Genomic DNA, 55,404 nt, shown 5'->3' on the forward strand with positions numbered 1-55,404 from the left:
CGTCAGATCTTGATGTCGCGGTTGAACTTCTCGATCCAGGACGCGCGCTGCTCGTTGATCTTCTTCCAGTCCTGGAACACGAACTTCTTCTTCAGCTCCGCGGTGTCCTTGGCCAGCACCTTGGCGATCTCGCCGGTCATCGCGACCTTGGTGTTGGTCGGCACGATCAGGTAGGGCGGGTTCATCAGCGCCGTCTGCACCTCCGGCGACAGCGCCGCCTCGATCAGCTTGAAGGCGAGCTCCTTGTTCGGCGAGTTCTTGACGATGTGGATGGTGGTCTTGAAGGCGATGGCGCCTTCCTTCGGCGCCACGAACTCGACCGGCACGCCGCGCGCTTTGAGGATCTGGATGGCGTTGAAATTGCCGGGCGAGATGTCGATCTGGCCCTGCTGGAACAGGGTCGCCAGCGCGCCCGGATTGGCGGCGACGGCGGCGAGGTTCGGCTTCAGCTCCTCCAGCGCCTTGAAGCCCTCATCGACATTGGCCTCCGAGCCGCCGCGCATGCGCGCGATCTCGACCAGCCAGCCGGTGCCGAGCGTGGAGTTCAGATTGGTGATGCCGACCTTGCCCTTGAATTCGGGCTTCCACAGATCGGCCCACGACGTCGGCGGCGTCTTCACCGTCTCGGGATTGTAGGTGAGGCCGACGACCTGGAAGAACGGCGCCGGGCCCATGGCGTCCTGCGCTTCGGGAATCAGGTCCTTGAAATAGGTGCTCTTGTCGGCCGGGTAGGGCTCGACGAGATCCTGTCCGATCGCGACCAGCGCCGGACCGGGATCGTGCAGCATGACGTCGATCGGCGGATTGGCCTTGGCGGCGTTGACCTTGGCGATCTGGTCGACCGACAGCATCGGATCGAGCACGATCGCGGCATCAGCGTTGGCCTTGCGGAAGGCAGGGACGAGCACGGCTTTATGTGCTTCTTCCCAGCTTCCGGTGAAGGTCGCGAACACCAGCGGTCGCGCCTGCGCGAGGCTGAGACCGGGGAAGGCGTGCATGGCTCCCAGCGTCAACGCGCTGGTCAGGAGCCGGCGGCGGTCAAGCATCATGTTTCACTCCGATGTGTCGGTTGGTTCATTGGGGGAAGACGGTGGCGAGGCCCGGCGCGAGCGGCGCGACGCGCACCGGCGTGCCGGCCTCGCGCAAAGGCGTGCCGCCGGTGCGGGCCTGCGAAATCTTGATGCTCGATCCGTCGCGCGCCTTGATCTCATGGACCACCGTGGCGCCGAGCGGCAGCGCCATGCCGATCTCGCCGGCAAAGCCGGAGTCATCGCCGACGAAGGTGAGATGCTCGGGACGCAGGCAGACGGTGACCTTGTCGGAGGCACGGACCGGCTGCGGCGCTCGGGCGATGATCTCGCCGCCGGCCTCCAGCGCGACCTTGACGCCGTTAGCATCGGCCGTCACGACCACGCCCTTCATCTTGTTCGCGGTGCCGACGAAGCTGTTCACGAACAGCGTCTGCGGCTGGTCGTAGATCTCGGACGGTGTGCCGAACTGTTCGAGATGGCCATGGCTGAGCACCGCGACGCGATCGGCCATCGACAGCGCCTCCTCCTGGTCGTGGGTCACGATCAGCGTGGTCGTGCCGGCCATGCGCTGCAGCCGCTTGACCTCGATCTGCATGTCCAGCCGCAGATTCTTGTCGAGCGCGGCGAACGGCTCATCGAGCAGCAGGATCGACGGCTTGATCGCGAGCGCGCGCGCCAGCGCCACGCGCTGCTGCTGGCCGCCGGACAATTGTCGCGGCAGCCGCTCGCCGAACGGGCCGAGCTGCACCATGTCGAGCAGCCGCTGCGCCTCCTTGTTGCGCGTCGCCTTGTCAACGCCGCGCGCGGCGAGGCCGTAGCCGACATTCTCGGTGATCGAGAGATGCGGAAACAGCGCGTAGTTCTGGAACACGATGCCGACCGCGCGGCGATTGGGCGGCAGCGCGTCGACGACGTCGTTGCCGATGATGACGCGCCCCTCGCTCTGGCCGATGAAGCCGGCGATGATGCGCAAAAGCGTGGTCTTGCCGCAGCCCGAGGGCCCGAGCAGGGCAATGATCTCGCCGCCTTTCACGTCGAGATTGATGTCGGAGACGGCGATCGTTCCGCTGGCGAAGCGGTGCGTGATCCGATCCAGAACGAGCGACTTGGCGTCCGATACGCTGGCCATGGGCTTCCTGCTCAAGTGATTTGAAAAAGCAAGAAGCGTGCCGTCTTTTCAGGCAGCGGCAGTGGGTTGTGTACAGGACATGAGTGTGCCCGGTATGGGAGTGTAACCAACTCGCCCGGAGTGCGCGGCTATCAGTATTTGGCTCGCTCTCTCAGCCGTCATTCCGGGGCGCCCGAAGGGCGAGCCCGGAAGCCATAGCCACAAGCGGTTGTTATGGGCGGGATGGCCGTGGCGGCAGCTTGGGCCGGCGCGGACATTCGTGGCTATGGATTCCGGGCTCGTGCTGACGGGCGCCCCGGAATGACGTGGGGAGAGAGCGATTGTTCTTCACACAGTCGACTAAGCGTCGCGATGCTCAAGCCGCGCAGCCAACGCCTCGGGCAGCCCCGTCGTCGGCTTCGCGGCCGGGCGGCGGAACGTGCCGGCGGTGGCCTTGCGCATCCTCAGCGCCAGCAGTGCCTCGGCCTGCTTCACCGCCGCGATCACCTGGTCGACCACGGGCACGGGAATGCGGTGCGCGACGCGCGCGGCAAGGCCCGACAGCGGCGCGCCGGCAAAGATCAGCACGTCGGCGTCGTTCTCCTCGACCGCGCGCAGCGCCAACTCGACCAGCAGCTCTTCCTTCTCGTGCTGCACGTCGGAGATCTGCTTGAAGCTGCCGTCGAGCGTGCGGATGCCGGCGCAGCGCTCCATCAGCCCGTGCATGCGCACGCACTCCTCGTACCAGGGGCCGAGCGCCTGCGCGAAAGTGACGATGGCAAAGCGCCGACCGGCCATGCAGGCCGTCAGCATCGCCGCTTCCGCAAGCCCGATCACCGGCACGTCGAACAGCTCGCGCGCCGCGAACAGGCCGGGATCGCCGAACGCGGCGATGATCGCGGCATCGAACGTGCCGTTGCGTTCCGCCAGCATCTCAAGCGCCACCGCGCCGCCGATCTGCGCCTCGGCGCGGGTGGCGATATAGGGCACGCCGCGCGGCGCGGTGCAGGGGATCAGCGTCGTGCCCGGCGCGGCGGCGTCGCGGCCGACCTGCAGCATCAGCTCGGTGATGTCGGTGCGGATGTTGGGATTGAGCAGCAGGATGTTCATGGCGCCTCGCGAGGGAATATCCGAGCTTGCCCGAGGGATTGCTGCGTTGTCCAGAGCGGTCGGCTCTAAGGCGCGCCTTCGACCACGATGCCTATCAGCGTGGCAAGCAGAGAGAGGATCGCACCGATGCTGAGCAGCCGCCGCAGCTTCAGGAACCAGGCGCGCGGGTCGTCGCCGCCGAAGCTGTACTCATCGGAGATCAGCGCCGTCAGCAGCGCGGCTGCGAGCAGCACCAGAGCGGGCAGCGGCGGCAGCAGCAGCGCGACCCAGCCGAGTAAAGACGGCGTCACCCCCCAGCTCATGCGCGGCCAGCCTGCCAGGACCGGCGTCTGCACGGCGATGCCCCAATGGATCGCGCCGAGAAAGCTCACGATGACCGCGCCATAGCCGATCTGAGCGCGCAGCGCGGCCAGCCGGATCGGATCGTCACCTGCGATCGCCAATGCCGCGAGGCCCGCGAACGGAATCAGCCCGGCGAGGCCGAGAATGCGCATCGGAGCGGGGACGCCGGACATCATGATGCTAGCCTTCTCGGCACTTGGCGACCGCAGTGGAGGTCCGGCCGCGGTCGGATCGGCAGCGGTCCGAGCAGTATTTCACCTCGTCCCAGTCGCGTGCCCATTTGCGCCGCCACGCGAACGGGCGGCCGCACGCAGCGCATATCCTGGTCGGCAGGTCGGCCTTGCGCCGCATCTTCGGCATGGCGTCACCACGGGACCGGCGTGCCGCGCCGGGGCAGGGCCGCATCCGCTGCTGCCTTGCCGGAGCGCGTCGCGATCCGTTCGCCCATCATGTTCGTCCTCGCCGACCAGTGCGCGGCGCCGGCTCCGGCCGGCACCATCCACGCTGGGCAACGATCGACGGGCAACGACGGATCAGTGGCCCGTGGTCGCGGCTCAGGCTTTGGTCACATGCACGGCGGGTGTCGCACCGCCGTTCCACTTGCCCTCGATCGCGCGCTCGATCTGGGCTGCGAGCTGCAGCAGCAGGCCGTCGTCGGCCTGCTTGCCGATCGCCTGGATGCCGAGCGGCAGGCCGTGCTCGTTGGTCGCGAGCGGCAGCGAGATCGCGGGGATGCCGCAGAGATTGGCGAGCGGCGTGAACGCGAAGTTGCGCCACAGGTTCTCGAACCAGTCGAGCACGGACGGATTGTCGCTGATGGTCAGATATTCGGTGGTGCCGATCTTCGGCGTCGGCAGCGCGGTGATCGGGGTCAGGATGATGTCCCAGTCCTCGAAGAAGGCACCGAAGGCGCGCGACGTCGTGTTGAACACCGCCTGCATCGCCGCGCGCTCGGCGAAGCTCGTATCGCGGCCCGCTTCCCAGATCCGGATGTTGATCGGCTCGATCAGCTCGGCCGGCGGCCGCGCGAGCTTGCGCGACGCGAGCAGGTTGTTGATGACGATCGCGAAGTTGGAGATGTAGCAGGTCGTCTGCGCGGCGAACGCGTTGGGATAGTCGAGCTCCGGCAGCGCGTAGCCGACGTGATGGCCGAGGCCTTCCAGGAACTTGCCGACACGCGCCAGCTCTGAAGCGATGTGCGGCGTGGCGCGGTAGTCGCCCCATTGATGCGACAGCGCGATTTTCAGCTTGCCGGGATCGCGCTTGATCAGCTCGACATACGGCTCCGGCGTGGTCCAGTACGGCATGAACTCACCCGGCGCGCCGCCGCGGCAATGGTCGACGAACGCCGCGGTGTCGCGCACGCTGCGCGACTGGCAGCCCTGGATCGAGACCAGCCCGGAGAGATCCGACAGATGCGGCGCGATCGAGAACACGCCGCGCGAGACCTTCAGGCCGATATTGCCGTTGACGCCGGCGGGAATCCGGATCGAGCCGCCGCCATCGGTCGCATGCGCGATCGGCACGACGCCGGCGGCGACCATCGCCGCGCTGCCGGCCGACGAGCCGCAGGTCGTGTAGTCCGTGTTCCAGGGATTGCGCGTGACGTAGACGGCCGGGTTCTCCGCCGAGCTGCAGACGCCGAACTCCGGCGTCGTGGTGCGCCCCATCAGGTTGAGGCCGGCCTTGCGCATCTTCCCCGTGAGATGCGTGTCGGCGGCGGGGCGGTTGCCGCGCATGTAGAGCGAGCCCTGCTCCTGCAGCCGCCCGGCCATGGTCGGTCCGAGATCCTTCATCAGGAACGGCAGGCCGGCGAAGGCGCCGTCGGCATTGGCGCCCGCCTTGATGGGATCTTCGACGGCGTCGGCAAAGACCTCGACCACGCCCGACAGCGCGGGATCGACCTTGGCAATGCCTTCAGCGGCCTGCCGCGCCAGCTCCGCCGCCGTCAGTTCGCCATTGCGAACGCGCGCCGCCAGCGCCATGCCATCATGCCGGGCCCACTCGTCCCAGCTCATCGCCAACGTCATCTGTCTTCCGATCTTTCGCGCGGCGCATCGCGTGTCTGACTGATATCGCGCCCTGCATGTTCCGCGACGCGAACCTTAGTTTGCGAAGGCGGCGAGTCAATCAAGCACGCTGCATGCCGCCAATACGGCGCGCTCATGCGCCACGGCTTACCGGTGATCGCACAGGTCCACGCGCGTTCCGGAAATCGGCACTCGGGCGCTGCTTCGGCCGCTCACAGCACCATGCGCGCTGTGAGCGGTTCCGGTTGTTACATTGTTGCTGATCGACAACCGCGCCGGCCGCGTGCTATCCGCTGGCCGAACAGGGGGCGCGGTGCGCAGCATTGGCAAACGAGACATCACGAGCCCGCGCATGCTGCGCCGGACCGTGGCTGCCTGCCTGATGCTCGCCTATGTTCTCGCCGGCGCGCTGCACGGCGCCTGTGACATCGACGTCGCCCATCCCTTCGCCGGCAAGCCGGAGATCGCGTCGCTGCTCGACCGGGCGGGCCACACCGATCAGCGCGGCGTCGCCGACCATCATTGCCATGGCTGCTTCTCGGTGGCCGTGCCGCAGCCGCAGTTTGCCGCCGTCCCGGCCGAGGTCGTGGCCGCGACCATCTGGGCCGTTCCCCTGCTCAGTGCAGGCATCCTTCCCGAGTCCGAGTCTCCGCCGCCAAGACACCTGAGCTGACGCAACGTGCCGGACGGCCGACGCCGTCCATCCTTGCCCGTCCAGACAGGTTCATCTCATGCCATTCCCCGGGATGGCTGCGCGCGCCATCGGCGCCGCAGCCCTGCTCGCTCTGTCCGTGCACGCGTCAGCGGCGCAGACGCTGACCCTCCGCGCGGCGCTGTCGCGCGCGCTCGCCGCCAATCCGCGGCTGTCCGCCGCCGACCGCGACATCGGCATCGCCTCCGGCCAGCGGCTGCAGGCCGGCGCGCTGCTCAATCCCGAGCTGTCCTACGAGCAGGACAATTCGCTTGGCTCGGGTCAATATCGCGGCACGCGCTCGGCCGAGACCACCTTGCAGATCAGCCAGGCGTTCGAATGGTTCGGCAAGCGCGACGCGCGCATCGCCGCCGGCCAGGCCGGCGTACGGGTCGCCGAGATCCAGCGCCAGGCGGTGCGGCTGGAAGTGCTGTCGGAGACCGCGATCGCCTTCGTGACGGTGCTCGCCACGCAGCGGCGCATCCAGATTCTCGACGATCAGGTCGCAGCGCTCGATCGCCTGACGCCGCTGCTGCGCCGTCGCGTCGAGGCCGGCGCGTCGTCGCCGGCGGAGACCGGCCGCGCCGAGGTCGCCTCGGCGCTGGTGCGGGCCGATCGCGAGCGCGTCAAGGCGACGCTGTCGAGCGCGCGCCGCGAGCTCGCCGTGCTGATCGGCGACAGCTCGGCGAAGCTTCCGGCCGTCACCGGTCGTTTCGACGCGACCGGCCAGCCGCCGGCGTTCCAGACCGTGATCGCGGCCATCGATGCCAATCCGCAGCTCGTCCGCTGGACCGCGGTCTACGCCCAGCGCAATGCCGAGCTGCTGCTGGCCCGGCTCAAGCCCTATCCCGACGTCCGCATCGGTGCCGGCTGGCGGCACTTCAACGACACCCAGGACGATGCCGTCAGGCTCAGCGTCTCCGTGCCGATCCCGGTGTTCGACCAGAACCAGGGCAACATCCTCTCGGCGCAGGAAAGCCTCGCCAAGACCGAAGCCGAGCGCAAGGCCAACCGCAACGCGCTGCTGGTGATCGCCGGCCGCGCCTACGATTCGCTGCAAGGCTCGCTGCGGGAATTGTCGGTGTTGCGCGAGATCGCGATCCCGAAGGCGCAGGAGGCCGCCGACGAGATCGCGCAGGGCTACAGCGCCGGCCGCTTCTCTTTGCTCGAAGTGCTGGACGCGCAGGCGAGCGTAGCGCAGGCGCGGCTGCGCGAGCAGGAGGCGCTGCAGAACATCCATGTCGCCGTGGCGACGATCGAAGGCCTGGTCGGCCGTCCCTTCACCCTGGCACGGGAGACCGCGCGATGAGACCATTCACCGTCATCCTGATTGCCGTCCTCGCCGCCGCGGCCGGCGCCGGCGCATCGCGCCTGCTGGGCGAGGCGGAGCCGCATGCCGACGCAACGGTCGGCCATGCCGATCATGCCGAGAAGGCGGCGCCGAAGGATCATGTCGAGCAGGACGAACATGGCGCCGACCGCATCCGCATCAGCGACGTGAAGCTCGCCGCGGCCGGCGTCGCGCTCGCCGAAGCCGGACCCGCGACCTTGTCGGATACGCTATCGTTCAACGGCGTGCTGCGCGCCAACCAGGAAGCATTGGTGCAGGTGACGCCGCGCTTTCCCGGCATCGTCCGTGCCATCAAGAAGCGCATCGGCGACACCGTCGCCAAGGACGAGCTGCTCGCCGCGATCGAGAGCAATCAGAGCCTGACGGCGTATGATCTCAAGGCGCCGATCGGCGGCACCATCATCGACCGCCAGATCTCGCTCGGCGAATACGCCTCCGAGCAGAAGCCGGCCTTCGTGGTCGCCGATCTCTCCACGATCTGGGTCGACCTGTCGATCTACCGCCAGGATCTCCGGCGCGTCCGCCTCGACGACGAGGTGCTGATCGACCCCGATGACGGCCGCGGCGCGATCCGCGGCCACGTCTCCTACATCGCGCCGGTCGGCGCCAGCGAAACGCAGACCGCGCTCGCCCGCGTCGTGCTGGCCAATCCCGACGGCCGGCTGCGTCCGGGCCTGTTCGTCACCGCGCAGCTGGTTCTCGCCAAGCGCAGCGTCGCCGTGGCGGTCCGCGCCAGCGCGATCCAGACCCTGGAGAACAAGACCGTCGTGTTCGTGCGCGAGGAGGGCGACAAGATCGAGGCGCGCCCGGTGGTCACCGGCGAATCCGACCCGACCCATGTCGAGATCCGCGACGGCCTCGCCGCCGGTGAACACTACGTCGCCGAGAACAGTTTTGTGGTGAAAGCGGAGATGGGCAAGGGGGAGGCCGAGCATGATTGACGCGCTCCTCGCCTTCGCCGTGCGCCAGCGCTGGCTGGTGCTGCTCGTCGCGCTCGCCGCGGCCGGCTTCGGCGCCTGGAATTTCACCCGGCTGCCGATCGACGCCGTGCCAGATATCACCAACGTGCAGGTGCAGATCAACACCAAGGCGCCCGGCTACTCGCCGCTCGAGACCGAGCAGCGCATCACCTTCCCGGTCGAGACCGCGATGGGCGGCCTGCCGAAGTTGGACTACACCCGCTCGCTGTCGCGCTATGGGCTGAGCCAGGTCACCGTCGTGTTCCAGGACGGCACCGACATCTATTTCGCCCGCCAGCTCGTCAACGAGCGCATCCAGCAGATCAAGGACCAGCTGCCGCCGGGCGTCGAGGTGGCGATGGGACCGCTCTCGACCGGGCTCGGCGAGATCTTCATGTATGCGGTCGAAGCCAGGCCCGGCGCCAAGACGCCTGACGGCGCGGACTACTCGCCGACCGATCTGCGCACCATTCAGGACTGGATCATCCGGCCACAGCTGCGCGGCGTGCCGGGCGTGATCGAGGTCAACACCATCGGCGGCTTCGAGCGCCAGTTCCACGTGCTGCCCGATCCCGGCCGCCTGATGGCCTACAAGATCAGCTTCCGCGACGTCATCGCCGCGCTGGCGTCCAACAACGCCAATGTCGGCGCCGGCTATATCGAGCGCAATGGCGAGCAATATCTGGTGCGTGCGCCGGGCCAGGTCGGCAGCGCCGCCGAGCTGAAGGACATCGTGATCGGCGCCCGCGGCGGCACGCCGGTGCGCATCGGCGACGTCGCCGAGGTCAGCGAAGGGCGCGACCTGCGCACGGGAGCGGCGACGCTCAACGGCGAGGAGACGATCCTCGGCACGGCGATGCTCCTGATCGGCGAGAACAGCCGCGCCGTGGCGCAGCGCGTCGCGGCCCGGCTCGACGACATCGCCAAATCGCTGCCCGAGGGCGTGGTCACGCGCACGCTCTACGACCGCACCCATCTGGTCGAAGCGACGATCCGCACCGTGGAGAAGAACCTGCTCGAAGGCGCCGCGCTGGTCGTCGTCGTGCTGTTCCTGCTGCTCGGCAACATCCGGGCCGCGCTGGTCACCGCCTGCATCATCCCGCTGTCGATGGCGATGACCATCACCGGCATGGTCGAGAGCAAGGTCAGCGCCAACCTGATGAGTCTTGGCGCGATCGATTTCGGCATCATCGTCGATGGCGCCGTCATCATCGTCGAGAACTGCCTGCGGCTGCTGGCCCAGGCGCAGCATCGCAAGGGCGGACGGCTCACGACCGCCGAGCGGTTGCAGACCATCGTCAGCGGCGCGCGCGAGGTGATCGGGCCGAGCCTGTTCGGCACCGGCATCATCGCCGTGGTCTATCTGCCGGTGCTGACCCTGACCGGCGTCGAGGGCAAGATGTTCACGCCGATGGCGCTGACGGTGCTGATGGCGCTCGCCGCCGCCGTGCTGTTCTCCATCACCTTCGTGCCGGCTGCGGTCGCGATCTTCGTCACCGGCGAGGTCTCCGAACAGGAGAATCTCGTCATGCGCGGCGCGCGGCGGATCTACGCGCCGCTGCTGCGCGGCGTGATCGCGCACCGCCTGATGGTCGCGGCGGTCGCCGTGATGATCGTCGCGGCGAGCGGCTTTGCCGCGACGCGCATGGGCGGCGAGTTCATCCCGAGCCTCGACGAGGGCGACGTCGCGCTCGCGGCGTTGCGCATCCCCGGAACGAGCCTCACCCTCTCGGTCGATCTGCAGAAGGCGCTTGATGCGCGGCTGCGGCGCATCCCCGAAGTAAAGGACGTCTTCACCCGCATCGGCACGGCGGAGGTGGCGACCGATCCGATGGCGCCGTCGCAGGGTGACGGTTACATCATGCTGAAGCCGCGCGAGGAGTGGCCCGACCATGCGAAGCCGAAGGCGCAGCTCGTCGCCGAGATCGAGGCGGCGGCCGACGAGATCCCCGGCAGCAACTACGAGATCTCGCAGCCGATCCAGTTGCGCTTCAACGAGCTGATCTCCGGCGTGCGCAGCGACGTCGGCATCAAGATCTTCGGCGACGATCTCGACATCCTGCAGGGGGCGGCGCGCCAGGTCGAAGCCGCGATCCGCGGCGTCAATGGCGCCACCGACGTCAAGACCGAGCAGGTCGCGGGCCTGCCGATCCTGACCGTCAGGATCGACCGTCAGGCGCTGTCGCGTTACGGCCTCAGCGTGGCCGAGGTGCAGAGCGTGGTGGAGATCGCGATCGGCGGCAAGGCCGCTGGGAAGCTGTTCGACGGCGACCGCCGCTTCGACATCGTCGTCCGGCTCCCCGAGCGTCTGCGCGGCAATCTCGATGCGATCCGCGCGATCCCGATTCCGCTGCCGGCGGGTGAGGAGGCGAATGCCGCGCCGCTGCGCACCGCGTTCTCCTCGGTCACACAGCCGCGCTATGTGCCGCTGTCGTCGGTGGCCGCGGTCGCCTCGGCGCCGGGGCCGAACCAGGTCAGTCGCGAGAACGGCAAGCGGCGGATCGTCGTGTCAGCCAATGTTCGCGCCCGCGACCTCGGCTCGTTCGTGACCGACGCGCAGGCCGCGGTCGCCGAGAAGGTCAAGCTGCCGCCGGGCTATTGGATCGGCTGGGGCGGCCAGTTCGAGCAACTGGTGTCGGCGACCAAGCGTCTCACGATCGTGGTGCCGATCGCGCTGGCGCTGGTGTTCCTGCTGCTGTTCATGAGCATGGGCTCGTTTGCCGACGCCGCGCTGGTGTTCTCCGGCGTGCCATTGGCGCTGACCGGCGGCATCGCCGCGCTGCTGCTGCGCGGCCTGCCGCTGTCGATCTCGGCCGGCGTCGGATTCATCGCGCTGTCAGGCGTCGCCGTGCTCAATGGCCTGGTCATCATCGCCTTCATCGAACGGCTGCGCCAGGAGGGCCGCTCCGTCCGCGCGGCGGTGGAGGAGGGCGCGCTGGCGCGATTGCGGCCGGTGCTGATGACGGCGCTCGTCGCCTCGCTCGGCTTCGTGCCGATGGCGATCGCGACCGGCGCCGGCGCCGAGGTCCAGCGCCCGCTCGCCACTGTCGTGATCGGCGGCATCATCTCGTCGACGGTGCTGACGCTGCTGGTGCTGCCGGCGCTGTACGTGCTGTTCAGACGCGAGGCGCGGAGCGTGTAGGCGGAAGCGGCATGCAGCTCGCGACTTCGTAGCTGCATGCCGCGCGCGCTGGCGTCGAACCTAGTTGAAGGCCATCGGCGCCGCGCTGGCCATCCAGCCGTCCGGCCGCGCGTTGCGGGCGAGCCGCTGATATCTCGGCGCACGGGCTTCGCGCGTGACACGCGCCGCTGCGCCGAACATCGTGGAACCGCCCGTCGGGTTCACGATCGTGTAGCCGGCAATCGAGCGCGAATGCTCGCGGGTGACGTGACCGCCGGAATTGCCGTCGTGCACATACCAGATGTTGCCCGCGACCTGCTGCTGCAGGATCATGACGTGGCCGGAGCGGACCGCCGCCATGCCCGGTGCGGGAGCCGCGCGTGGAAAGCGACGCCAGTTGGATGCGAGATTCAACTCGGGAATGACCCGGCCGAACGTATAGAGCGACGCTTCGCAGCCACAGAAGGCATGCGGGCATCCCGACGGCCGGCCACCGACAACGCGGCCCTCGCCGGGGATCGAGGCCATGGCGTTCATGAAGGAGTGATGGTGACGGTACGAGTAGTGATGATGATGGTGACGAGGACGCGCCTCGGCTTGAACGGAGAGAGCCAGCAATGCGGCGACGACAATAACAACGCGGTACATTTGGAGGACTCCTGTACGCTGTGAAATCCCCCTGCCGCGCGCCAATCAACCTCTAAACATGTCCTCAAAGTGACCGAATCCCCTGTGAGCCATGCATTTGCGCGACAGCGCTGTCCGGTCATCCCGGTTCCAATTCATCAGGAGTGATTGACTCTCGATGTCGAGGATGACTCACAAACAGTCGAGTGTTCCGCGTGGGAAGACCATGCTACCTACTAACAATGCGGCGACCGAGGCGGGCCTTCAGTCGTCCTGATAGCTGCAAGGATGCAGTCGGTATAAGTAACATCCTCCACGCGTGCGGCGCTCTTGGACATTCCAGCGCACTCATAGGAGATCGTCATGACACGTTCCGCGGCAGTTGCCTTTGCGGCCGGGTCGTCTTCGAGGTCGATGGGCCGTTCGACAAATTCCTCAATTGCCATTGCTCGCCAGCCGGCGGCTTCGATGAGCCGCTCGGCACCGTTCCCGATCGCCACGTGCACTGGGCGTCACGTGCCGACTGGTACGTCGATGGTGGTGGGCTGCGTGTCGACGACTGACGCGATCGAGAACGCCGCCCGTCGGGCGACTCATGTCGTTGGGCTGTGATGAACAGGCCTGTTCCTGCTCCTGATCTGCTCGATCGCCGCTGCGTCTGGAGACTGATTTCCTGAGCACGTTCAGGCCGATTTGGGCTGTCCAGTCCCGGCAGAAAAAATATCCTGCTTGGCGGTTTCGGAAAATCATGATTGTTTGTCGCTGTCCCGCCTCATCGACGAGGGGCGTATCGCGGTCGTCACGACACGTGGAGGCGGGATGTGATGGGCGGGCCGGTTTGCAGCGTGGTCATTCGCGCGGACGAACAACATCGGCTCGCACGGTCAAGTCGCGTGGTCCTGATACTCCGATGCCAGTATCAAGCCTGCGTTGGCGCCAATGGCGCCGCGTGGGTGACGGTGACCAAAAAGCCCGGCGCACCGGGGAGAACGCGAAGCAGCCGTAAAGCCATCGCGCAGGGAGGGCCGGATCATCCGGCTGGACCTGTGGTACCTGCCGCCTGCATTTTTTGAGCAGGCGGGCCACGGGCCTCAGTCGAGGTCCGGCCTTCCCTGCACCCTTTCGTTTGAAGAGGGTGAGACCACTGTATCACTCGGACGCCTGGGGCGCCGCGAGGCCATGGACGCACATCTCCATATGCCGCTCAAAATTGTTGATCACGACGCGCCACTGGCTCAGTGCCGACCCTCCCCCTCCAGGGCAGGGCTATCGCATATGGAGATACAGGGCCATCGCGATGAACGATTCTGCAGGTTAGTTACTCCGTCATGCCCGGGCTTGTCCCGGGCATCCACGTCGTTCTCAGCATGCCGACCGACGTGGATGGCCGGGACAAGCCCGGCCATGACGACGCGGAGAGAGGTAAGCGCAAAACCTCGATCCCCATATGTGATAGCCCTGCCCTCCGAGGGAGAGTGGTGCCGAGCTCGCGGCTTGGCTTTGGAGAGCGACGGATGCCGATCCACAGGGCCCGTTTTGAGGTGTCAGCTATGTCTCCGAACACCTTCACGGCAGTTGTCCGGGCCATGCCCTGCACGACGACGAAGGCGGAGAGGCGACGCAGGAGCCGTCCCTCCTTCGCCATTGACCGCCCGACCGTTTGGCCTATCTCTTCAACACCGCAAAGAAACGGAACTGGACACCCCTGATGACCGCACATGTCAGCAACTTCGATGCCGCCATCGATCCCGTGAAGCTCGACCGCCTGGCCGAGGTCGCGGTGAAGGTCGGCTTGCAGCTTCGGCCCGGTCAGGATCTGCTGCTGACCGCGCCGTCGGTGGCGCTGCCGCTGGTGCGCAAGGTCGCCGAGCACGCCTACAAGGCCGGCGCGGGCATCGTGACCTCGTTCTTCTCCGACGAGGAGCTGACCTTGGCGCGCTACCGTTTCGGACATGACAACAGCTTCGATCGCGCCGCGGACTGGCTCTATCAGGGCATGGCCAAGGCGTTCTCGGAGAACACCGCGCGGCTCGCCATCGTCGGCGACAATCCGATGCTGCTGTCCGGCCAGGATCCGGCCAAGGTGGCGCGCGCCAGCAAGGCCAACTCCAAGGCCTATCAGCCGGCGCTGGAGAAGATCACGAATTTCGAGACCAACTGGAACATCATCGCCTATCCGAGCCTCTCCTGGGCCAAGCTGGTTTTCCCGGATGTCCCGGAGGAGGTCGCGGTGGCGAAGCTCGCGGACGCGATCTTCGCGGCGTCGCGCGTCGATCGCGAGGACGCGGTGTCGGCCTGGGAGCGCCACAACGCGGTGCTGCGCGAGCGCACCGAATGGCTCAACGGCCAGCGCTTCAGTGCGCTGCATTACACCGGACCCGGCATGGACCTGACGATCGGTCTCGCCGACGGCCATGAATGGGAGGGCGGCGCCTCGACCGCCAAGAACGGCATCACCTGCAATGCCAACATCCCGACCGAGGAAGTGTTCACGACGCCGCATTGCCGTCGCGTGTCGGGTCACGTCGTCAGCTCCAAGCCGCTGTCCTATCAGGGCACGCTGATCGACAACATCCAGGTGAAGTTCGAGGAGGGCCGCATCGTCGAGGCCCGGGCCTCGAAGGGCGAGGAGGTGCTGAACAAGGTGCTCGACACCGACGAGGGCGCGCGCCGGCTCGGCGAAGTCGCGCTGGTGCCGCACTCCTCGCCGATCTCCAAGAGCGGCCTGTTGTTCTACAACACGCTGTTCGACGAGAACGCCGCCTCGCACATCGCGCTCGGCCAGTGCTACTCGAAGTGCTTCGTCAACGGAACGTCGCTGTCGCCGCAGCAGATCGCCGCCCAGGGCGGCAACCAGAGCCTGATCCACATCGACTGGATGATCGGCGCGGCCGACACCGACATCGACGGCCTCCATGAAGACGGCCGCCGCGTGCCCGTGTTCCGCAAGGGCGAGTGGGCTTGAAGGACGAGTGGGCCTGACGCATGACGGGCCGGCGCCACGCGTGCACCGGCCCGAAGCGGGCCGCGAGCGATGCTCGCGGCGGGGTCGTCGTCGGTCGAACGGTCCTACTGCTTGGCGCTGCCGGTGGTGGCCTGCACGTCGATCGTGATCCGTTCCGACATGACCGGCTTGTTGTGCGGGATGTGGCTCCAGTCGCCGAGCACGAGCTGCAAGGTGTGCTTGCCCGGCGTGAGATTGACCGAGGCTTCGGTCTGGCCCTTCCCGAAATGCACGTGGCCGGCATCGACCGGGATCGCCTCGTTGAGCGCATCGCCCTCGAGCGCGGGCGCGTCGATCAGCAGATGGTGGTGGCCGGTGTTGGGAGCCTCGGTGCCGGACGGCGCGACGCCCATGCCGGACAGGCCGAAGCGGATCAGCACCGGCGAGGAGACGGTGTCGCCGTCCTTGAGGTTGATGAAGTAGGCCTTGGCATTCTCGGGGGCGGGCGTTTCGCCCGCCATGACGACGCCGGTGGTTGCAAGGGTGGCGGCAGACAGCGTGAGGGCGAAGGCGAGGCTCAGTCGGCGCATCCTGGGAAATCCTTATCTCTGCGAAGGCGGCAAATCTCTAAAGGTGACGGCACAACTCAGGATGGGCAGGGCGACCGGAGGGGCGCCTGTCCGCATCTTGCAGTGCGGCTAAACAGTAGATCAGCAGGTTTGGCGAGGCCGCGAACAAATTGCGGCGTTCGCGTGAAGTTTATAGCGCTGGCGTGGTTGTGATGCGACGGCTGGTCGCGGCGATTGGTTCAAATCTTAACGACTGCGGAAAGCAGCCATTAGGTGCAACCGGCTACGGTCGCAGGCTCATGCCGGCGTTCGCCCGGTCATTTCAGTCCCATGCATTTGAGGTCCACGATGTCGCCGTCCTTGATCGAAACCGCCAACCTCACCGTCGACCTGGCGCCCGCTCCGATCGAGCCGTCGTGGATCATCGAGGGCACTCCGACCGCGACCTCCTGCACCATCGCGCGCAGCAGCGACGGGCTGGGCTCGACCATCGTCTGGCATTGCACCGAGGGCAAGTTCAACTGGTACTACGATTTCGACGAGACCATCCTGATCCTCGAAGGCGCGATCGTGCTGGAGAGCGATGGGCTCCCGGCAAAGCGCTATGGGCCGGGCGACGTGATCTTCTTCCGCGACGGCGCGCATGCCAAATGGCATGTCGAGGGCCACGTCAAGAAGCTGGCCTTCTGCCTGAAGACACAGCCCTATGTGCTCGGCCTCGCGGTGCGCGTGATCAACAAGCTCAAGCGCATGTTCCTGACGCCCGAAGGCCGCCGCGGCACCAGCCTCGCGGGCGCCTAGACTCCGTCGAGGATGATCACCGTCGGCATCGACGGCAACAGCTCGCGCGACAACTTCAACGTCCGCTCGCCGCGCCGGTCGATCTCGAACTGCTGGCCGATCCTGCGCATGAACTCGTCGAGCGGCGTCGCGAAGCGGTGCATCGGCAGCACCACCGAGGCGCGCAGACGCCTGGTGATCTCGGAGATGCCGTCGAGCGACATCGTGTAGGTGCCGTCGATCGGCACCATCACCACGTCGAGCCGGCCGATCGCGGCGAAATGCGTCTCGTCCAGCTTGACGTGCAGATGGCCGAGATGGCCGATGCACAGGCCGGCAACCTCGAAGATGAAGATCGAGTTGCCGTCCTTGATCATGTCGATGCCGATGGAATCTCCGAAATAGCGGCGGATGTCGGTGGTGATGTTGCGGATCAGCACGTCGCCGATCCGCTCGTAGATCTGGGCCGGCTTGCCGTCGTCGCCCCAGCCATGCAGCACGTGCGGGATGCGCGGATCGGGCGCCAGCGTGTAGTGCGTCGAATGCGCCCGGTTCATGGTGATGACGTCGGGCAGCCGCCCGACCTGATAGGCGCCGCTGTAGTCGGTGGCGATGCGGATGCCCATCGGCGTGTCGATGAAGTAAGTCGAGTGGCCGGCATAGGTGATCGTCACCTCATTGCCGGCCGCCGCCGTCCGGCGCAGGCTGACCGGCACGGCGCGCGGCGGGCCGCCGGCCATCGCCAGGCACTCGCTGGTGCGCGGCCCCGATTGCGCCACCGCGGGCGATGCGAACGCGACCAGGGCGGCAAGCAGCGAGACCAGCGAGCGCAGCATGGCAGTTCCCCTTCAACAGCGCGTGTGATTGTAGCGAGGAATTGCGATCAGAACTATCCTCGGCGCAACGCTCGGCTCGAGAGCGCGGCGCGATGCGGGAGGATGGCATGACGGATCAGGTGTTGCAGCCGCTGCGCGAGATCGACGCAGGCGTGCTCCGCATTGCCTATTTCGAGGGCGGGCCGGCCGACGGTCCCGTCGTCATCCTGCTGCACGGCTATCCCTACGATATCCACGCCTATGTCGAGGTCGCGCCGCGGCTCGCGGCACAAGGCTGCCGCGTCGTCGTGCCCTATCTGCGCGGCTATGGACCCACTCGTTTCCGCGACGCATCGACGCCGCGCTCGGGCCAGCAGGCCGCGGTCGGCGCCGACCTGATCGCGCTGATGGATGCGCTGGCGATCCCGCGCGCGGTGTTCGCCGGCTATGATTGGGGTGGCCGCGCGGCTTGCGTCGGCGCGGCGCTGTGGCCCGAGCGCTGCACGGGCCTGGTCTCCGTGAACGGCTATCTGATCCAGGACATCGCGCGGGCGCTGGAGCCGGCGCCGGTGCCGCGCGAGTTCGCGTTCTGGTATCAATGGTACTTCCAGACCGAGCGCGGACGGGCCGGGCTCGCGGCCCACCGCGCCGAAATTGCACGGCTGCTGTGGCAGCAATGGTCACCGCACTGGCGCTTCGACGATGCGACCTTCGCGCGCGCGGCGGAGGCGTTCGACAATCCCGATCACGTCGATGTCGTGATCCACAGCTATCGGCATCGCTACGGGCTGGCCGAGGGGGACCCGCGCTATCAGGACATCGAGCAGCGGCTGGCGAGCCTGCCTGTCATCGCGGTGCCCACGATCACGCTCGATGGCGACGCCGACGGCGTGATCCCGGCGACGGACGGCCAGGCGCATGCTGCGAAGTTCAGCAACCGGATCGGCCATCGCGTGATCCCTCGGGCCGGCCACAATTTGCCGCAGGAAGAGCCGGCGGCGTTCGCCGCCGCCGTGATGGAGGTGCTGCGCTGAACGCTTCAGGTCCGTGCCGGGCTCAGCTTCCAGGCCGCGAGCAAGAGGCCCGCGGTCATCAGGCCGCAGACGATCGCAGCCTCGGGCAGCGCGAGCGCCAGCGCCGCGGTCGCCGCCCAGCCGATCGAGGAGAAGGCCTCGGCAAAGGTCGCCAGCCGCGACGAGGTCTGGCGGCGCCGGAACTGGCTGCGCCGCGCCTGGATCCGGAACCAGAGCTGGATGGCCGTTGAGGAGACGGTCGCAACCAGAACGGCAACGGCTGTGACCACCGCCTGCGCCGGCGCGACCCAGCCGAGCGCGAGCACGAGAGGCGCAAAGATCATTGCGATCGTGATCAGCACGACCTCGACCTTGGCGCGCACGATGCGCGTCCCCGGCAGCGGCGCCGTCGCCACCAGTTCGGGCGCGTCCTCGCCGGAGATGGTGAGCCAAGCGAGGCCGCCCGCGAGCTGGCCCGCCGCCATCACGACGACCGGCGTGATCAGGAACACCGCCTGCGAGCTGTCGGAGTAGCTGCGCCACAGCAGCAGCGCCGGAGGCACCAGATAGAGCAGTTGCATCAGCGTCTGCGAGATCAGCCAGGGATCGCGCCGCAGCAGCATGAACTCCTTGCGCCGCAGCGCCTGCTGCCGCGAGCCGCCGCGAAACGACCTGACGCGTGCGCCGGCGCGGCTGGAGATGCCCTGGGCCGCGGCGCTGATCGCGGTGTCGGCGAAGCGCGGCGAGAACACGATCATGACGACACCGAGCAGCAACAGTCCGGCGGCCAGCAGGATCAGGAGCGCCTGACCGTCGCCGAGCGCGGCGCGGGCCGGCAGCCAGACAAGACTGTCGGGATCGGGCGCGATGGCGGCCGCGGCATCCGAGGTGAGGACGGCGAAGCGCGACAGCGTGCCATAGGACACGATCGCCGCGATCTGCAGCACGATGACGAAGCCGGCACCGATCACGGCCGCCAGGATCTGGGCGACCAGCCGCGTCCGCGCCGGACCAATGAGGCGGAACAGGACGATCGTGATGGCGATGGCGATCGCCGCCGCCGACAGGCCGACGGCCGCGACCACGACGAACGCGGCGAGCCAGCGGGCGCCACCCTCGATCAGCAGCACGTCGACGAAGGGGGTCGCGAGCAGCAGCGCCATGCTGGTCACGGAGAGTGCGATCGCCGCGATCCGGACGGAGAAGATCTCGGCCAGCCGCACCGGCGACGACATGATGAGATCGAGGTCGGCTCGGGCGTAGAACACGCGGGTGACAGACTCGATCGCCTGCGACAGCATCAAGGCCCAGGACAGCATGATGGTCGCGGTGATGACGATCAGCGCGGTCTTGTCGAGCGGCGGCGCGAGATCGGCGTAGCGGCCGACCACGACCCAGGCCGGCAGATGCATGAGGGCGCCGAACAGCACGAGACCGATGATGGCGGCCCGCGTGCGGCGCCGCCGGCCGGCCGTGATCATGCCGAGCCATTCCCGCCAGGCGAGCCGGAGCTCGTGACGGGCGAACCAGGCGAGCGTCGCCGCCCGCGTCATGCCGCGGACTCGACGTCGACCAGCGCGATGAACAGCTCCTCCAGGCTGGTGTCGGTGCGCCCGTTCTGCTGGCGGAGCTCGGCGAGCGTGCCCTCGGCGACGACGCGTCCGGCGGCGATGACGCCAATCCGGTCGGCCATGCGCTCGGCGACTTCGAGAATGTGCGTGGTCATGATCACCGTGCCGCCGCGGCGGACGCGCTCGGCCAGCAGGCCCTTGACGTGCCGCGCCGACACCGCGTCCAGGCCGGTCAGCGGCTCGTCCAGGATGATCAGCCGCGGGTCGTGGATCAGCGCGCCGGCGAGCGCCACCTTCTGGCGCATGCCCTTGGAGAAGCCTTCGCAGCGCTCGTGCAGATGCGGCTCCAGCCCGAGCGAGACCAGAAGCTCGGTTGCCGCCTCACCTGATCTCGCGGGATCGATGCCCCACAGTCCGGCGACGAATTCGAGATATTCGAGCGGCGTGAGCTTGTCGTAGATCATGGGCTCGTCGGAGACCCAGGCCATCACCTGCTTGGCCGCGATCGGGTCGCGCAGCGCGTCGATGCCGAAGATCTCGATCCGCCCGGCATCCGGCCGCAGCAGGCCCGCGACCATGCGCAGCGTGGTCGTCTTGCCGGCGCCGTTCGGGCCGACCAGTGCGTAGAATTCACCCGAGCGCACCACGAGGTCGAGCGCATCGACCGCCGGCCGCTCGAAACATTTCGTCAGTCCTCGCACGGCGAGGGCGGGGCTGCCTGGGATCATGACGGCACTATCGCCTCGTTCGGTTGGCGTCTGCAATGTGGATGCAACTCGTTGCGGCGTGGTGAACGGACCAGCGGTGCCGACCGGTTCCGCGCTCCCGCCGTGGTCCTGCGCCATTGGAGAGCTGCACCGCTGCGGGCGATGGTCAATGGTTCACGGAACCCGTGCTCTCAGGCGACAGCACCCGGGCCTCTGCCATCAGCGGCAAGGCCTGATACCGGGAGATGCCGGTCTCGTCGATCACGAACAGCGGCCGAACCTGCCGCGCGTCGCTGTCCTGGACCATTGCCATGCGCTGATTGTCGAGCATGAGCCAGCGCCCGTCGAGGCGCGCGGCCGCGACGGCGTGATCTTCGCCGCGGACGACGTCGTGCAGGATCACGATCCGCAGATCGTCGGCGGCAATGCCGGCCATCTGAAGCGCGACGAACTTGGCGATCGCGTAGTCCTCACAGTCGCCGGCCCGGTGCTCGAACGTCACAAGAGGAGAGGCCCAGACATCCATCTGGCCATATTGAGCGAGGTCGCTGGCGGGGCGGATGGCCAGGTTGATCGCGCGATTGATCTGGCCGAGCCGTGCCCGCCCCTCGCGGAGACGGCCCTGATCGATGATCGTGAGCAGGCTGAGGGCGGCGGGGGAAACGCAGCGCTCGCGGTCGCCATCGCACAGCGCAAGCTGCACGCGCTCGTCCTCGAGCTTGCGCGCGAGCGCCAGCCACTTGTCGCGCAACGCGCCGGCATCGAGGACCACCCGCGGCAGGGCGAAAGGCTCCGCATCCTCGATGGCGGCGAGCCCCAATGGCCGCGCGGCAGGACCGGCGCTCGCCGGACTGCCGATCCACATGGCGGCGCTGGCGGCCGCGGCCGCCAGCGATGCGCGCATCAGCGCGAGAAAATTCATGTGACGCCCCGTGCCCGGATCTCGGTCGGCGCGATGCAGCGCCTGACGGAACCGGATGCTTGTTGGCGGTCAGCATGGATGTGGAGGCTTGGCCTCTGCTTAAAACCGGCACGCGGGCGATCAAATCGCAGGATTTACGCTGAACGTTGTGTTGCTCCGATGCGACAAATCCTAGCGAAAGCTGAGCGATGGTCGCGAAGGTCGGAAGGGTTCGCGGTGAAGTTGTGCTTTGAACTCAGCCGCCGCTCCCGCCAAATTGATGCAATTCGTCGATTCTTGTTCTCCCACCCACAGTCCTGCACTTGAAATCCGTTGTCAGGGGTAAGCCGGTGCGGATGTCGATGTCGGCAAAGGTATTGGCTGGTCTATGAATACTTGGAATTACTTCTATTTTCTGGAGAGACATGAATTTTGACTTGGCCGGTTCCGCCCGGAGCCAGCTGTAAAGAGGGCAGAAACTCGACAACATCGTAGCGATCCCGCGGAAGCCGCCGTTTTTGGCCACCTGAAGCACAAGCTGAAGGTGGTTCCGCCAGACACTTGCCAGTGATATGCACGCCTTGAACACTCATTCTTATGTATTCATTAACCATAGTCGGTGGCCCCGTGAATTACGCTGGCAATTCTGACGCCGCGCTTTTCTCCGACGGCCGGGGCGCCTCCTCGCACGGTCACGTGCGGCTGGAGGCGCCGCACGCCCATGCGCCGACGGACGCGATCGTCGTTCCGGACGCGCATTTTCTGTTCAACGCCGATTTCAAGCGGTCCGGCCTCGACCTGATCCTCTCGTCCGATGGGCGCGAGATGGTGCTGCCGGACTATTTCAAGGGCGAGAAACGGGCGCCCCTGGCGTCACCCGATGGTGCGCATCTGACCGGCGACCTCGTCAATGCGCTCTCCGGCGCGGTGCAGGTCAGCCAGGCCGGGGCGGCTGCGAGTGTGAGCAAGGTCATCGGCCATGTGACCAAGCTGCAGGGCACCGCGACGGTCATCCGCAACGGCGTTTCGATTCTCCTGCACAACGGCGACAACGTCGAGAAGGGCGACGTCGTCCAGTCCGGATCGGATTCGACGCTCGGCATCACCTTCATCGACGGCACCGTGTTCGGCCTGTCGTCCAATGCGCGGATGGTGCTGAATGAGATGGTGTACGACCCCAACGGGTCGAACAATTCCTCGCTGATCAGCCTCGTCGCCGGCACGATCTCGTTCGTGGCCGGCGAGACCGCCAAGCACGGCGACATGAAGGTCGACACGCCCGTGGCGACCATGGGCATTCGCGGCACGGCGGTGCTGGTCGAGATCGATTTCACAGTGCCGGGGCAGGGCAGTCTGCCCGATGCCAAGTTCCAGGTGCTGGTCGAGCCGGACGGCCACACCGGCTCCTACGTCCTGTTCGACAAGACGACGCTGCAGCCGATCGCTGTGGTGAATCAGGCCGGACAGCAGATCCAGATCAGCAACGGAATCGTGAATCAGAGCGCTGTCCCGCTCACGCCGGACATCCAGAAGCTCATCAACGACGTCTTCTCGATCAAGTTCACCGACAACACCAATCCGAAGTCGAACACCCACTTCACCGATATCGGGGTGCCGCAGACGCTGACGCCGCTGACCTTGCCCAACGGCACCAGCGCAACGCCGGTGGTTCGCGTGGTCGACGACTCCGGCCCGACGACCGGGAGTGGCCAGACCGGCGAGCAGCCGTCGCACATCCCAGGTCCGCCGGACGTCAGGATTCTCGATGCTGGCGGCCGGCTGACGACGGCCTTCGGATTGATGGAGCGTGCCGGTCAGACCGGGAACGGCACCGATCTCGACACCGTTCTCAGCCGCATCAATTTCGTCGACATCAACGGCATCGACCGGCCGACGGTGTCGGTGAGCTTCAAGTCCTATGCCTACAAGAGCGCGCAGCAGACTGATGTCACGGGCTCGTTGAACGCCCTGCAACTGCAGGACGTCATGGCGACGGCCGTGAAGATCGCGGTCACGCCCGATCCGAACAACAAGAACTATGGCACGGCGACGCTGACCTATAGCGTTCCCGACAACTACTTCGACTTTCTCGCGGCAGGCGAGACGCTCACGCTGACCTACCTCGTACGCGTCGACAACAATTTCGCGCCGTCCAATGAATTCACCGTGGTGCCGATCACGATCACGGTGACGGGCACCAATGACAAGCCCGAGATCGTCGCAACCGTGCAGACGATCGCGTTCGAGGGCGGCACCAGCGTGCCCGGCGGGCCGCTGACCTCGGACGATCCGACCTCGGGCACGCTGACCTTCAAGGATGTCGACCTCACCGACAGCCATACCGTCTCGGCCAAGCTGACCGGCGCGGTTCTGGAAGGCGGCGGCAGCATTCCGCCGGCCCCACTGGCGCTGTTCGAACAGGCGCTGACGGCATCACTGGCCTCCGACAGCACCGGGAGCGGCACCGGCAAGATCAATTGGAGCTTCGCCAACCTGCCGGTCTATGTCGCGGATTTCATCCCCGCAGGCCAGACGCTGACGCTCACCTACACGGTGACCGTGACGGACTCGCAAGGCGCGACATCGACGCAGACGGTCACGGTCACGATCACCGGCACCGACGATCCGGCGGTGGTCTGGATTGCCACGACGCAGCCTGGCGAGAGCAGCGGCGGGCAGGTTCATCTGTGGAGCGACGGCGCGAACTGGGCAACCGGTCTGGCTCCGACCGCCGATGATGACGTCATCATCATCACCGATCAGCTGCACGGCCTGACGCCGGCCTTCCCGGTGACGATCGATGACGGCGCCTACGCCTCCGCCAAATCGGTCACGCTGAATGACTTTGGCGGCGGCGCCGTCCCCGAACTCGACAATCACGGCTTGCTGACGATCGGCGGCGCGCTGACGGCAAAGGCCGACTCTCGAATCGTTAACTTCTCGGGCGCCACGATTACGGTGAATGGTTCGGCGCAGATGCTGGACCAGAGCGAGCTGCACAATGCCGGCGCTGTGGTGCTGGATGGCGGCGGCGTATTCGGGGCTGCGGCCAGCATCATCAACACCGGGACGGTCGAGCTGTCGGCTGGCACGCTGACCGTGCATGGCAACGTCGCGAATGCCGATCAGGACAGCTCCGGCTTGATCAGGGTCGACCTGGGCGCCACCCTGACACTCGACGGCGGCAGCATCGACGGCGGCACCATCCTGATCGATGGCGTGCCGATCGTTCAGAATATCGGCACGCTGGACGAAGGTGGGCAGACGCCACCGCAAGCCAACGGCCTGCTCGCCCTGAAAGACGGGGCCGAGATCAGCAATGGCGAACTGACCAATTTCGGCACGATCGATGTGTCTGGCGCCGGAAATGCCATCTCGAACGAGATCGTCACGAACGCCGGCGTGATCGACATCAAGCCGGATGGCGCGCTCGCGCTCGACGACGACACCAGCGTCGACAATACCGACGGTACGATCACGGTCGAAGACGGCGCGACGCTGACCCTCTCGCAGGCGCGCATCAGCGGCGGCACGCTGACCAATGAGTCCGGTGGAACCGTCGCCCTGACCGGCGCAGCCGCGCTGATCGGCGGCACGCTCGACAATTCCGGCATCGTCGCCGTGTCCGGCAGCGGCAATACGTTCGAAGACGAGACGATCACGAATGCGAGCGCCGCCGCGATCACCATTGCGGTGAGCAGCGCGTTGTCTCTGTCCGGCACGAGCATCGCCGGCGGCACTATCAGCAACGACGGGACGGTCTCCGTCGATGGCGACAGCACGATCGACGGCAGCGCCGTCGCGGGCGGCGCGCTATTGATCGGCGAGACCGGTCCGCTCGCGGAGATGACGGCCATCCTCACCGTCCAGGGTGGCGCGTCGTTGACCGGCGTCGACGTCACGATCGGCGACGGGTCGAGGCTCGAGGTCGCCGCAGAGGAGAGCGCCAACCTGGTCGGCGTCACCGTCGACAATTTCGGCACGGTCCAGGTGGACGAAGCCGCGCTGCTGCTGATCGAGCACAGCACGATCACCGGCGGCGATCTCATCAACCACGGCATCGTGCATGTCGAGACCGAGGCGGCGACCACCTTCGACAATGTCACCATCGATAACACCAATGGTCAGATCATCATCGATGAGGATGGTACGGTCCCGGTGGAATCGACCCTGGTGCTCGATGGGAGCACGACTCTCACCGGCGGCACGTTGGAAATCCGGATCGCCGGCACGCTGGAGATCGCCGGCCATGACGTGGTGACCTTGGCGGGCATGGAGGTCGCCAACGTCGGCAAAATGACCGTCGATCTCGGCGCGATCCTCGATCTCGCCGGCACCACGGTGAGCGGTGATGGCAAGCTCTATATCTATGGGGCGATCACGGCGAGCGGCACGAGTGGACTCAGCGGAACGATCTACAACGACGGCACGATCGAGATCACGGCCGGGACGTTCGAGATCAACGGCGATGTCACCGGCTCGGGACTGATCAAGGTCGATGCCGGCGCGACGCTGACCGTCGATGGCCACGTCGATCAGGTCATCGACTTCAGCAGCAAAGGGAGCAGCGAGATTGTCATCGACGACGCCAGCTTCTCCGCCAAACTCGCCGGCCTCGGAGCAGACGACAAGATCGATCTGCAGACAATCAAATGGAGTGACGCGACGACGGCGTCCTATGATGCTGACACGGGCGTGCTCACCGTCATCGACGGCGAAGGGCACAGCATCGCTCTGACCCTCGTCGGCGATTTCAGCGACTTGCATTTCGCCGGCAGCAAAGACGCCAATGGCGGGACGTTGATCACGGTGACGGCCAAGGACGACGTGCCGGTGGTTACAGATCCCGGCAAGCCGGGTGCGTTGACCGAAACGGGGGCTCAGACGGGCTCGTCTGATCAGCAAAGCGTCACCGGGACCATTCATTTCAGCGACGTTGACCTTACCGATCGCCCGACAGCGTCGATCCTGCCTCATGCGCAGAGCGTGACATGGGTCGCGGCCGATGGGCACACCGACTTGTCCAGCCAGCTCACGCCGGAGCAGATCGCCGCGTTCGAGCAGGCGCTGCAACTGAGCCAGGGCGGCAATGCCAACAATGGCAAGGTCGGCTGGACCTATGCCATCGCCGACGGCAAGCTCGATTTTCTTGGCGCCGGGCAGACCATCAAGGTCACCACCACGGTGACGCTCGACGATCATCATGAAGGCGGGACCGCGACGTCGACGATCGTCGTCACCATCACGGGCGCCAACGATCTGCCGGTCGTGACGAGCGATGCGCAGGCGGCCGTCATCGCGGAGCGCACGGCCAAGTCAGGATCGGACCTGCCCGACACCGCGAGCGGCACCATCACTTTCACGGACGCTGATATCACCGACACGCATGTCCTGAAGGTGATCGGCGACGTCGCGACCTCGGGTAACGACGGCGGCCTGCCGTCGGACATGTCCGTGCTCAAGAGCTGGCTGTCGCTCGGCGCGCTCACCGAATCCGGCAAGGGTGCGGGGTCGCAGGCCTGGAGCTTCGCTGCTGGCGACAAGGCGTTCGACTACCTCGGCGTCGGCCAGCATGTGACGCTGACCTACATGGTTGCCATCGATGACGGCCATGGCGGCGTGGCCGAGGTGCCCGTCACCATCACCGTCAATGGTGCCGAGGATGCGCCCGTCATCACCGGTGAGACGAACCCGCCGGTCCAGACTGTCATCTTGGCAGAGCAGGCGAGGGTGCTGGCGAGCTCCGCCAAAACGAATACGGAGGGCATGCCCACCGAGACGTTCGATCACGTGTCGGAAGGCGCGATCTCCGACAATGGACGCGGCCACGGCAGCTTCTACAGCCAGGCGCTGCACGCGACGTTCACGGCCTCCGGCAATGCGGGAATCGTGCACGGCTCGTCGCCGGTATCCGCGGCGCCCTACATGGTCGACGGGGCGGACAAGACCAACTATCTCAGCATCGGCAGCCAAGCCCAGGAGACGATCACCTTCGACAGCGTCAAGAACAGCTTCGGGCTGTATTGGGGGTCGGTCGACAGCTACAACAGCATCTCGTTCTACAACGGCAACAAGCTGGTGGCGTCCTACTCGGGCAGCGACGTCGCGCCGCTGCTCGCCAATGGCGGGCAGGCGTCGCTGGCCTCGAACGGCTATGTCGAGTTTCTCGGGCTGTCGCCGTTCAACAAGGTGGTGCTCGCCAGCAGCCAGAATGCGTTCGAGCTCGACAACGTCTCGGCGGGCACCATCGCCGATCAGCCGGTGAAATCGGCGAGCGACATGTCCGGCACCTTGACGGTGCTCGACAAGGATGTCGGCGACACGCTGACCGCTTCGGTGCACGACAATGGCGTGATCAAATACAATGGCTCTCTCAGCCTGCCCTCGAATGCCCATGTCCAGGCGCTGGCCGATGCCCACGCGATCACCTTCGACAGCGCGACATCCGATGGCGGTGCCGATGTCCTGCACTGGACGTATCATCCGGCCGACGTGAACCTGGATTTCCTCAATCCCGGCGACACGCTGACCGTGACCTATCAGGCGGAGGTCAGCGACGGCCACGGCGGCACTGCGAGCAAGGCACTGACCGTCACGTTGGCCGGCAACAGCGCCTCGACGATCAACGGCACCGATCAGAACGACAATTTCGTCAATGTCGGCGGCGGTGTCACGATCTTCGGCAAGGGCGGTAACGACACCTTCGTCTTCAATCCGCATTTCGGCAGCGCCACGATCGGCGATTTCGATCTCAACAAGGACATCGTCGAGCTCGATCATTCGCTGTTCGCCAGCGTGGACGCGATGGTGGCCGCCGCGCAGTCGGCCAACAACGGCCACGACACCGTCATCACCGATGCGGCGCATGATACGCTCACGCTCAAGGGCGTGACGCTGGATCAATTCAAGGCGCATCACGACGGCTTTCACCTGGTCTGAGTCCGCGGCGTTCGGGCTGCAGGCCACGGTGTGATATCGGTTGCTGCATGAAGCGATTGAGAGCAGTTCCCCGGTGGTTTGCACGCAGGTTTGGCTATGCGCGCCTGATCTGCCTGCTGCTGCTGGTCGCGTTCGCGGCGCTGCGCGTCGCTGATCCGGCCCTGGTGCAGGAGTTGCGTCTTCGCACCTTCGATAATTTCCAGGCGCTCAGTCCGCGGCCCAAGACGGTTCGCCCGGTCACCATTGTCGACATCGACGAGAAGAGCCTCGCTGATCCCAAGCTCGGCCAGTGGCCATGGCCGCGGACGCGCATCGCCGAGATCATCGAGAAACTGACCCAGCTCGGCGCCCTTGTCATCGCCTTCGACGTCGTGTTTGCCGAGCCCGACCGGCTCAATCCGGCTATCGCGGCGGATACCTTCCCCGGTCTGGATGAGGTGACACGTGAGAAGCTGAAGGCGTTGCCGTCAAACGATCAGGTGTTCGCCGAGACCTTGCGAAGATCGCGCATCGTGCTCGGTGAGACGGCCAGCCTCGAGAAGCGCACCGATCTGGACAAGACACTGCCCGTGACCGGCTTTGCGATGCTGGGTGACCCGATCCCGTTCATGGAGCCGTTTCCTGGGCTGCTGCGCAACGTGCCGGTGATCGAGCATGCGGCGGCGGGGCGTGGCCTGTTTACGATCCCGCCCGAGCGCGACGGCATCATCCGCCGGGTGCCGATGATCATGCGGGCACAGGACGTCACGATGCTGGCGCTGAGCTTCGAGATGCTGCGGGTTCTGACCGCCACGGACACGGTGTTCGTCAAGGCTGAGGAGGGCGGCATCACCAGCCTTGGCCTGCGTGGGTTTCAGATTCCGACCGACGGCAACGGCAAGATCTGGGTGCACTACGCCAATCATGATCCATCCATCTATGTCTCTGCCATCGACGTGCTCGAGGGCCGCGTGTCACCGGAGAAGATTGCGCGGAAGCTGATCCTGATAGGCCCGTCCGCCATCGGGTTGAACGACATCAAGACCACTCCGGTGTACTCGGCCATGCCGGGCGTCGAGGTACACGCCCAGGTGCTGGAGTCGGTGCTGACAGGCTCAATTCTGACACGGCCTTATTGGGGCGTTGTGGTCGAGTTCCTTGGGGCCGTCCTGCTCGGTTTTCTCGTCATTGTGTTCGCGCCGCAGCTCGGCGCCATCACCCTGGTGATGGTTGGGGGACTGTTCGCGAGCGCGCTGCTCGGCCTCTCCTGGTACTTCTACACCCAGCACCGGCTGATGATCGACTTCACCTATCCGATGCTGTCGACAACCGCGGTCTACCTGACGCTGATCTTCGCCAATTTCGTCCGCGAGCAGGAGCAGCGCCGGCAGATGCGCTCCGTGTTCGGGCAATATCTGTCGCCCGTTCTGGTCGAGCAGTTGGCGGACTCGCCGCCCAAGCTCGGCGGCGAGGAGCGCGAGATCACAGTCATGTTCTCGGACGTGCGCGGTTTCACCACGATCTCGGAGAGCTACAAGCACGATCCGCAAGGCTTGACCCAGCTCATGAACCGGTTCCTGACGCCGCTCACCGACGCCATCATCGCCCGCAAGGGCTATGTCGACAAATATATGGGTGACGCCATCATGGCGTTCTGGAACGCGCCGCTCGCCGACAAGGACCATCAGATCAACGCCTGCGAAGCCGCGCTCGACATGCTCGACCGGATCGATCGGGTGAACGGCGAGCGCGAGCAGGAGGCCGCGCATGGCGGCCACGTCTACATTCCGCTCAAGGTCGGCATCGGCCTCAACACCGGCATCGGCGTGGTCGGCAACATGGGCTCCGATCTGAAGTTCAACTATTCGGCGCTCGGCGACAGCGTCAACCTCGCCTCCCGCCTCGAAGGACAATCCAAGGAATACGGCTTCCCGATCATCGTCGGCTCGGCGACGGCCATGGCAGTCAAGGACAGGCTCGCCATCCTCGAGCTTGACTTCATCATGGTGAAGGGCAAGACCGAGCCGGAGGTGATCTATGCCATCACCGGCCGCGAGGACGTGATGCATTCCGAGCGCTTCCAGCTGCTGCGCAACCTCACCATCGAGATGCTGGCCGCCTATCGCAACTGCGACTGGGACGAGGCGCTGGCTGCAATCGAACGAGGGCGGAGGAAGGACGAGGCGAAGGAGCTGGCTAAGCTCTACGATCTCTACGAGGCGCGCATCCGCCACTATCGGGTCGATCCGCCGCCCGAGGATTGGAACGGCGCCTACGCGCTGTTGACGAAGTAGCAATCCGTCGAAGGATGGACCCGGCCGCGCTGACGGGCATGGCGCGGCGACGATGGTAATCAATTGCAGATCACATAGGCCGAATAGGGCGGGCAACGCGTGCTGCGTTTCTCAGTGCCGGGAGCGTGGCGGGCGGGACGCGACGGCGGAAGGCTCCGTTTGATACGCGGTGGCTTGCCTCCCTCGTGCGCCAGCGGCGATGGCGCGACGACGTTGCCAGGCTTCGTGGAGGATGTCTGCGCGTCCACCACCGCGATGTTGCCGGCAAGCGCGAGCGTGACGACAACGAGTTTGACTGAACGAAAGCGCCTCCGGCGCTGCAGGATCGGCACGGCGTCGGCGCGATCCAGCAGATGTCGAGCGCTTGGCGTTTGTTGCGCGGCTGCAACAGCGGGATAGGAAAGATTCGGGAGCATGTGCGTCGGATTGTACTCGTTATAGACGTGCAATACCATAATGAACCACTTAAGGTGGCAAAATGCTGCAAATGGGGGGCATTGATGCAGTCTTTCGAGGATACAAGTGCGGCTGCTCCAATGAAGGAGAAGCCGGCATGGGGGCCAGTCAAGCGTTTCGCTCCGCCATATCGTTTCACTCGGCCACACTGGGGCAGCCTCATCGCGGCGGCAGCGTGTGTGCTTGGGGCCAGCGGGGTGTCCGCTGCGGATCTTCCGGTCAAGGCGCCGCCGGCGCCGGTTTCGCTGTGGGAGTTCGAGGTCGGCGCTCGCTATTTCTACAGTTCGGGCCGTACCCGTTACACGCTGGGTGATCCTTTCGTCGCAGGCCAGATCAATTCCCAGCTGACCTACAAGAATCTCAACAGCCATGCCGGCGAAGGCTTCGCCAGGGTCGATCACAATGTCGGCTTCTTCGCCAAGGGCTTTGCTGGCGGCGGAAACATCTTCAGCGGCACGCTCAACGACGAAGACTATCCGCCGGCAGTCATTCCATACTCAAACACGGTCAGCGACGTGAACAGCGGCAGGCTGTGGTACGGCACGATCGACGCCGGCTACAATTTCTGGAGAGGGCCTGCGTTCAAGGTCGGCGCCTTCATCGGCTACAACCATTTCTATGAGACCGTCAACGCGTACGGATGTACTCAGGTCGCGACCAACCCGTTCATCTGTGGTCTCGCTCCGGTTGCCGGAGGCGTGCTGGTGCTCAGCAAGACCGAGAACTGGGACTCGCTTCGCTTGGGGTTGAACGGCGTCTTCCATCTGGGTCAGAACTGGAACGTCACCCTCGATGGCGCCGTTCTGCCCTATGTCCGGCTGAGCGGGTTCGACAATCATTGGCTGCGGCCCGACATCAATCCGCTTCCGCAGTCCGGAAACGGCTGGGGCTATCAGCTCGAAGGTATCGTGTCTTACGACGTGACGAGAAACTTCAGCGTCGGTCTCGGGGGGCGCTATTGGTACGCTCGGACGACATCCGGGACCACGCAATTCCCGGGCGTCCCGGGATCGCCCACGACATTCAGCTACGAGCGGTACGGCGGCTTTCTCCAAGCATCATACAAATTTGACTCGGGCGCGTTCGTCGTCGGCAAATGACATATTGGCTGTTGTGCTGAAGAAGAAGCCCGGCAGACGGCCGGGCTTCTTTGCGAGTGCGACGGCAACCGGCGCCGAACCGCTACTCCACGCCGATCGTGGTCAGGTCCTGGAACCAGTGCTGGGCCTGCACGAACTTCTTCACTTTGGGCGACAGCGCGTGCGGGTTGGTGTCATGGACGACCCACACCAGCGCGGCATCGTCGACGACCAGCGCATGCGCCTGTGCGATCAGCTCGTCCTGCTTCGCCGGATCGAAGGTCTGCTTCGCCTCGCTGATCAGCGCATCGACCTTCGGGTTCTTGTAGCCGCCCCAGTTGACGCCGGTGGGCGCGATCTGGTCGGAGGCGAAGAAGCGCACGATCGCGTAGAGCGGATCGGAGGTCACATAGGCGATGTTGTTGGCGGTGATGCCGGCGTTCATCTCGTCGGCGGCGCCCTTGCGCCAATGCGTGTACAGCGTCTCCAGCTCGACGACCTTGAAGTCGATGTCGATGCCGATCTCCTTGAAGCTCTGCTGCAGATATTCGTTCATCGGCAGCGACAGCATCTGGCCCGTGCCGCCCTGTGCGATGATGAAGGTCGTCTTCAGCGGTTTGTCCTTGGAGTAGCCGGCATCCTCGACCAGCTTCTTTGCTGCGGCGAGATCATATTTCAGGTCGAAGGTGGGCTTGCCGAACCACGGGCTCGACGGGTCGACCTGGCCCTTGGCGGGCTTCGCCAGGCCGTTCATCAGACCGACCACCTCGTCGCGATTGATCGCGAGGTTGAGCGCCTTGCGCAGCCGGATGTCGGTCCAGGGCGATCCCGGCAGCACGCTGAGATGATAGTTCCAGACGTGCGGCGTGACGTTGTCGACCAGCTTCATGCCGGCGGCCTTGAGCTGCGGCACGGCGTCGGGCGCCGGCGTTTCGATCAGATCGACTTGGCCGGCCAGCAGCGCGTTGGTGCGCGTCAGCGCCTCGGGCATCGGCACCAGCACGAGCTTGTCCGTCTTCGGGATGCGATCCTTGTTCCAATATTCGGAATTCTTCGTGAGCTCGGCCAACTCGCGCGGCACCAGCTTGGTCAGCTTGAATGGACCGGTGCCCGAGGGCTGGCTGGCGAACTTGTCCCAGTCCTTGCCGAGCTTCTCGTATTGCGCCGGGCTCGAAATCAGGAACCACAGCATCTGATAGGGGAAGAACGAGTCGACCGTCTTGGTCGTGATCTCCACTGTGGAGTCGTCGATCTTGGCGTAGCTCGCCACCGACGGAAGCCGCGTCTTCACCTGCGCGCTCTGCCGCTTGTCGAACTGAAGTGCCTTATCGTTGAGCACCTTGTCCAGATTCCAGATCACCGCGTCGGCATTGAAGTCGCTGCCGTCGTGGAACTTGACGCCCTTGCGCAGGGTGAAGCGCCACTTCGTCCTGTCGGCGTCGTCGACCTTCCATTCGCTGGCGAGGCCCGGAACGAGCCTGCCCGGTTTGTCGGCGACGCTCATGTCCCAGGCCACTAGCGGATCATAGATCGTGTAGCCGGTAAACTGATAGGCGCCGGCGCCGCGATCGGGCTGGCCCGTCGTCAGCGGAATGTCCGCCATCGAGATGCCGTAACGCAGGACGGTTTCGGCGCGCGCGGCAACCATGGAGAGGCCGAGGGCAAGCGCCGTGGCGAGCAGGGACAATCTAGTACGCATCAGGATGAAGCTCCGTGGGACCCGGATCAAATTCAATGCCAAAATCCTGCAATCCGGGTGCCAAAGCTCAAAACGGATCATTTGAGTACAAACGTTGTGACCTCGCGTCGCAGGGCGACGGTCCGGCGCAGCGCTGGCATAGCCGTTGCATAACGCTGCACAGAATTTAGCCAGCTGATCGGAGATAAGATCGTGCTCTCGCGTATTGCGACTTCAATCGACAAACATGCAGCCGTTGCGGCCGCGATGATGACGACCGTAGCGGTCCTCGCGCTACCGGCAACGGCCGGCGCGGAATCGGTGCTGCGCATCGGCATGACTGCGGCAGACATTCCGCGCACGCTCGGCCAGCCCGATCAGGGCTTCGAGGGCAACCGCTTCACCGGCCTCACGATGTACGACGCGCTGACGATGTGGGACCTGTCGTCGGCGGAGAAGCCGAGCGTCGTCATCCCCGGCCTCGCCAGCGAGTGGAAGGTCGACGATGCCGACAAGACCAAGTGGACGTTCAAGCTGCGTCCCGGCGTCACCTTCCATGACGGCGCGCCGTTCAATGCCGACGCCGTGGTGTGGAACGTCGAGAAGGTGCTGAAGCAGGACGCGCCGCAGTTCGATCCGAGCCAGGTCGGCGTCACCGCCTCGCGCATGCCGACGTTGGCGTCGGCGCGCAAGATCGATGATCTCACTGTCGAGCTGACGACCAAGGAGCCGGACAGCTTCCTGCCGATCAACCTCACCAATCTGTTCATGGCGAGCCCGACGAAGTGGCAGAAGCTCTATGAGTCCGCGACCGGCGCCGACGACAAGGCGAAGTCGCAAGCCGCCTGGGCCGCCTTCGCCAAGGACGCCTCAGGCACCGGTCCGTGGAAGATGGCGAAGTTCACGCCACGCGAGCGGCTGGAGCTCGTCAGGAACGAGGCCTACTGGGACAAGGCACGCATTCCCAAGTCCGACAAGATGATCCTGCTGCCGATGCCGGAGGCGAACGCGCGCACCGCGGCGCTGCTGTCCGGCCAGGTCGACTGGGTCGAGGCGCCGGCGCCTGATGCGCTGCCCGAAATCAAGCAGCGCGGCTTCAAGCTCTACGCCAATGAGCAGCCGCATGTCTGGCCGTGGCAGTTCTCGCGCATCGAAGGCTCGCCGTGGAACGACATCCGCGTCCGCAAAGCCGCCAATCTCTGCGTCGATCGCGAGGGTCTGCGCGACGGGCTGCTTGCCGGCCTGATGGTGCCGGCGACCGGCACGTTCGAGAAGGGCCATCCCTGGCGCGGCAACGTCACCTTCGAGATCAAATACGACAAGGCGGCCGCGCAGAAGCTGATGCAGGAGGCGGGCTTCGGGCCGAACAAGAAGCTCGAGGTCAAGATCCAGACCTCGGCGTCGGGCTCGGGCCAGATGCAGCCGCTGCCGATGAACGAATACCTGCAGCAGGCGCTGGCGGAGTGCTATTTCGACGTCAAGCTCGACGTCATCGAGTGGAATACGCTGTTCACCAACTGGCGGCGCGGCGCTAAGGATCCGTCCGCCAACGGCGCCAACGCCACCAACGTGACCTATGCTGCGATGGATCCGTTCTTCGCGCTGGTGCGCTTCCTGCAGTCGTCGATGGCGCCTCCCGTCTCCAACAATTGGGGCTTCATCAACAATCCGAAGTTCGATGAGCTGGTGAAGAAGGCGCGCCAGACCTTCGATCCGGCCGAGCGCGACAAGGCGCTGGCGGAGCTGCATGCGGCTTCGGTCGATGACGCCGCGTTCCTCTACGTGGCGCATGACGTCGGTCCGCGCGCGATGAGCCCGAAGGTGAAAGGCGTGGTTCAGCCGAAGAGCTGGTTCATCGACTTCTCGCCGATCTCGGTGGAGCCGTAAGCATCCACCATCTACACTTCGTCATGGCCGGGCTTGACCCGGCCATCCATGCTTGACCCGCGGAGGCAGCGGTGTGGATGCCCGGGCCTTCGCCGCGCCGAAGCGGCTTCGGCCGCGCAGGCGGGTCAAGCCCGGGCATGACGATCGATAGACTTTCAGTAAGGTGACTCGTGCTTTCTTATGCTGCCCGGCGGATGGTCTATGCGATCCCGATCATCATCGGCGTCGCGCTCGTCTGCTTCATGCTTGTTCACATCACGCCCGGTGACCCGCTCGTCGCGGTGCTGCCGGCCGACGCGTCGCAGGAGCTCGCGCAGCAGCTGCGCGTCGCCTACGGCTTCGACAAGCCGCTGCCGGTGCAGTTCGGGCTGTGGCTGTGGCGCGCCGTCAATGGCGATCTCGGCAGCTCGATCGCGGCCGGCCGGCCCGTGCTCGCCGAGGTGCTGCGCGCGGTGTCCAACACCGTGACCCTGGCGATCGCCGCGGCCATCATCGGCTTCTCGCTCGGCCTGTTTTTCGGCCTCGTCGCTGGCTATTTCCGCGACAGCTGGATCGACAAGGTCGCGACCTCGATCGCGATCGCCGGCGTGTCGGTGCCGCATTACTGGCTCGGCATGGTGCTTGTCATCATCTTCTCGGTCGAGCTGAACTGGCTGCCCGCGGTCGGCGCCGGTCCGTCCGGTTCGGGCGCATGGTCGTGGGACTGGGCCCATATCCGCTTCCTGGTCCTGCCCGCGATCACAACATCGGTGATTCCGATGGGCATCATCACCCGCACCGTGCGCGCGCTGACCGGCGACATCCTCAGCCAGGATTTCGTCGAGGCGTTGCGCGCGAAGGGCCTGCGCGAAACCCAGGTGTTCCGCCATGTGCTGAAGAACGCCGCGCCGACCGCGCTGGCGGTCATGGGCCTGCAGCTCGGCTACATGCTGGGCGGCTCGATCCTGATCGAGACGGTCTTCTCTTGGCCCGGCTCGGGCCTGCTGTTGAACTCGGCGATCTTCCAGCGTGACCTTCCGCTCTTGCAGGGCACGATCCTGGTGCTGGCGATGTTCTTCGTCATCCTCAATCTCGTGGTCGACATCGCGCAGGCCGCGATCGATCCGCGCATCAAGCGAGGCTAACGATGAGCGTCAGTCCCCCCGGCGCCATCGACGACGCCTCGCTGCAGGCCGCGCCGGTCGCGAACGCACGCGGCTATTGGGCGACCGTCGGTCGCCGGATCGTCCGCGACAAGGTCAGCATGGTCTGCGTCGCGATCCTGCTGCTGATCTTTCTCTCGGCGCTATCAGCGCCCTATCTGCATCTCGCCGATCCCTATCAGGGCTCGATGATCCGGCGCCTGCGCCACATCGGCACGCCGAACTATCTGCTCGGCACCGACGAGCTGGGACGCGACATGCTGGCGCGGCTGATCTATGGCGGCCGGCTGTCGCTGCTGATCGGCATGTCGCCGGTCATTCTCGCGTTCGGCATCGGCACCATGCTGGGCCTCGTCGCCGGCTATGTCGGCGGCTGGGTCAACACCGCGATCATGCGCACCATCGACGTGTTCTACGCGTTCCCCTCGGTGCTGCTGGCGATCGCGATCTCCGGCGCGCTCGGCGCCGGCATCACCAACTCCATCGTCTCCTTGACCATCGTGTTCGTGCCGCAGATCACCCGCGTCGCCGAGAGCGTCACCACGGGCGTGCGAAACCGCGACTTTGTCGAGGCTGCGCGGGCCTCCGGCGCGAATGCCTTCACGATCATGCGCGCGCACATGCTCGGCAATGTGCTCGGGCCGATCTTCGTCTACGCGACCGGCCTGATCTCGGTGTCGATGATCCTCGCCGCCGGTCTCTCCTTCCTCGGTCTCGGCACCAAGCCGCCGGAGCCGGAATGGGGCCTGATGCTGAACACGCTGCGCACCGCGATCTACGTCAATCCCTGGGTGGCGGCGCTGCCCGGCGTGATGATCTTCGCGGTCTCGATCTGCTTCAATCTGCTGAGCGACGGCCTGCGCAGTGCGATGGATATCCGGAGCTGATGGGCATGGCCATTTTAAACAACGGTCGAAACGCATCGGCAGTGCACCTCTCCCCGCCTGCGGGGAGAGGTCGGATCGCATCGCAAGATGCGATCCGGGTGAGGGGGTACAGGTCTCACCACATACACCTCCCGTGCGGCTGCCCCTCACCCCAACCCTCTCCCCGTAAGAACGGGGAGAGGGAGCGCAGCGGCATCTGCCGCACCTACCTGGGTCTATCGCTATGAGTGAAGCAACAGCCGTCATGGGTCTTGCCCCGATCGAGGATCTCGGCGGCAAGGCGCAGCCATTGCTGCGCGTTGATGGGCTCACGAAACACTTCCCGGTGCGCGGTGGCCTGTTCGGCGCGCGCAAGACGGTGCGCGCGGTCGATGATGTCTCGTTCGCGATCGGCAAGGGCGAGACGGTCGGCATCGTCGGCGAGTCCGGCTGTGGCAAGTCGACGACGGCGCGGCTCCTGATGCATCTGATGGACCGCGATGCCGGCGAGATCATCTTCGACGGCCGGCAGGTCGGCCAAGAGATGTCCCTGCGCGAGCTGCGCCGCGGCATGCAGATGGTGTTCCAGGACTCCTATGCTTCGCTCAATCCGCGACTGACGATCGAGGAGTCGATCGCGTTCGGGCCGAAGGTGCACGGCATGGCGGATGGCGCGGCGCGCGCGCTTGCCCGCGATCTGCTCGGCAAGGTCGGGCTGCGGCCCGAAACCTTCGCCAACCGCTATCCGCACGAGATCTCCGGCGGCCAGCGCCAGCGTGTCAACATCGCGCGCGCGCTGGCTCTCTCGCCACGGCTCGTCATCCTCGACGAGGCGGTGTCGGCGCTCGACAAGTCGGTCGAGGCGCAGGTGCTGAACCTGCTGATGGACTTGAAACGCGAGTTCGGCTTGACCTATCTATTCATCAGCCACGACCTCAACGTCATCAACTACATCTCCGACCGCGTGCTGGTGATGTATCTCGGCGAGGTCGTCGAGCTCGGCCCGGTCGAGCAGGTCTGGGCCAAGCCGGCGCATCCCTATACACGGGCGCTGCTGGCGGCGATGCCGTCCTCCGATCCCGACAGGCGCACGGAGGTGCCGCCGCTGTCCGGGGATCCGCCCAATCCGATCGATCCGCCCGCCGGCTGCCGCTTCCACACCCGCTGTCCATTTGCCGAGGCGCCATGCGCGAATGTCGCGCCAAGGTTGACGGAGCTGGATACAATGGGCCATCAGGCCGCCTGCCACATGGCGATCCCCGGCTCGGGACACAGCCGGGCGCCGGCCGCCTGACGAGCGGACACCAGCAGCGAGAAGCGTCAATGACCAGACCCACGCCCCAGCAAGTCCAAGCCATCGCGGAGGCCTCCGGCCTGCCCGTCGACAAGGAGGTTGCGACCCGGATCGCCGACTCGATCGGACCGGCCTTCGACAACTTCGCGGCCGTTGCCGGCACCCTGCCGTTCGACCTGGAGCCGGCGAGCTACGTCGTGGCGCAGACGCTTAAGGTGGGCCGATGAGCACCGAACCTGCCTTGATGACTCTGATGGACGTCGCGAAGGCGATCGCGGACAGGAAGCTCTCTTCGGTCGAGGTGACGCGCTCCTGTCTGCATCGCATTGCGCAGTGGCAGCCGAAGCTGAACGCCTTCATGGCGATCGAGTCCGAGCCGGCGCTGAAGGCCGCCGCCGAGGCCGATGCCGCGCTTGCCAAGGACGGCCCCAAGGGGCCGCTGCACGGCGTTCCGCTCGCGCACAAGGACATGTATTACGAGGCCGGCCACATCTCGACCTGCGGCTCGCTGATCCGGCGCGACTTCGTCGCAACGACGACCTCGACCGCGCTGCAGCGGCTGAAGGATGCCGGTTCGATCCGGCTCGGCACCTTGCAGATGGCCGAATTCGCCTACGGCCCGACCGGGCACAACGCGCATTATGGTCCGGTGCACAATCCCTGGAAGCTCGGCTACGTCACCGGCGGCTCGTCGTCCGGCTCCGGCTCGGCGGTCGGCGCGCGCCTGACCTTCGCGGCGCTCGGCTCCGACACCGGCGGCTCGATCCGCATGCCCGCGAATTTCTGCGGCGTCACCGGCCTGAAGGTGACCTGGGGCCGCGTCAGCCGCGCCGGTGCGATGCCGCTGTCGCAATCGCTCGACACGGTCGGGCCGCTGGCGCAGACGGCGGAGGATTGTGCCCTGATTCTCGGGCTGATGGCTGGTCCCGATCCCGAGGATCCCACCGCCAGCGCGGCGCCCGTGTCGGACTATGTCGCCGCCACCCAGGCCTCGATCAAGGGTCTCAGGATCGGCGTGCCCAAGGCGTTCTATGTCGACGACCTCGATCCTGAGGTGGCGCGCTGTCTCGATGCGACGATCGCGGTGCTGAAGACCGAGGGCGCCGATGTGGTTCAGGTCGAGCTGCCGGATCAGCGCCAGCTCACCGCAGCCTGCCAGCTCGTGCTCGCGGTCGAAGCGGCGGCCTTCCATAAGCGCTGGATGATCGAGCGTCCGCAGGACTATGGCCCGCAGGTGCTGATGCGGCTGCAGAACGCTCTGGCCGTCTCCGGCGTCGCCTATCTCGAAGCGTTGCGCTGGCGCGGTGCGGCCCTGGCGGCGCATGTCGCGGCAACCTCCGGCGTCGATGCCGTGATCGCGCCGGTGTCGCCGCTGGTGACGCCGTCGATCGCCGACAGCGATGTCGGCGGCGCGCCCGGCGCGGAAGCCGTGATCCAGCGCATCACCCGCTTCACGCGCCCGGTGAACTATCTCGGCCTGCCGTCGCTGGCGATCCCGACCGGCTTCACGTCGACGGGACTTCCGGTCGGCATGCAATTGATCGGCCGCTCCTTCGATGAAGCCACCATCCTGACCATCGGCGCCGCGTTCCAGCGCGCGACGGATTTCCACGCCAGGGTGCCGACGCTGCCATGAAGCGTAGCGCTCGCTCTTCACATTCGGTGTCGTCCCGGCCAAGCCTGACGTCGCGCAGCGACGGCAGGCGCAGAGCCGGGATCCATAGCCACCGGCCGTCGTTTTGCGATGGCTCGGAGTGGCGATGGTGCCGCAATTGTGGATCGGGAGTATGGGTCCCGGGTCGGCGCGCGACGGCGCGTTGCGCCGCCGTGCTTGCCCGGGACGACACCGAGTTTGTCAGGATCAGATTGCCATGACCAACCTCGTCGAGATCGACAACCTCACCATCCGCTTCACCGGCGAGCGCACCGTGCATGCGGTGAACGATGTCAGCCTGTCGCTCGGCGATGGCGAGGTGCTCGGGCTGCTCGGCGAGTCCGGCTCGGGCAAGAGCGTGACGATGCGGGCGCTGATGCGGTTGTTGCCGAAGAAGCGCACGCAGATCGCAGGCCACGTCAAGGTGCTGGGCCGCGACGTGCTGGCGATGAGCGATGACGAGCTGTCGCAGTTTCGCGGCCGCTCGGTGTCGATGATCTTCCAGGAGCCGGGGCTGGCGCTCGATCCGGTCTATACGATCGGCCGGCAGATCGCCGAGACCGTGATGCGCCACGAGGGCAAGAGCTACGCGGAAGCCTCCGCGCGGGCGCTGGAGATGCTCGACGTCGTCCGCATTCCCTCGGCCAAGCGGCGGCTGGAGTCCTACCCGCACGAGATGTCCGGCGGCATGCGGCAGCGCGCGATGATCGCGCTGGCGCTTGCGTGCCGGCCGAAGGTGCTGCTCGCCGACGAGCCCACCACCGCGCTCGACGCCACTGTCCAGATCCAGATCCTGCTGCTGCTGCGCGAGCTGCAGCGCGAGTTCGGCATGTCCGTCATCTTCGTCACCCACGACATCGGCGTCGCCATCGAGATCTGCGACCGCGTTGCCGTGATGTATGCCGGAGAGATCGTCGAGCAGGGCAGCTTGCGCGATATCGTCCGTCAGCCCGTGCACCCCTATGCCCGGGGCCTGCTGGCTTCGACCATTCACGGCGCAAAACGCGGCGAGCGGCTGCAGACCATCCCGGGCACGCCGCCCTCGCTCGACCAGGCGCCGCGGAGCTGCTCGTTCGCACCGCGCTGCGGCCTGGCGCAGCCGCGCTGCGCGGAGGCGCCGCCGCCGAACGTCGCGCTCGGCCCGCAGCGGCTGGCGCGCTGCATCCTCGCCGAAGCTTCGGCAGGTGTGGCGGCAACGTAACGGTTGGCCCGAAACGCTCCATTCCCAGGCCGGAACTGTGCATCGCGTGTCGAAGCGTCGCGGTCGCCTCGCTAAGGTGCGGCAATGCGCGCCCTCGATCGGCCGCGCCGGTTGAGGACATGCCATGCACGTATCGAACGAAGGTATCTTGGTCATCCTGTTTGTCGGTCTGATCGCTGGCTGGCTGGCTGGCAAGATCGTCCGCGGCACCGGCTTCGGCCTGGTCGGCGACATCGTGATCGGGGTGCTCGGCGCCTTGGTCGCGAGCCTGATCTTCCCGCGGCTCGGAATCCGGATCGGGACCGGCCTCGTCTCAGAAATCGTCTATTCCGCGCTCGGCGCCATCATTCTCCTGCTGGTGGTGCGGCTGGTGCGGACCGGCGGGCGGCTCTAGGGCTCGCGATCCTGCGCGGCTGAACGTTTGCACCGGGCTATGCGACATACCCGAACACATCACTAATTTACGCTAAAGTGAGCATCGTTGGACGCTCACCGCGGGAATCAGTATATTTCGCCTTGTTTGCCGCCAGTTTGTGCCTTTGATCGGCGGTCATGCAGCCCATTTGATCAATTGAAGAGATGGTGGTGATGGCGGCCGCACCTCACGTGAGGCAATCCGAGCTCAGCGATGCCTTGCGCGGTTGCCGCAGCGCCTTCATCGGCGTCGGGGTGATGAGCTGCATCATCAACCTGCTGTATCTCACCGGCTCGATCTTCATGCTCGAGGTCTACGACCGGGTGCTGCCGAGCCGGTCCGTGCCGACGCTGATCGGCCTCATCATCATCGCCGCCGGGCTGTACGCCGCCCAGGGCGCACTCGACATGATCCGCAGCCGCATTCTCGGCCGGATCGGCACCGCGCTCGACGAGAGCCTGAACGCGCGGGTGTTCGACACCGTGGTGCGGCTGCCGCTGTCGGCGGGCGGCCGCAACGAGGGGCTGCAGCCGCTGCGCGACCTCGACAACATCAGGAGCTTCCTCGGCAGCCAGGGGCCGGGCGCGTTCTTCGACCTGCCGTGGCTGCCGCTGTATCTGGCGATCTGCTTCGCCTTCCACGTCATGCTCGGCGTCACCGCGCTTGCAGGGGCCATCATCCTCGTCACCTTGACGCTGATCACCGAATTCCTCACCCGCACGCCGGCCAAGGAGGCGATGGGGCTCGCCGCGCGCCGCAACGATCTGGTCACCGCAAGCCGCCGCAACGCCGAGGTCCTGGTCGCGATGGGCATGACTGGGCGCATGCTGTCGCGCTGGAGCGAGACCAACGAGAAATATCTCGCCGGCAACCAGCGCGCCAGCGATGTCGCCGGCGGCCTCGGTGCCATCGCCAAGGTGCTGCGCATGATGCTGCAGTCGGCGGTGCTCGCGGTCGGCGCCTATCTCGTGATCCACCAGGAGGCGACCGCCGGCATCATCATCGCCGGCTCGATCCTGAGCGCGCGGGCGCTGGCGCCGGTCGATCTCGCGATCGCGCATTGGAAGAGTTTCGTCGCCGCGCGCCAGAGCTGGCGCCGTCTCAGCCATCTGTTGCAGACGATGCCGCAGCGATCGGCGCCGACCCTGCTGCAGCCGCCGGTCGGCAAGCTCTCGGTCGAGGCCATCTCGATCGTCGCTCCGGGGGATCAGAAAGCGATCGTGCAGGACGTGAGCTTCGCGCTGTCGGCCGGCAACGGCCTCGGCATCATCGGTCCGAGCGCGTCGGGCAAGTCCTCTCTGGTCCGCGCGCTCGTCGGTGTCTGGCGTCCGGTGCGCGGCCATGTCCGGCTGGACGGCGCCGCGCTCGACCAATGGTCGACGGATGAGCTTGGCCGCCATGTCGGCTATCTGCCGCAGGACGTCGAGCTGTTCGCCGGCACCGTGGCGCAGAACATCTGCCGCTTCGACCCGAATGCCTCGGCCGACGGCATCATCGTCGCCGCCAAGGAGGCCGGCGTGCATGACATGATCATCAAGATGCGCGAGGGCTACGACACAGAGATCGGCGAGCAGGGCGCGGCGCTCTCCGCAGGGCAGGCGCAGCGTGTAGCGCTGGCGCGCGCGCTCTATGGCAACCCGTTCCTGATCGTGCTCGACGAGCCCAACTCCAATCTCGACACCGAGGGCGACGAGGCGCTGTCGCGGGCCGTACGCTCGGCGCGGGCGCGCGGCGCCATCGTCGTCGTCGTCGCGCACCGGCCGATCGGCATCGAGGCTGTCGATCAGGTGCTGGTGATGAAGGACGGCCGGGCCCAGGCGTTCGGTCCGAAGGAGACGGTGCTGGCGCAGGTGCTGCAGCCGCGTGCGCCGTCGCCGATCAAGATCGTCTCGGAAGCCGGAGTGGCGAAGCCATGAGCAGTCAGGTCATTGCCGGTCCACTTCCTGGCGGCCGCAAGACGGAAAGTGTGCGCGAGTCGATCCGCCGCCACCTGCTGATCGGCATGGGCGTCGTCGTCGCGGTCGCCGGCGGGTTCGGCGGCTGGGCGGCAACGCAGCAGATCTCCGGCGCGCTGATCGCGCCCGGCCAGATCGTGGTCGAATCCAACGTCAAGAAGGTGCAGCATCCGACCGGCGGCGTGGTCGGCGAGCTCCGGGCGCGCGACGGCGACGTCGTCAAGTCCGGCGACATCGTTGTCAGGCTCGACGACACCGTGACCAAGGCAAGTCTCGCCATCGTCACCAAGAATCTCGATGCGCTGCAGGCCCGCGCCGCGCGGCTGGAGGCCGAGCAGCGCGGCTGGGCCAAGATCCTGTTTCCGCCGCAGCTGCTGCAGCGCATGAGCGATCCCGAGGTCAAGAGCCTGACGGCGAGCGAGACCAAGCTGTTCGAGGTCCGCGTCAACGGCCGCATCGGCCAGAAGGCGCAGCTGCGCGAGCGGGTCACCCAGCTGAACGAGGAGATCGAGGGGCTCTCGGCGCAGGTCAGTGCCAAGGACCAGGAGATCGCGCTGGTGCAGAAGGAGCTCGACGGCGTGCGCCAGCTCTATGAGCAGCATCTGGTGCAGCTGTCGCGCCTGACCACCTTGGAGCGCGACGCCGCCCGCCTCAACGGCGAGCGTGCGCAGTTCATCGCGGCGCGGGCGCAGGCCAAGGGCAAGATCAGCGAGACCGAGCTGCAGATCATCCAGGTCGATAAGGACATGGTGAGCGAAGTGTCCAAGGATCTGCGCGAGACCACCGACAAGATCGGCGAGTTCGTCGAGCGCAAGGTGACCGCCGAGGATCAGCTCCGCCGCGTCGACATCCGCGCGCCGCAGGACGGCATGGTGCTGCAGTCGTCGGTGCACACCGTTGGCGGCGTCATCACCGCCGGCGATACCATCATGCTGATCGTTCCGCAGAGCGACGACCTGCAGGTCGAGGCCAAGGTCAACCCGCAGGACATCGACAAGCTGCAGGTCGGCCAGAAGACCCTGCTGCGGCTGTCCGCCTTCAACCAGCGCACCACGCCGGAGCTGAACGGCGTCGTCAGCCGCGTTTCGCCGGATGTCACCACCGACCAGCGGACCGGCCAGAGCTACTACACCATCCGCGTGTCGATGCCGCCGGAGGAGATCGCACGGCTCGGCGACGTCAAGCTGATCCCGGGCATGCCGGTGGAAGCCTTCGTCCAGACCGGCGACCGCACCGTGATCTCCTACCTGATGAAGCCACTGCACGACCAGCTGATGCGCGCGTTCCGGGAGAAGTGAGGTCGTCGGCCGGTCGCTGAGTGGCCACTGGCGGCGCCCCAATTTCGGTGTCATCCCCGCGAATGCGTGGATCCATAGCCACAGGCGGAAGTCGGTTTGCGCAGCCGGCGCAACACGCAGCCTGCCCCAAGACAGATCACGCGCTATGGGTCCCGGGTCGGCGCCCGCCGCCGCTTCGCGTCGCCGGGCTTGCCCGGGACGACAGCGGAGGCTATTCGCCGAGCTTCTCCAGCAACAACTCCAGCGCGCTCTTCGCGAAAAGACGCATATTGGCGAAGCGGTCGTTGCTGCCGCTTTCCAGTGTCACCACCGCCGACGCTGGCCCGGCCACGGCAAAACACGCATGGCCCGCCGCATCCCCGTAGCGATTGCCGGCAGGACCCGCGGCGCCGGTCTCCGACACTCCCCAATCAGTGGCAAAGCGCGTCCTGATCTGCCGCGCCAGCAGCTCCGCATACGGCTCGGACGCCGAGCGGATCCCTTTCATCGCGTCGTCCGGAATGTCCATCAGCACCCGACGCGCGTCGCGGGTATAGACCACGGCGCCGCCGAGGAAATAGGCCGAGGCGCCGGGCACCGCGAGCAGCGACGCCGCGATCAGGCCGCCGGCGGAGGATTCCGCCACCGCGATCGTCTGCTTGCGTGCGACCAGCCGCGCGCCGACCTGACCGGCGATGGCAATCAGTTCATCCATGGCAAACCTCACTCCGGCTCCCGCCGCACCGTCAAAAAAATGGGCGGCATCCGATGATGCCGCCCGCGACGTGAACAGACAACCCGATCAGGCGGCCACGGGTTCGCGCGCCGCGACCGCCTGGCGGCCGCCGCGATAGACCGTCATTGCCGCGATGATGCCGAGTACGGCGGCGCACATCAGCCAGTAGCCGGGCGAGGCCTTGTCGCCGGTCTTGTTGATGAGCCAGGTCGAGACCGCAGGCGTCGCGGTGCCGAACAGCCCAGCTGCCAGCGCAAAGGCGATCGAGAAGCAGGTGGTGCGGACATGCGCAGGCACGATCTCGACCAGGCAGCCCAGCATGGTGCCGCTATAGACGCCGAAATAGAACGAGAACAGCATTTCGACAGTGAGCAGCTTGCCGAAGCTCGGCGCCGCCGCGAGCCAGTGCAACGCCGGGTAGGCGGTGAGGAATGCCAGCGCCGCGATGGTCACGAGCACCGGCTTGCGTCCGATCCGATCCGACACCGCGCCGCCGACCGGATTCCAGAGAAAGTTGGTCACGGCGACCAGCAAAGTGACGAGCAGTGAATCCGACGCCGACAGCTTCAGCTGCTTGCCGAAGCCGGGACCGTAGACGGTGATGAAGTAGAACATCGTCGTGGTCAGCACGGCGATCATCATGCCGAGGATCACGATGCGCCAGTTCTCCAGCGCCGAGGCGAATACTTCGCGCGCGGTCGGGTGCTTCTTCATCGCGAGGAAGGCCGGCGTCTCCTCCAGCGTGCGGCGCAGGAAGAAGATCAGCGGAATGATCAGGCAGCCGATGAAGAAGGGAATGCGCCAGCCCCAGGCGGCCACCACGTCCGCCGGCATGGCCTGGTTGAGCACGTAGCCGATGACCGAGGCGACGAAGATCGCGACCTGCTGGCTCGACGACTGGAACGAGGTGTAGAGGCCGCGATTGCCGGGCGTGGAGATCTCGGACAGATAGACCGACACGCCGCCGAGCTCGACACCGGCCGAGAAGCCCTGCAACAGCCGGCCGAGCAGCACGATGATCGGGGCCGCGATGCCGATCGTCGCATAGGTCGGGCAGAACGCGATGACGATCGTGCCGATCGCCATGATGCCGAGCGTCACGATCAGGCCCTGGCGCCGGCCGATCTTGTCGACATAGGCGCCGAGCACGATGGCGCCGACCGGTCGCATCAGGGCGCCGAGCCAGAACACGCCATAGGCATTGAGCAGCGATGCAGTCTCGTTCTCCGATGGGAAGAACGCCTTGGCGATGATCGGCGCGTAGAAGCCGAACAGGAAGAAGTCGAACTGCTCGAGGAAATTGCCGCTGGTCGCGCGCAGGATCGCGCCGATGCGCGAATGGATCGTAGCCGGCTGCGGGATTGACGTTGAGGACACGCGGGGAGACTCCTACCGTCGAGAGGCTCGTGCGGAGGATTTCTACGCCGGCCGATGGGAAAGGTGCGACAATCTGCCACGTCGAGCCCTGGCGGCCAATAGCTTTGCGCCGAAGGAGCCTAGGCTTGAACAGAATTGGCGGCGGCCGATTTCTGCTGCATTGCACCCTTCAGCCATTGCCGGAACGCCTTCAGCTTCGGCGGATCGGTCCGACCCTCCGGCGTCACCAGATAGAAGCCGGCATCGCTCGGCAGCGTCATCTTGAACGGCACCACCAGCCGGCCCTTGGCGATGTCGTCCTGGACGTAGGCGGTCCGCCCGATCGCAACGCCGAGGCCGTCGATCGCGGCCTGGACGGTCATCAGCGACAGGTCGAAACTCAGCCGGCCCTGCCGCGACATCTCCACCGGCAGACCCGCCGCGGTCAGCCAGAGCCGCCAGTCGTCATCATAGCCGCCGCTGGCCTGCAGCAGCGTGTGATGCGCGAGATCCGCCGGACAGCGCAGCGGCTTTTCGCCCTGCAGCAGCGCCGGACTGCAGACCGGAAACAACTCGTCGGCCATCAGCCATTCCGCGCGCACGCCCGGCCAGTGGCCGCGGCCATAGCGGATCGCGGCGTCGACATCGTCCTTGCGAAAATCGACCAGGCCGGTCGAGGTCGTGATGCGCACGTCGATGCCGGGATGGGCCTCCTGAAAGGCCGTCAGCCGCGGTAGCAGCCATTTCGCCGCCAGCGAGGCGATGGTGGAGACCGTCAGCACCTTGGCGTTGTCCTTGCGGACCAGCCGTTCCGTTGCCAGCCGGAGATCGTCGAATGCGGCCCGCACCAGCGGAAGATAGTCGCGGGCCTGCGGCGTCAGCGCGAGGCTGCGGTTCTGGCGGACGAACAGGCGGATGCCGAGCTCGTCTTCCAAGCGCTTGATCTGATGGCTGATCGCGGTCTGCGTCACGTTCAGCTCGGAGGCCGCGCGGGTGAAGCTCAGATGCCGCGCCGCAGCCTCGAACGCCCGCAATCCATTCAGCGACGGCAGCCGGGCCATTCGCGGCCTCCCCGGTTCATGACGTTATTTCATCCGAACCGGTAGTAAATGTCGTTTGTAGATGAAGCGCAAGCGCTCGATATTGCAGCCTCAAGGAATTTTCAGGAGGCTTTCATGTCCGTCTACGTCTCCTCGTCAATGACGAAACATCATGGCCCGGGGTTCTGGTCCGGCGTCGTGGAGCTGCTTGCGGCCTGGCGCTTCCGCTACCGGACCCGGCACGAGCTCGCGCAGTGGTCGGAGCGCGACCTGCACGATCTCGGCCTGTCCCGCAGCGATATCGCCGCCGAGATCGATAAGCCGTTCTGGCGGGGTTGATCCCCCTCACTCATCCCGCCGCGCCGGCGCCGCTCCGCAAAGGAGGGCGCCGGCAAGCTTCCCGGTTGGAGCCGCGCATGCCGACGCCCGCCATTGCCGATCTCGCTGCCGGCTCCAACATCATTCACACGCGGCGCGGTGAGGAGGTGCGCCTGCGTTTCGTCACACCTGACGACGCGGAGGCGCTGCAGAGCTATGTTCGGTCCTTGAGCCAACGCTCGCGGCACAAGCGTTTCCTCGGCGCGCTCAACGAGCTGCCGAAGACGGTGCTCGAGGATTTCGTCGCGCTCGGCCGCAACGACCGCTACAGCCTGATCGCGACGATGGACCATGACGGTGTCGACGGCATCGTGGCCGAGGCGCGCTATGCATTCGATCGCGGCACCGGTCGTGTCGAGTTTGGCCTGTCGGTCCATGACCGCTGGCAAGGCCACGGCATCGGTCCGGCGCTTATCGCGAATCTGGACGGACGCGCGCTCGCGTTGGGTGGCGTGACCCTGTCGGGCGATGCGCTGCGCACCAACGACGTGATGATTGCATTGGCCCGCAAGGCCGGTTTCACGATCAAGCCGCATGCGGACGATTGGACCCTGGTGCGGTTCGAGAAGGCTCTGAGCGGAGCGGTGGCTCATTTAGTGGGGGCAGATTTACACGGGGTCGGTCGCGAGTCCTAAGTCCCAACGTCCGAGATCAATGGATGGATGTCATTACCCCGCCAAGGCGCGACGTCCAGTACGCCGCCGCCGCACCTTGTCACCAGCTATCAGTTGCGGTCACTGGATCGCCCGGTCACGCCGGGCGACGATAGGTTGTTACCATACGACCATCCATCCACGTCATTGCGAGCGCAAGCGAAGCAATCCGGAGTCCTTGCCCAGCCCTGGATTGCTTCGCTCGCAATGACGAGACTCGCGGGTCGCCTTTCGGCTCAAAACGTCTCGACCCATGGCCGCAGCTCCATCTCCCAGCTCCAGGCGCTGCGCGGCTGCTGCAGCACGCTCCAATAACTCGCGGCGATGGCATCCGGATCGAGCATCGAATTCGGTCGCTCCGCCGGCTCCTGGCGTTCCGCGCTCCTGATCGCGCCGTCGATGACGAAATGCGCGACGTGGATGCCCTGCGGCGACAATTCGCGCGCCATGCTCTGGGCTAGGCCGCGCAGCGCGAACTTGCCCATCGCGAACGGCGCCGACTGGGCGTAGCCCTTCACGCTGGCGGAGGCGCCGGTGAACAGGATGGCGCCGTGCTTGTTCGGCAGCATGCGCTGTGCCGCCTGCTGCGCCACCAGGAAGCCGCCGAAGGCGCTGATGGCAATCGACTGCTGCACGTCGGCCGGCACGAGATCGGTGAGCGCTCCGCGCGCCCGCGCGCTGGCGTTGTAGACCACGAGATCGGGCGCGCCGATCTCGCGCTCGACGATGCCGAACAGCCGCTCGACCTCCTCCGGATTGGTCGCATCGCAGGGGTAGGCGCGGGCGCCGGTTTCGTTGCAGAGCGCTCCGAGCTTCTCGATCTTGCGGGCGGCCAGCGCCACGCGGATCTTCTCGCGCGCGAACAGCCGCGCCAGCGAGGCCGAGAGCCCTTCGCCGGCACCGACGATGAGGGCGATCTTGTAGGCAGGGATGTCCATGGGCATGTCCTTGAGCCAGAGCGTCCGCAGACATCAAGCTAGTGCACCGGCGGCCGACTTCCTACGGCTCGTCCCCACATTTTTGCTGCGCGTCCTCAGGTGGGACGCGGCTGCAATCCGGCGAGGCAGCCGATCTCCTCCAGCACGACATCGAGCCGGCTGCGATCGTGCAGGAAGGCATATTTGCCGCGGAGCATCGCCAGCGAGCGCGCGTGATATTTCTGCGGCTTCTGCATCCACGTGAAGTCGCCGAACTGGACGCGAAAGGCATCGCGTTTCTCGGCCAGCGCCTGTTCATTGGCGAGCGTCCACGGCATGAACAGCGCGCCGACCTGGCGGGTCAGGATCGGCATCAGGGTCAGCGACAGTTCCGGCCACAGCTCGAACTCGCCTTCGGCGCGCGGCCACAGCATGCGGTGGATCCAGGCCAGCACGTGCGGCGCGCGGCCTTCGATCATGGCGCCCGCAGTCGGATCGGTCCACAGCTCGTAGAACTGGGCCCACAGTCCGAAATCGCCATAGGCCGGACGCCGGCCGAACAGATACGGCCTGACCGAGAGATGCCGTTCGAGCAGGTCGAGCATTTCGGCAAACCCCTGCTCGATCTGCGGCGCGTTGATCTCGTTCGAGCCGACGTACCACAGCCGCTCGACCATGCGCGCGCGGATCTTCTCGGCCAGTTCGCCGACCTCGATCTCGTCCGCCTTGGGGGCGCGGATGCGGGCGATGCGCCCGGCTGAGGCGCGCTGGTCGAGATCGCGGGCCCAGCGATAGTGGAACATCCACTTGTTGCCCCACTCGTCGCCGAACTCCTCGATCAGGGCCGAGATGAAGCTCGTCAGCGCGTCGCCTGGATGAATCGTCGGCTGCGGAAAGTCGAGCTCGAGCGCATCGATGATCGGCGTCGAATCCTGCATCGGCACCTCGTCGGGGGCGACCACCAGCGGAATGATCGGCAGCTTGGCGTGGCGTGCGAACTCCGCCTCGCTTTCCGCATTGCGCAATATCCAGTGATGCGGGATGCCCTTGTAACGCAGATACGATCGCACCTTGACCGAATAGGGCGACATCTCCGCCCCGAAGATGCGATAAACCTCCGTCGGCTGATTGGTCATGGATCTGCTCCCGGTTCGGCGCACGCCGCTGCCTGTTGTGTATCCGATCAGGCGCAACCTGTCGAAGAGTCCATCAGAGACTTGCGGAAACGAACGAGGGCTTAACGATCATGCATCAGTTCCTGAAGCGCGATGACGTGATGACCGGCGGCGCGAGGCCGGAGCTGCTGGCGCCCGATACCACCGGGCTCAACTTCTATCGCGCCGATCCGGCGCTCACCGACCTCCTGCGCATCCATCTGCCGGATGCGCTGTTTCGCCACCTTCAGCCGCATCTCGACCGGCTCGGCGAACTCGCCGGCTCCTATCTCGACGAATGTGCCCGCCTGGCTGACCGCCACGGCCCTGTGCTGCACCAGCGCGACCGCTTCGGCCGCGACGTGCAGCGGGTCGAGTACCATCCGGCCTATCGCGAGCTCGAGCGCGCGGCGTTCGGCGAGTTCGGCATCCACGCGATGTCGATCCGCAAGGGCATTCTCGGCTGGCCGACCAGATATCCGGTCACGGCCAAGCACGCCTTCACCTTCCTGTTCAACCAGGCGGAGTTCGGTCTGGGCTGTCCGATCAACGTCACCGACGGCTGCGCCAAGCTGCTGGCGAGCTTCGGCAGCGACGGGCTCAAGGCCAAGTACCTCGATGGCCTGACCCAGACCGACATGAGAAAGCTGACCCAGGGTGGCCAGTTCATGACCGAGAAGGAAGGCGGCTCCGATGTCGGCACGTTGACGACGGTCGCCGTGCCGGAGGGCGACCATTGGCGCCTGCATGGCGAGAAATGGTTCTGCTCCAATGCCGACGCGAAAGTGGTGATGCTGCTGGCGCGGCCACAAGGTGCCGAAGCGGGAACGCGCGGCGTCGGCCTGTTCCTGATGCCGCGCTTCCTCGATGACGGCAGCCAGAACCACTATCGGATCGTGCGCCTGAAGGACAAGCTCGGAACGCGCTCGATGGCCTCGGGCGAGATCAAGCTGGAGGGCGCGATCGCCTATGCGGTCGGGAGGCTCGATCGCGGCTTCGTGCAGATGGCCGAGATGGTCAACTCGTCGCGTCTCTCCAACGGCGTCAAGTCGACGGCGCTGATGCGGCGGGCCTGGCACGACGCGATCACGGTCGCGCGCAACCGCGTGGTGTTCGGAAAGCCAATCGTCGACCTGCCGCTCGGGCGGCGGCAGCTGCTGAAGATCCTGCTCGCGACCGAGCAGGCGCTGTCGCTGAGCTTTCTCACCGCCGACGCGCTCGACCGTGCCGAGGCCGGCAGCCAGGATGCCGCGGCGCTGCTGCGCATCCTGACGCCGACATTGAAATTCCGTGCCACGCGCGACGCGCGCAAGGTCTGCGGCGATGCGTTGGAGATGCGCGGCGGCATCGGCTACGTCGAGGAGTTCGTCACCGCGCGGCTGCTGCGCGACGCCCATCTCGGCTCGATCTGGGAAGGCACCGGCAACATCGTCGCGCTCGATGCGTTGAAGCGCGCCGTGGGCCGGCACGGTGCGGAGGCCGCGCTGGCCGCCGACCTGCATGCGCGTCTCGACGACAGTGCCGCCGTGCCGCAGGCCTGGCGCGATCAGCTGCATCGACTCGTGGATCGTGCCGTGGGCTTTGCGCGCGAGGTCGCGGGACGCGCCGACAAGGAGTCGGAAGCGCGCCGCGCCACCAGCCTGCTGTATCACGTGGCGAGCGCCGTCTCGACGACCTGGGAAAGCGCGCGCATCCACGCGATGCGCGGCGACGCACGGCGGTTGCTATTGGCGAAGCTCGTCGTCGATCATCGTCTGACGCCGTCCGATCCGTTCCGGCTCGCGGAAAACGAGACGGACGACGCGATGGCGACGCTGCTGCTCGGCGATCGCGTCGCAGGCATGGACGAGGTTGGCGAACTGATTTCGGCGGCGTAGTCTTGTGGAATGTCACGAAGATGGATCGCGAGCTCATGGCTTCTGCTTTGTGCGAGTGATGAGCGAACAGGCTGGGGGTACAGGTCCAATCATTTGCACCACCCGTGCGGCTGCCCCTCACCCCAACCCTCTCCCCGTGAAGAACGGGGAGAGGGAGCGCAGCGGCTACGTCGAAACAGCCGGGTAACAACTCACAATAAACAAGACAGGGAGAACGCCAATGAAAGCCGCCGTGCTGATGGAGGTCAACAAGCCGCTCGTCATCGAGGACGTCAGCGTGCCCAAGCCGGGGCCGCGGGAAGTGCTGATCCGCACGGCGGTGGCTGGGCTCTGCCATTCCGATCTGCATTTCATCGAGGGCCTGTATCCGCATCCGCTGCCCGCGGTACTGGGCCATGAATCCGCTGGGATCGTCGAGCAGGTCGGCGCCGACGTCACCTATGTGAAGCCGGGTGATCATGTCGTCACCTGCCTCTCGGTGTTCTGTGGCACGTGCGACAACTGCACCACGGGACGTCCGGTGCTGTGCACCGACACCACGGTGAAGATGCCGCCGGGCGCCTCCAACCGGCTGTCATGGGCGAGAGCTGAGAAGCTGCACCAGTTCCTGAACCTGTCGTCCTTCGCCGAGCAGATGCTGGTGCACGAGAATGCGATCGTGAAGATCCGCAACGATATGCCGCTCGACCTCGCCGCGCTGATCGGCTGCGGCGTCATCACCGGCTATGGCGCCGTCGTCAACACGGCGCGGGTGCAGGCCGGCGAGACGGTGGCCGTGATCGGCTGCGGCGGCGTCGGCATGGCCGCGATCAACGGGGCGGAGATCGCGGGCGCGGGCCGCATCATCGCCATCGACACCAATCCGGCCAAGCTGCAGCTTGCGACGAAACTGGGCGCAACCGACATCATCAATCCCACTGAGGGCGACGTCGTGGCCCAGGTGCGCGAGCTCACCAAGGGCGGCGTGCATCACGCCTTCGAGGTGCTTGGGCGCAAGGAGACCGCCGAGCAGGCGTTCGCGATGCTGGCGCCGGGCGGCACCGCGACCATCGTCGGCATGATCCCGTTCGGCCAGAAGATCGAGCTGCACGGCTTCGACTTCCTGCGCGAGCGCCGCATCCAGGGCTCGTCGATGGGCTCCAACCACTTCCGCGTCGACATGCCTCGACTCGTCGAGTTCTATCTGCGCGGCAAGCTGCACCTGGAGGACTGGATCTCCGCCAAGCTGAAGCTGTCGGAGATCAACGAGGGCTTTGCCAACATGAAGGCCGGCAAGACGCTGCGCAGCGTGATCATGTTCGATGCATGAGGGGCACGGTCGGGTGTGAGGAAGTTGATGAGGTTCGGCGGGTCTGCCTATTAGTCACTCGTCATGCCCGGGCTTGACCCACGGCTGTCCGGTTGAGGTTTTAGCATATACTAAGGCTCAGCTGGCGGTCGTCTCGGGTGAGAGACTGTGGAGGATCGAGCAGTCCATCGATCCTCCTGCGGTGCATGAGGTTTTGCG

At 66.0% G+C, this 55,404-nt stretch carries 43 protein-coding genes; 24 read left to right on the forward strand and 19 right to left on the reverse strand.

Features of this window, described 5'->3' with window-relative positions:
- Positions 1-2: 2 nt before the first annotated feature.
- From ACQR10_RS15495 to ACQR10_RS15520, 6 genes are all read right to left on the reverse strand, one after another.
- Complete coding sequence (locus ACQR10_RS15495; protein ID WP_315805245.1) at positions 3-1,049, reverse strand: ABC transporter substrate-binding protein; 1,047 nt, start codon at positions 1,047-1,049, stop codon at positions 3-5.
- A gap of 25 nt (positions 1,050-1,074) precedes the next feature.
- Positions 1,075-2,160, reverse strand: a complete 1,086-nt coding sequence (locus ACQR10_RS15500) for an ABC transporter ATP-binding protein (protein WP_316216696.1) — start codon at positions 2,158-2,160, stop codon at positions 1,075-1,077.
- Positions 2,161-2,499: 339 nt separating this feature from the next.
- Positions 2,500-3,249: an aspartate/glutamate racemase family protein gene (locus ACQR10_RS15505; protein WP_316216695.1), complete on the reverse strand. Its 750-nt coding sequence runs from the start codon at positions 3,247-3,249 to the stop codon at positions 2,500-2,502.
- Positions 3,250-3,314: 65 nt separating this feature from the next.
- Entirely contained in the window at positions 3,315-3,767 is a 453-nt protein-coding gene (locus ACQR10_RS15510) for a DUF3429 domain-containing protein (protein WP_316216694.1), read from the reverse strand.
- Between the two features lie 4 nt (positions 3,768-3,771).
- Positions 3,772-3,951: a DUF2256 domain-containing protein gene (locus tag ACQR10_RS15515; RefSeq protein WP_316216693.1), complete on the reverse strand. Its 180-nt coding sequence runs from the start codon at positions 3,949-3,951 to the stop codon at positions 3,772-3,774.
- Between the two features lie 194 nt (positions 3,952-4,145).
- Positions 4,146-5,621 (reverse strand): amidase, encoded by a 1,476-nt coding sequence (locus ACQR10_RS15520; protein ID WP_434911992.1) that lies wholly within the window; start codon positions 5,619-5,621, stop codon positions 4,146-4,148.
- A 253-nt stretch (positions 5,622-5,874) separates the two neighbouring features.
- On the opposite strand from ACQR10_RS15520, the gene ACQR10_RS15525 reads away from it, so the two are divergent.
- Genes ACQR10_RS15525 through ACQR10_RS15540 form a run of 4 tightly spaced genes read left to right on the forward strand, consistent with a single transcriptional unit; the run spans position 5,875 to position 11,764 of the window.
- Positions 5,875-6,294, forward strand: coding sequence for a hypothetical protein (locus tag ACQR10_RS15525; RefSeq protein ID WP_434911993.1), 420 nt, complete (start codon positions 5,875-5,877; stop codon positions 6,292-6,294).
- A gap of 58 nt (positions 6,295-6,352) precedes the next feature.
- A complete protein-coding gene (gene ihpA, locus ACQR10_RS15530) occupies positions 6,353-7,621 on the forward strand; it encodes a divalent metal ion exporter subunit IhpA (RefSeq protein WP_434911994.1) in 1,269 nt (422 codons plus the stop codon).
- Positions 7,618-8,604 (forward strand): divalent metal ion exporter adaptor subunit IhpB, encoded by a 987-nt coding sequence (ihpB, locus tag ACQR10_RS15535; protein WP_316182828.1) that lies wholly within the window; start codon positions 7,618-7,620, stop codon positions 8,602-8,604. The genes ihpA and ihpB overlap by 4 nt, the downstream gene beginning before the upstream one ends.
- On the forward strand, positions 8,597-11,764 hold the full coding sequence (locus ACQR10_RS15540) for an efflux RND transporter permease subunit (RefSeq protein WP_316182829.1): 3,168 nt from the start codon (positions 8,597-8,599) through the stop codon (positions 11,762-11,764). The genes ihpB and ACQR10_RS15540 overlap by 8 nt, the downstream gene beginning before the upstream one ends.
- Before the next feature lie 60 nt (positions 11,765-11,824).
- Here the strand turns inward: ACQR10_RS15540 and ACQR10_RS15545 are convergent, their stop codons facing one another.
- Positions 11,825-12,391 carry a hypothetical protein gene (locus ACQR10_RS15545; RefSeq protein ID WP_316216687.1) on the reverse strand — a complete coding sequence of 189 codons (567 nt, stop codon included), beginning with the start codon at positions 12,389-12,391 and terminating at the stop codon, positions 11,825-11,827.
- 1,687 nt (positions 12,392-14,078) lie between these two features.
- On the opposite strand from ACQR10_RS15545, the gene ACQR10_RS15550 reads away from it, so the two are divergent.
- Entirely contained in the window at positions 14,079-15,335 is a 1,257-nt protein-coding gene (locus tag ACQR10_RS15550; protein WP_316216686.1) for an aminopeptidase, read from the forward strand.
- A 104-nt stretch (positions 15,336-15,439) separates the two neighbouring features.
- On the opposite strand, the gene ACQR10_RS15555 is transcribed toward ACQR10_RS15550, so the two are convergent.
- The gene (locus ACQR10_RS15555; RefSeq protein WP_315805232.1) at positions 15,440-15,904 is read right to left on the reverse strand and encodes a DUF4399 domain-containing protein; all 465 of its coding nucleotides are present in this window, start codon (positions 15,902-15,904) and stop codon (positions 15,440-15,442) included.
- Positions 15,905-16,231: 327 nt separating this feature from the next.
- Here ACQR10_RS15555 and ACQR10_RS15560 point away from each other — a divergent pair, with 327 nt between their 5' ends.
- Complete coding sequence (locus ACQR10_RS15560; protein ID WP_316182833.1) at positions 16,232-16,684, forward strand: cupin domain-containing protein; 453 nt, start codon at positions 16,232-16,234, stop codon at positions 16,682-16,684.
- Here ACQR10_RS15560 and ACQR10_RS15565 read toward each other — a convergent pair.
- Entirely contained in the window at positions 16,681-17,499 is an 819-nt protein-coding gene (locus ACQR10_RS15565) for an MBL fold metallo-hydrolase (protein ID WP_316216685.1), read from the reverse strand. The two genes, ACQR10_RS15560 and ACQR10_RS15565, sit on opposite strands and share 4 nt — an antisense overlap.
- A gap of 107 nt (positions 17,500-17,606) precedes the next feature.
- Here ACQR10_RS15565 and ACQR10_RS15570 point away from each other — a divergent pair, with 107 nt between their 5' ends.
- Complete coding sequence (locus ACQR10_RS15570; protein WP_315805229.1) at positions 17,607-18,512, forward strand: alpha/beta fold hydrolase; 906 nt, start codon at positions 17,607-17,609, stop codon at positions 18,510-18,512.
- Between the two features lie 5 nt (positions 18,513-18,517).
- Here ACQR10_RS15570 and ACQR10_RS15575 read toward each other — a convergent pair whose 3' ends face one another.
- The 3 genes from ACQR10_RS15575 to ACQR10_RS15585 all read right to left on the reverse strand — a co-directional run bounded on the left by ACQR10_RS15575 (position 18,518) and on the right by ACQR10_RS15585 (position 21,691).
- Entirely contained in the window at positions 18,518-20,044 is a 1,527-nt protein-coding gene (locus tag ACQR10_RS15575) for a permease (RefSeq protein WP_316216684.1), read from the reverse strand.
- Positions 20,041-20,790 carry an ABC transporter ATP-binding protein gene (locus ACQR10_RS15580; RefSeq protein WP_316182836.1) on the reverse strand — a complete coding sequence of 250 codons (750 nt, stop codon included), beginning with the start codon at positions 20,788-20,790 and terminating at the stop codon, positions 20,041-20,043. The genes ACQR10_RS15575 and ACQR10_RS15580 overlap by 4 nt, the downstream gene beginning before the upstream one ends.
- 145 nt (positions 20,791-20,935) lie before the next feature.
- A complete protein-coding gene (locus tag ACQR10_RS15585; protein ID WP_316216683.1) occupies positions 20,936-21,691 on the reverse strand; it encodes a transglutaminase-like cysteine peptidase in 756 nt (251 codons plus the stop codon).
- A 606-nt stretch (positions 21,692-22,297) separates the two neighbouring features.
- On the opposite strand from ACQR10_RS15585, the gene ACQR10_RS15590 reads away from it, so the two are divergent.
- Both ACQR10_RS15590 and ACQR10_RS15595 read left to right on the forward strand, forming a co-directional pair.
- Entirely contained in the window at positions 22,298-28,609 is a 6,312-nt protein-coding gene (locus tag ACQR10_RS15590; protein WP_434911995.1) for an Npun_F0296 family exosortase-dependent surface protein, read from the forward strand.
- A 47-nt stretch (positions 28,610-28,656) separates the two neighbouring features.
- Positions 28,657-30,882: a CHASE2 domain-containing protein gene (locus ACQR10_RS15595; protein ID WP_315805225.1), complete on the forward strand. Its 2,226-nt coding sequence runs from the start codon at positions 28,657-28,659 to the stop codon at positions 30,880-30,882.
- A 59-nt stretch (positions 30,883-30,941) separates the two neighbouring features.
- On the opposite strand, the gene ACQR10_RS15600 is transcribed toward ACQR10_RS15595, so the two are convergent.
- Positions 30,942-31,337, reverse strand: coding sequence for a hypothetical protein (locus ACQR10_RS15600; protein WP_315805224.1), 396 nt, complete (start codon positions 31,335-31,337; stop codon positions 30,942-30,944).
- 81 nt (positions 31,338-31,418) lie between these two features.
- On the opposite strand from ACQR10_RS15600, the gene ACQR10_RS15605 reads away from it, so the two are divergent.
- Entirely contained in the window at positions 31,419-32,438 is a 1,020-nt protein-coding gene (locus ACQR10_RS15605) for a hypothetical protein (protein WP_316216681.1), read from the forward strand.
- A gap of 82 nt (positions 32,439-32,520) precedes the next feature.
- On the opposite strand, the gene ACQR10_RS15610 is transcribed toward ACQR10_RS15605, so the two are convergent.
- Positions 32,521-34,116, reverse strand: coding sequence for an ABC transporter substrate-binding protein (locus ACQR10_RS15610; protein ID WP_316216680.1), 1,596 nt, complete (start codon positions 34,114-34,116; stop codon positions 32,521-32,523).
- 246 nt (positions 34,117-34,362) lie between these two features.
- Here ACQR10_RS15610 and ACQR10_RS15615 point away from each other — a divergent pair, with 246 nt between their 5' ends.
- From ACQR10_RS15615 to ACQR10_RS15660, 10 genes are all read left to right on the forward strand, one after another.
- Positions 34,363-35,982 (forward strand): ABC transporter substrate-binding protein, encoded by a 1,620-nt coding sequence (locus ACQR10_RS15615; protein WP_316216679.1) that lies wholly within the window; start codon positions 34,363-34,365, stop codon positions 35,980-35,982.
- 170 nt (positions 35,983-36,152) lie between these two features.
- On the forward strand, positions 36,153-37,106 hold the full coding sequence (locus ACQR10_RS15620) for an ABC transporter permease (RefSeq protein WP_434911996.1): 954 nt from the start codon (positions 36,153-36,155) through the stop codon (positions 37,104-37,106).
- Positions 37,107-37,108: 2 nt separating this feature from the next.
- Entirely contained in the window at positions 37,109-38,011 is a 903-nt protein-coding gene (locus ACQR10_RS15625; protein ID WP_316216678.1) for an ABC transporter permease, read from the forward strand.
- Positions 38,012-38,234: 223 nt separating this feature from the next.
- Positions 38,235-39,284, forward strand: coding sequence for an ABC transporter ATP-binding protein (locus tag ACQR10_RS15630; RefSeq protein ID WP_315805218.1), 1,050 nt, complete (start codon positions 38,235-38,237; stop codon positions 39,282-39,284).
- Positions 39,285-39,313: 29 nt separating this feature from the next.
- The gene (locus ACQR10_RS15635) at positions 39,314-39,511 is read left to right on the forward strand and encodes a hypothetical protein (protein ID WP_315805217.1); all 198 of its coding nucleotides are present in this window, start codon (positions 39,314-39,316) and stop codon (positions 39,509-39,511) included.
- Positions 39,508-40,920, forward strand: coding sequence for an amidase (locus tag ACQR10_RS15640; protein WP_316216677.1), 1,413 nt, complete (start codon positions 39,508-39,510; stop codon positions 40,918-40,920). The genes ACQR10_RS15635 and ACQR10_RS15640 overlap by 4 nt, the downstream gene beginning before the upstream one ends.
- Positions 40,921-41,155: 235 nt before the next feature.
- Positions 41,156-42,139: an ABC transporter ATP-binding protein gene (locus ACQR10_RS15645; protein WP_316182844.1), complete on the forward strand. Its 984-nt coding sequence runs from the start codon at positions 41,156-41,158 to the stop codon at positions 42,137-42,139.
- 124 nt (positions 42,140-42,263) lie between these two features.
- Positions 42,264-42,533 carry a GlsB/YeaQ/YmgE family stress response membrane protein gene (locus ACQR10_RS15650; protein ID WP_316182845.1) on the forward strand — a complete coding sequence of 90 codons (270 nt, stop codon included), beginning with the start codon at positions 42,264-42,266 and terminating at the stop codon, positions 42,531-42,533.
- A gap of 194 nt (positions 42,534-42,727) precedes the next feature.
- Positions 42,728-44,470 carry a type I secretion system permease/ATPase gene (locus ACQR10_RS15655; RefSeq protein ID WP_316216676.1) on the forward strand — a complete coding sequence of 581 codons (1,743 nt, stop codon included), beginning with the start codon at positions 42,728-42,730 and terminating at the stop codon, positions 44,468-44,470.
- Positions 44,467-45,807: an HlyD family type I secretion periplasmic adaptor subunit gene (locus tag ACQR10_RS15660; protein ID WP_315805212.1), complete on the forward strand. Its 1,341-nt coding sequence runs from the start codon at positions 44,467-44,469 to the stop codon at positions 45,805-45,807. The genes ACQR10_RS15655 and ACQR10_RS15660 overlap by 4 nt, the downstream gene beginning before the upstream one ends.
- A gap of 211 nt (positions 45,808-46,018) precedes the next feature.
- Here the strand turns inward: ACQR10_RS15660 and ACQR10_RS15665 are convergent, their stop codons facing one another.
- The 3 genes from ACQR10_RS15665 to ACQR10_RS15675 all read right to left on the reverse strand — a co-directional run bounded on the left by ACQR10_RS15665 (position 46,019) and on the right by ACQR10_RS15675 (position 48,939).
- A complete protein-coding gene (locus ACQR10_RS15665; RefSeq protein WP_315805211.1) occupies positions 46,019-46,501 on the reverse strand; it encodes a CinA family protein in 483 nt (160 codons plus the stop codon).
- A gap of 87 nt (positions 46,502-46,588) precedes the next feature.
- Entirely contained in the window at positions 46,589-47,899 is a 1,311-nt protein-coding gene (locus tag ACQR10_RS15670; protein WP_316216675.1) for an MFS transporter, read from the reverse strand.
- 119 nt (positions 47,900-48,018) lie between these two features.
- Entirely contained in the window at positions 48,019-48,939 is a 921-nt protein-coding gene (locus ACQR10_RS15675) for a transcriptional regulator GcvA (protein WP_316216674.1), read from the reverse strand.
- 114 nt (positions 48,940-49,053) lie between these two features.
- On the opposite strand from ACQR10_RS15675, the gene ACQR10_RS15680 reads away from it, so the two are divergent.
- Both ACQR10_RS15680 and ACQR10_RS15685 read left to right on the forward strand, forming a co-directional pair.
- Positions 49,054-49,257, forward strand: coding sequence for a DUF1127 domain-containing protein (locus ACQR10_RS15680; RefSeq protein ID WP_315805208.1), 204 nt, complete (start codon positions 49,054-49,056; stop codon positions 49,255-49,257).
- 77 nt (positions 49,258-49,334) lie between these two features.
- Positions 49,335-49,931, forward strand: coding sequence for a GNAT family N-acetyltransferase (locus ACQR10_RS15685; protein WP_316216673.1), 597 nt, complete (start codon positions 49,335-49,337; stop codon positions 49,929-49,931).
- 254 nt (positions 49,932-50,185) lie between these two features.
- On the opposite strand, the gene ACQR10_RS15690 is transcribed toward ACQR10_RS15685, so the two are convergent.
- On the reverse strand, positions 50,186-50,887 hold the full coding sequence (locus ACQR10_RS15690; protein WP_315805206.1) for an SDR family NAD(P)-dependent oxidoreductase: 702 nt from the start codon (positions 50,885-50,887) through the stop codon (positions 50,186-50,188).
- Positions 50,888-50,982: 95 nt separating this feature from the next.
- Positions 50,983-52,002 carry a glutathione S-transferase family protein gene (locus ACQR10_RS15695; RefSeq protein ID WP_316216672.1) on the reverse strand — a complete coding sequence of 340 codons (1,020 nt, stop codon included), beginning with the start codon at positions 52,000-52,002 and terminating at the stop codon, positions 50,983-50,985.
- Positions 52,003-52,112: 110 nt separating this feature from the next.
- On the opposite strand from ACQR10_RS15695, the gene ACQR10_RS15700 reads away from it, so the two are divergent.
- Both ACQR10_RS15700 and ACQR10_RS15705 read left to right on the forward strand, forming a co-directional pair.
- Entirely contained in the window at positions 52,113-53,897 is a 1,785-nt protein-coding gene (locus ACQR10_RS15700; RefSeq protein WP_316216671.1) for an acyl-CoA dehydrogenase family protein, read from the forward strand.
- 220 nt (positions 53,898-54,117) lie between these two features.
- Positions 54,118-55,206 carry a Zn-dependent alcohol dehydrogenase gene (locus tag ACQR10_RS15705; protein ID WP_316182853.1) on the forward strand — a complete coding sequence of 363 codons (1,089 nt, stop codon included), beginning with the start codon at positions 54,118-54,120 and terminating at the stop codon, positions 55,204-55,206.
- Positions 55,207-55,404 lie beyond the last annotated feature (198 nt).

It is taken from the genome of Bradyrhizobium sp. HKCCYLRH2060, from assembly GCF_051168135.1.
Classification (GTDB): Bacteria; Pseudomonadota; Alphaproteobacteria; order Rhizobiales; family Xanthobacteraceae; genus Bradyrhizobium.

Bases quoted from the DNA above. Each gene is read 5' to 3' on its own strand.
- ACQR10_RS15495 (WP_315805245.1), bottom strand. From the start codon at position 1,049: ATGATGCTTGACCGCCGCCGGCTCCTGACCAGCGCGTTGACGCTGGGA.
- ACQR10_RS15500 (WP_316216696.1), bottom strand. From the start codon at position 2,160: ATGGCCAGCGTATCGGACGCCAAGTCGCTCGTTCTGGATCGGATCACG.
- ACQR10_RS15505 (WP_316216695.1), bottom strand. From the start codon at position 3,249: ATGAACATCCTGCTGCTCAATCCCAACATCCGCACCGACATCACCGAG.
- ACQR10_RS15510 (WP_316216694.1), bottom strand. From the start codon at position 3,767: ATGATGTCCGGCGTCCCCGCTCCGATGCGCATTCTCGGCCTCGCCGGG.
- ACQR10_RS15515 (WP_316216693.1), bottom strand. From the start codon at position 3,951: ATGCCGAAGATGCGGCGCAAGGCCGACCTGCCGACCAGGATATGCGCT.
- ACQR10_RS15520 (WP_434911992.1), bottom strand. From the start codon at position 5,621: ATGACGTTGGCGATGAGCTGGGACGAGTGGGCCCGGCATGATGGCATG.
- ihpA (WP_434911994.1), top strand. From the start codon at position 6,353: ATGCCATTCCCCGGGATGGCTGCGCGCGCCATCGGCGCCGCAGCCCTG.
- ihpB (WP_316182828.1), top strand. From the start codon at position 7,618: ATGAGACCATTCACCGTCATCCTGATTGCCGTCCTCGCCGCCGCGGCC.
- ACQR10_RS15540 (WP_316182829.1), top strand. From the start codon at position 8,597: ATGATTGACGCGCTCCTCGCCTTCGCCGTGCGCCAGCGCTGGCTGGTG.
- ACQR10_RS15545 (WP_316216687.1), bottom strand. From the start codon at position 12,391: ATGTACCGCGTTGTTATTGTCGTCGCCGCATTGCTGGCTCTCTCCGTT.
- ACQR10_RS15550 (WP_316216686.1), top strand. From the start codon at position 14,079: ATGACCGCACATGTCAGCAACTTCGATGCCGCCATCGATCCCGTGAAG.
- ACQR10_RS15555 (WP_315805232.1), bottom strand. From the start codon at position 15,904: ATGCGCCGACTGAGCCTCGCCTTCGCCCTCACGCTGTCTGCCGCCACC.
- ACQR10_RS15560 (WP_316182833.1), top strand. From the start codon at position 16,232: ATGTCGCCGTCCTTGATCGAAACCGCCAACCTCACCGTCGACCTGGCG.
- ACQR10_RS15565 (WP_316216685.1), bottom strand. From the start codon at position 17,499: ATGCTGCGCTCGCTGGTCTCGCTGCTTGCCGCCCTGGTCGCGTTCGCA.
- ACQR10_RS15570 (WP_315805229.1), top strand. From the start codon at position 17,607: ATGACGGATCAGGTGTTGCAGCCGCTGCGCGAGATCGACGCAGGCGTG.
- ACQR10_RS15575 (WP_316216684.1), bottom strand. From the start codon at position 20,044: ATGACGCGGGCGGCGACGCTCGCCTGGTTCGCCCGTCACGAGCTCCGG.
- ACQR10_RS15580 (WP_316182836.1), bottom strand. From the start codon at position 20,790: ATGATCCCAGGCAGCCCCGCCCTCGCCGTGCGAGGACTGACGAAATGT.
- ACQR10_RS15585 (WP_316216683.1), bottom strand. From the start codon at position 21,691: ATGAATTTTCTCGCGCTGATGCGCGCATCGCTGGCGGCCGCGGCCGCC.
- ACQR10_RS15595 (WP_315805225.1), top strand. From the start codon at position 28,657: ATGAAGCGATTGAGAGCAGTTCCCCGGTGGTTTGCACGCAGGTTTGGC.
- ACQR10_RS15600 (WP_315805224.1), bottom strand. From the start codon at position 31,337: ATGGTATTGCACGTCTATAACGAGTACAATCCGACGCACATGCTCCCG.
- ACQR10_RS15605 (WP_316216681.1), top strand. From the start codon at position 31,419: ATGAAGGAGAAGCCGGCATGGGGGCCAGTCAAGCGTTTCGCTCCGCCA.
- ACQR10_RS15610 (WP_316216680.1), bottom strand. From the start codon at position 34,116: ATGCGTACTAGATTGTCCCTGCTCGCCACGGCGCTTGCCCTCGGCCTC.
- ACQR10_RS15615 (WP_316216679.1), top strand. From the start codon at position 34,363: ATGATGACGACCGTAGCGGTCCTCGCGCTACCGGCAACGGCCGGCGCG.
- ACQR10_RS15625 (WP_316216678.1), top strand. From the start codon at position 37,109: ATGAGCGTCAGTCCCCCCGGCGCCATCGACGACGCCTCGCTGCAGGCC.
- ACQR10_RS15630 (WP_315805218.1), top strand. From the start codon at position 38,235: ATGAGTGAAGCAACAGCCGTCATGGGTCTTGCCCCGATCGAGGATCTC.
- ACQR10_RS15635 (WP_315805217.1), top strand. From the start codon at position 39,314: ATGACCAGACCCACGCCCCAGCAAGTCCAAGCCATCGCGGAGGCCTCC.
- ACQR10_RS15640 (WP_316216677.1), top strand. From the start codon at position 39,508: ATGAGCACCGAACCTGCCTTGATGACTCTGATGGACGTCGCGAAGGCG.
- ACQR10_RS15645 (WP_316182844.1), top strand. From the start codon at position 41,156: ATGACCAACCTCGTCGAGATCGACAACCTCACCATCCGCTTCACCGGC.
- ACQR10_RS15650 (WP_316182845.1), top strand. From the start codon at position 42,264: ATGCACGTATCGAACGAAGGTATCTTGGTCATCCTGTTTGTCGGTCTG.
- ACQR10_RS15655 (WP_316216676.1), top strand. From the start codon at position 42,728: ATGGCGGCCGCACCTCACGTGAGGCAATCCGAGCTCAGCGATGCCTTG.
- ACQR10_RS15660 (WP_315805212.1), top strand. From the start codon at position 44,467: ATGAGCAGTCAGGTCATTGCCGGTCCACTTCCTGGCGGCCGCAAGACG.
- ACQR10_RS15665 (WP_315805211.1), bottom strand. From the start codon at position 46,501: ATGGATGAACTGATTGCCATCGCCGGTCAGGTCGGCGCGCGGCTGGTC.
- ACQR10_RS15675 (WP_316216674.1), bottom strand. From the start codon at position 48,939: ATGGCCCGGCTGCCGTCGCTGAATGGATTGCGGGCGTTCGAGGCTGCG.
- ACQR10_RS15680 (WP_315805208.1), top strand. From the start codon at position 49,054: ATGTCCGTCTACGTCTCCTCGTCAATGACGAAACATCATGGCCCGGGG.
- ACQR10_RS15685 (WP_316216673.1), top strand. From the start codon at position 49,335: ATGCCGACGCCCGCCATTGCCGATCTCGCTGCCGGCTCCAACATCATT.
- ACQR10_RS15690 (WP_315805206.1), bottom strand. From the start codon at position 50,887: ATGGACATCCCTGCCTACAAGATCGCCCTCATCGTCGGTGCCGGCGAA.
- ACQR10_RS15695 (WP_316216672.1), bottom strand. From the start codon at position 52,002: ATGACCAATCAGCCGACGGAGGTTTATCGCATCTTCGGGGCGGAGATG.
- ACQR10_RS15700 (WP_316216671.1), top strand. From the start codon at position 52,113: ATGCATCAGTTCCTGAAGCGCGATGACGTGATGACCGGCGGCGCGAGG.
- ACQR10_RS15705 (WP_316182853.1), top strand. From the start codon at position 54,118: ATGAAAGCCGCCGTGCTGATGGAGGTCAACAAGCCGCTCGTCATCGAG.